This is a genomic window from Catellatospora vulcania (assembly GCF_009720385.1).
Classification (GTDB): Bacteria; Actinomycetota; Actinomycetes; order Mycobacteriales; family Micromonosporaceae; genus Catellatospora; species Catellatospora vulcania.
This window is the reverse complement of record NZ_ML769310.1, coordinates 1-57,529: the sequence shown is the minus strand read 5'-3', so window position 1 is coordinate 57,529 and position 57,529 is coordinate 1. Positions and strand designations below refer to the sequence as shown.

51 protein-coding genes and 1 pseudogene (1 of these 52 cut by a window edge) are annotated in these 57,529 nt (G+C 71.6%); 24 read left to right on the top strand and 28 right to left on the bottom strand.

The window, feature by feature from the left end:
- On the bottom strand, positions 1–239 hold the beginning of the coding sequence (locus tag F6W97_RS17965) for a transcriptional regulator (protein WP_155371511.1). It extends 1,123 nt beyond the left edge of the window; 239 of the gene's 1,362 nt are visible here — the first part of the coding sequence; it begins with the start codon at positions 237–239; its stop codon lies off the left edge, out of view.
- Positions 240–434: 195 nt separating this feature from the next.
- Here F6W97_RS17965 and F6W97_RS17960 point away from each other — a divergent pair, with 195 nt between their 5' ends.
- The 5 genes from F6W97_RS17960 (at position 435) to F6W97_RS17940 (ending at position 5,009) form a co-directional block, all read left to right on the top strand.
- Positions 435–662: a hypothetical protein gene (locus F6W97_RS17960; protein ID WP_155371510.1), complete on the top strand. Its 228-nt coding sequence runs from the start codon at positions 435–437 to the stop codon at positions 660–662.
- 330 nt (positions 663–992) lie between these two features.
- A complete protein-coding gene (gene mgrA, locus F6W97_RS17955; RefSeq protein ID WP_155371509.1) occupies positions 993–2,000 on the top strand; it encodes an L-glyceraldehyde 3-phosphate reductase in 1,008 nt (335 codons plus the stop codon).
- Positions 2,000–2,695, top strand: a complete 696-nt coding sequence (locus F6W97_RS17950) for a nucleotidyltransferase domain-containing protein (RefSeq protein ID WP_155371508.1) — start codon at positions 2,000–2,002, stop codon at positions 2,693–2,695. The genes mgrA and F6W97_RS17950 overlap by 1 nt, the downstream gene beginning before the upstream one ends.
- A 59-nt stretch (positions 2,696–2,754) precedes the next feature.
- Complete coding sequence (locus F6W97_RS17945) at positions 2,755–4,251, top strand: outer membrane protein assembly factor BamB family protein (RefSeq protein WP_196279206.1); 1,497 nt, start codon at positions 2,755–2,757, stop codon at positions 4,249–4,251.
- Entirely contained in the window at positions 4,248–5,009 is a 762-nt protein-coding gene (locus F6W97_RS17940) for a nucleotidyltransferase domain-containing protein (RefSeq protein ID WP_155371506.1), read from the top strand. The genes F6W97_RS17945 and F6W97_RS17940 overlap by 4 nt, the downstream gene beginning before the upstream one ends.
- 74 nt (positions 5,010–5,083) lie before the next feature.
- Here F6W97_RS17940 and F6W97_RS17935 read toward each other — a convergent pair whose 3' ends face one another.
- Together F6W97_RS17935 and F6W97_RS17930 are read right to left on the bottom strand one after the other, a co-directional pair.
- The gene (locus F6W97_RS17935; protein ID WP_120315464.1) at positions 5,084–5,263 is read right to left on the bottom strand and encodes a hypothetical protein; all 180 of its coding nucleotides are present in this window, start codon (positions 5,261–5,263) and stop codon (positions 5,084–5,086) included.
- 68 nt (positions 5,264–5,331) lie between these two features.
- Positions 5,332–6,300: a CapA family protein gene (locus tag F6W97_RS17930; RefSeq protein WP_155371505.1), complete on the bottom strand. Its 969-nt coding sequence runs from the start codon at positions 6,298–6,300 to the stop codon at positions 5,332–5,334.
- A gap of 120 nt (positions 6,301–6,420) precedes the next feature.
- Between F6W97_RS17930 and F6W97_RS17925 the strand changes: the two genes are divergently transcribed.
- Positions 6,421–7,557, top strand: a complete 1,137-nt coding sequence (locus F6W97_RS17925) for a site-2 protease family protein (protein ID WP_155371504.1) — start codon at positions 6,421–6,423, stop codon at positions 7,555–7,557.
- Between the two features lie 130 nt (positions 7,558–7,687).
- On the top strand, positions 7,688–8,158 hold the full coding sequence (locus F6W97_RS17920) for a hypothetical protein (protein ID WP_155371503.1): 471 nt from the start codon (positions 7,688–7,690) through the stop codon (positions 8,156–8,158).
- 96 nt (positions 8,159–8,254) lie between these two features.
- On the opposite strand, the gene F6W97_RS17915 is transcribed toward F6W97_RS17920, so the two are convergent.
- A complete protein-coding gene (locus F6W97_RS17915) occupies positions 8,255–9,835 on the bottom strand; it encodes an alpha-amylase family glycosyl hydrolase (protein WP_155371618.1) in 1,581 nt (526 codons plus the stop codon).
- Positions 9,836–9,990: 155 nt separating this feature from the next.
- On the opposite strand from F6W97_RS17915, the gene F6W97_RS17910 reads away from it, so the two are divergent.
- Positions 9,991–10,629, top strand: coding sequence for a hemerythrin domain-containing protein (locus F6W97_RS17910; protein WP_230686777.1), 639 nt, complete (start codon positions 9,991–9,993; stop codon positions 10,627–10,629).
- A gap of 101 nt (positions 10,630–10,730) precedes the next feature.
- Here the strand turns inward: F6W97_RS17910 and F6W97_RS17905 are convergent, their stop codons facing one another.
- A complete protein-coding gene (locus tag F6W97_RS17905) occupies positions 10,731–11,477 on the bottom strand; it encodes a DUF72 domain-containing protein (protein ID WP_155371502.1) in 747 nt (248 codons plus the stop codon).
- Between the two features lie 55 nt (positions 11,478–11,532).
- Here F6W97_RS17905 and F6W97_RS17900 point away from each other — a divergent pair, with 55 nt between their 5' ends.
- Complete coding sequence (locus F6W97_RS17900) at positions 11,533–12,291, top strand: GNAT family N-acetyltransferase (RefSeq protein ID WP_230686776.1); 759 nt, start codon at positions 11,533–11,535, stop codon at positions 12,289–12,291.
- A gap of 72 nt (positions 12,292–12,363) precedes the next feature.
- On the top strand, positions 12,364–14,478 hold the full coding sequence (locus F6W97_RS17895) for an alpha-galactosidase (protein WP_196279205.1): 2,115 nt from the start codon (positions 12,364–12,366) through the stop codon (positions 14,476–14,478).
- A gap of 144 nt (positions 14,479–14,622) precedes the next feature.
- On the opposite strand, the gene F6W97_RS17890 is transcribed toward F6W97_RS17895, so the two are convergent.
- The 8 genes from F6W97_RS17890 to F6W97_RS17855 form a co-directional block, all read right to left on the bottom strand.
- Complete coding sequence (locus F6W97_RS17890; protein ID WP_230686775.1) at positions 14,623–14,898, bottom strand: hypothetical protein; 276 nt, start codon at positions 14,896–14,898, stop codon at positions 14,623–14,625.
- 99 nt (positions 14,899–14,997) lie between these two features.
- Complete coding sequence (locus F6W97_RS17885; RefSeq protein WP_196279204.1) at positions 14,998–15,699, bottom strand: DUF4240 domain-containing protein; 702 nt, start codon at positions 15,697–15,699, stop codon at positions 14,998–15,000.
- Between the two features lie 116 nt (positions 15,700–15,815).
- Positions 15,816–19,133: a glycoside hydrolase family 48 protein gene (locus tag F6W97_RS17880; RefSeq protein WP_196279203.1), complete on the bottom strand. Its 3,318-nt coding sequence runs from the start codon at positions 19,131–19,133 to the stop codon at positions 15,816–15,818.
- 575 nt (positions 19,134–19,708) lie between these two features.
- Entirely contained in the window at positions 19,709–21,265 is a 1,557-nt protein-coding gene (locus F6W97_RS17875) for an N-acyl-D-amino-acid deacylase family protein (protein WP_155371499.1), read from the bottom strand.
- An 80-nt stretch (positions 21,266–21,345) separates the two neighbouring features.
- Positions 21,346–21,672, bottom strand: a complete 327-nt coding sequence (locus F6W97_RS17870) for a hypothetical protein (RefSeq protein ID WP_155371498.1) — start codon at positions 21,670–21,672, stop codon at positions 21,346–21,348.
- Between the two features lie 93 nt (positions 21,673–21,765).
- Positions 21,766–22,872: an o-succinylbenzoate synthase gene (gene menC, locus F6W97_RS17865; protein WP_155371497.1), complete on the bottom strand. Its 1,107-nt coding sequence runs from the start codon at positions 22,870–22,872 to the stop codon at positions 21,766–21,768.
- Positions 22,869–23,741, bottom strand: coding sequence for a GNAT family N-acetyltransferase (locus F6W97_RS17860; RefSeq protein WP_155371496.1), 873 nt, complete (start codon positions 23,739–23,741; stop codon positions 22,869–22,871). Before F6W97_RS17860 ends, menC begins: the two co-directional genes overlap by 4 nt.
- An 84-nt stretch (positions 23,742–23,825) precedes the next feature.
- Complete coding sequence (locus F6W97_RS17855; RefSeq protein ID WP_155371495.1) at positions 23,826–24,746, bottom strand: MerR family transcriptional regulator; 921 nt, start codon at positions 24,744–24,746, stop codon at positions 23,826–23,828.
- Between the two features lie 69 nt (positions 24,747–24,815).
- On the opposite strand from F6W97_RS17855, the gene F6W97_RS17850 reads away from it, so the two are divergent.
- Entirely contained in the window at positions 24,816–26,018 is a 1,203-nt protein-coding gene (locus F6W97_RS17850; RefSeq protein WP_155371494.1) for a cryptochrome/photolyase family protein, read from the top strand.
- A gap of 219 nt (positions 26,019–26,237) precedes the next feature.
- On the opposite strand, the gene F6W97_RS17845 is transcribed toward F6W97_RS17850, so the two are convergent.
- Both F6W97_RS17845 and F6W97_RS17840 read right to left on the bottom strand, forming a co-directional pair.
- The gene (locus F6W97_RS17845; RefSeq protein WP_155371493.1) at positions 26,238–26,897 is read right to left on the bottom strand and encodes a hypothetical protein; all 660 of its coding nucleotides are present in this window, start codon (positions 26,895–26,897) and stop codon (positions 26,238–26,240) included.
- Complete coding sequence (locus tag F6W97_RS17840; RefSeq protein ID WP_155371492.1) at positions 26,894–27,358, bottom strand: MarR family winged helix-turn-helix transcriptional regulator; 465 nt, start codon at positions 27,356–27,358, stop codon at positions 26,894–26,896. The genes F6W97_RS17845 and F6W97_RS17840 overlap by 4 nt, the downstream gene beginning before the upstream one ends.
- 215 nt (positions 27,359–27,573) lie before the next feature.
- On the opposite strand from F6W97_RS17840, the gene F6W97_RS17835 reads away from it, so the two are divergent.
- The gene (locus F6W97_RS17835; RefSeq protein WP_155371491.1) at positions 27,574–28,206 is read left to right on the top strand and encodes an alpha/beta hydrolase; all 633 of its coding nucleotides are present in this window, start codon (positions 27,574–27,576) and stop codon (positions 28,204–28,206) included.
- Positions 28,207–28,295: 89 nt separating this feature from the next.
- Here the strand turns inward: F6W97_RS17835 and F6W97_RS17830 are convergent, their stop codons facing one another.
- A complete protein-coding gene (locus tag F6W97_RS17830; protein ID WP_155371490.1) occupies positions 28,296–28,568 on the bottom strand; it encodes a GlsB/YeaQ/YmgE family stress response membrane protein in 273 nt (90 codons plus the stop codon).
- 153 nt (positions 28,569–28,721) lie between these two features.
- On the opposite strand from F6W97_RS17830, the gene F6W97_RS17825 reads away from it, so the two are divergent.
- Entirely contained in the window at positions 28,722–29,207 is a 486-nt protein-coding gene (locus F6W97_RS17825; RefSeq protein WP_155371489.1) for a hypothetical protein, read from the top strand.
- A 51-nt stretch (positions 29,208–29,258) separates the two neighbouring features.
- On the opposite strand, the gene F6W97_RS17820 is transcribed toward F6W97_RS17825, so the two are convergent.
- Positions 29,259–29,642 carry a PRC-barrel domain containing protein gene (locus F6W97_RS17820; protein WP_155371488.1) on the bottom strand — a complete coding sequence of 128 codons (384 nt, stop codon included), beginning with the start codon at positions 29,640–29,642 and terminating at the stop codon, positions 29,259–29,261.
- A 229-nt stretch (positions 29,643–29,871) separates the two neighbouring features.
- Between F6W97_RS17820 and F6W97_RS17815 the strand changes: the two genes are divergently transcribed.
- The 3 genes from F6W97_RS17815 (at position 29,872) to F6W97_RS17805 (ending at position 32,188) form a co-directional block, all read left to right on the top strand.
- On the top strand, positions 29,872–30,366 hold the full coding sequence (locus F6W97_RS17815; protein WP_155371487.1) for an SRPBCC family protein: 495 nt from the start codon (positions 29,872–29,874) through the stop codon (positions 30,364–30,366).
- 71 nt (positions 30,367–30,437) lie between these two features.
- Positions 30,438–31,148, top strand: coding sequence for a hypothetical protein (locus F6W97_RS17810; protein ID WP_155371486.1), 711 nt, complete (start codon positions 30,438–30,440; stop codon positions 31,146–31,148).
- A gap of 38 nt (positions 31,149–31,186) precedes the next feature.
- Entirely contained in the window at positions 31,187–32,188 is a 1,002-nt protein-coding gene (locus tag F6W97_RS17805; protein WP_155371485.1) for a hypothetical protein, read from the top strand.
- On the opposite strand, the gene F6W97_RS17800 is transcribed toward F6W97_RS17805, so the two are convergent.
- Both F6W97_RS17800 and F6W97_RS17795 read right to left on the bottom strand, forming a co-directional pair.
- Complete coding sequence (locus F6W97_RS17800; RefSeq protein WP_155371484.1) at positions 32,189–32,734, bottom strand: MOSC domain-containing protein; 546 nt, start codon at positions 32,732–32,734, stop codon at positions 32,189–32,191.
- Positions 32,735–32,750: 16 nt separating this feature from the next.
- Positions 32,751–33,338 (bottom strand): HAD domain-containing protein, encoded by a 588-nt coding sequence (locus F6W97_RS17795; RefSeq protein ID WP_230686774.1) that lies wholly within the window; start codon positions 33,336–33,338, stop codon positions 32,751–32,753.
- Positions 33,339–33,409: 71 nt separating this feature from the next.
- Between F6W97_RS17795 and hypF the strand changes: the two genes are divergently transcribed.
- On the top strand, positions 33,410–35,716 hold the full coding sequence (gene hypF / locus F6W97_RS17790; protein WP_196279202.1) for a carbamoyltransferase HypF: 2,307 nt from the start codon (positions 33,410–33,412) through the stop codon (positions 35,714–35,716).
- 11 nt (positions 35,717–35,727) lie between these two features.
- Here the strand turns inward: hypF and F6W97_RS17785 are convergent, their stop codons facing one another.
- Both F6W97_RS17785 and F6W97_RS17780 read right to left on the bottom strand, forming a co-directional pair.
- Positions 35,728–36,279 (bottom strand): hypothetical protein, encoded by a 552-nt coding sequence (locus tag F6W97_RS17785; RefSeq protein WP_155371483.1) that lies wholly within the window; start codon positions 36,277–36,279, stop codon positions 35,728–35,730.
- 20 nt (positions 36,280–36,299) lie between these two features.
- On the bottom strand, positions 36,300–37,040 hold the full coding sequence (locus F6W97_RS17780; RefSeq protein WP_155371482.1) for a TetR/AcrR family transcriptional regulator: 741 nt from the start codon (positions 37,038–37,040) through the stop codon (positions 36,300–36,302).
- A 98-nt stretch (positions 37,041–37,138) separates the two neighbouring features.
- Here F6W97_RS17780 and F6W97_RS17775 point away from each other — a divergent pair, with 98 nt between their 5' ends.
- Complete coding sequence (locus F6W97_RS17775) at positions 37,139–39,406, top strand: ATP-binding cassette domain-containing protein (protein ID WP_155371481.1); 2,268 nt, start codon at positions 37,139–37,141, stop codon at positions 39,404–39,406.
- Between the two features lie 75 nt (positions 39,407–39,481).
- On the opposite strand, the gene F6W97_RS17770 is transcribed toward F6W97_RS17775, so the two are convergent.
- From F6W97_RS17770 to F6W97_RS17755, 4 genes are all read right to left on the bottom strand, one after another.
- Positions 39,482–41,902: an AAA family ATPase gene (locus F6W97_RS17770; protein ID WP_155371480.1), complete on the bottom strand. Its 2,421-nt coding sequence runs from the start codon at positions 41,900–41,902 to the stop codon at positions 39,482–39,484.
- Positions 41,899–42,546, bottom strand: a complete 648-nt coding sequence (locus F6W97_RS17765; RefSeq protein WP_155371479.1) for a hypothetical protein — start codon at positions 42,544–42,546, stop codon at positions 41,899–41,901. The genes F6W97_RS17770 and F6W97_RS17765 overlap by 4 nt, the downstream gene beginning before the upstream one ends.
- Before the next feature lie 388 nt (positions 42,547–42,934).
- Complete coding sequence (gene metH, locus F6W97_RS17760) at positions 42,935–46,549, bottom strand: methionine synthase (protein ID WP_230686773.1); 3,615 nt, start codon at positions 46,547–46,549, stop codon at positions 42,935–42,937.
- A 520-nt stretch (positions 46,550–47,069) separates the two neighbouring features.
- Positions 47,070–47,924, bottom strand: a complete 855-nt coding sequence (locus tag F6W97_RS17755) for an SDR family oxidoreductase (RefSeq protein WP_155371478.1) — start codon at positions 47,922–47,924, stop codon at positions 47,070–47,072.
- Positions 47,925–48,058: 134 nt separating this feature from the next.
- Between F6W97_RS17755 and F6W97_RS17750 the strand changes: the two genes are divergently transcribed.
- The 6 genes from F6W97_RS17750 to F6W97_RS17725 all read left to right on the top strand — a co-directional run bounded on the left by F6W97_RS17750 (position 48,059) and on the right by F6W97_RS17725 (position 54,789).
- Positions 48,059–48,715: a TetR/AcrR family transcriptional regulator gene (locus F6W97_RS17750; RefSeq protein ID WP_196279201.1), complete on the top strand. Its 657-nt coding sequence runs from the start codon at positions 48,059–48,061 to the stop codon at positions 48,713–48,715.
- Between the two features lie 309 nt (positions 48,716–49,024).
- Positions 49,025–50,512, top strand: coding sequence for a hypothetical protein (locus F6W97_RS40770; protein WP_230686772.1), 1,488 nt, complete (start codon positions 49,025–49,027; stop codon positions 50,510–50,512).
- 86 nt (positions 50,513–50,598) lie between these two features.
- A complete protein-coding gene (locus tag F6W97_RS17740) occupies positions 50,599–51,153 on the top strand; it encodes a hypothetical protein (protein WP_155371476.1) in 555 nt (184 codons plus the stop codon).
- Between the two features lie 178 nt (positions 51,154–51,331).
- Positions 51,332–51,781 carry a MarR family transcriptional regulator gene (locus F6W97_RS17735; RefSeq protein ID WP_230686771.1) on the top strand — a complete coding sequence of 150 codons (450 nt, stop codon included), beginning with the start codon at positions 51,332–51,334 and terminating at the stop codon, positions 51,779–51,781.
- A 79-nt stretch (positions 51,782–51,860) separates the two neighbouring features.
- Positions 51,861–53,609, top strand: a complete 1,749-nt coding sequence (locus tag F6W97_RS17730) for an MFS transporter (protein WP_155371474.1) — start codon at positions 51,861–51,863, stop codon at positions 53,607–53,609.
- A gap of 172 nt (positions 53,610–53,781) precedes the next feature.
- On the top strand, positions 53,782–54,789 hold the full coding sequence (locus tag F6W97_RS17725; RefSeq protein WP_155371473.1) for a WD40 repeat domain-containing protein: 1,008 nt from the start codon (positions 53,782–53,784) through the stop codon (positions 54,787–54,789).
- 160 nt (positions 54,790–54,949) lie between these two features.
- Here F6W97_RS17725 and F6W97_RS17720 read toward each other — a convergent pair whose 3' ends face one another.
- The 3 genes and pseudogenes from F6W97_RS17720 to F6W97_RS17710 form a co-directional block, all read right to left on the bottom strand.
- Positions 54,950–56,311: a GH1 family beta-glucosidase gene (locus F6W97_RS17720; protein ID WP_155371611.1), complete on the bottom strand. Its 1,362-nt coding sequence runs from the start codon at positions 56,309–56,311 to the stop codon at positions 54,950–54,952.
- A gap of 32 nt (positions 56,312–56,343) precedes the next feature.
- Positions 56,344–57,165 carry a carbohydrate ABC transporter permease gene (locus F6W97_RS17715; RefSeq protein WP_155371472.1) on the bottom strand — a complete coding sequence of 274 codons (822 nt, stop codon included), beginning with the start codon at positions 57,163–57,165 and terminating at the stop codon, positions 56,344–56,346.
- Positions 57,166–57,260: 95 nt separating this feature from the next.
- Positions 57,261–57,529, bottom strand: a pseudogene (locus F6W97_RS17710) (sugar ABC transporter permease); the annotation flags it as partial.

Sequence of the window (57,529 nt, the reverse complement as noted above, 5' to 3'; positions counted from 1 at the left end):
GCATCGACCCGGCGACCGGTCCGACGGGTCAGCACGGCGGCGATCAGCGGCAGTACCTGCGGGTCAGGGTTGCGGCCTCTCAGCCACCAGTAGACAGAAGCGCCGTCGTAGCGCAGGTCCAAGCCGAGCCGGTCGCGGCCAAGGGCGTTGACCTGACGAGCGAACGCGGCGTGCGCGCGGTCGTATCCCGCGTCAACGAGCAGCACGTCCAGCTCATGGTTGGTGATCGGCTTGGACAACGTCCGACTCCCCTACGAAGTCGAAGTACGTAACCATCAGCACCGATGTTATGCCTTCCTCGGGCACGGAATCGCCGCGCGCAAGCCTGCGCAAGAGGGCACCTTCGTCGAGCGGTACGCGCATGGGGCGACCTCTGGCGTGGGCGGACCCGGACGCGTGTCATTGGCACATGACGGCGGAGTCGAGGTGACCGAATGAGCAAGGCGATCCCGGAACGGGAGTTCGCACTGTACGCCGATGCGCAGGCGGCCTACGGAACACACTTGCTGACCCTGCATCGCCGGGAGGCGACCGGCTGCTGTCGGCAGTGCGGACGTGTCCACCCGTGCGACCTGCGAATGCGCGGTGCCCATCTGATCGCGCATTACGCCGACTGGTGGACGGAACAGCCCGACCTCGTCCGGCCCTACGCAGCCGAATAAGACTGCCTCTACCGCTCAGGCAGAGGCGGGCGGGCGCGTACGGCTCATGGCTCGCACCCCGCGGTCCGTACGCGCCCGGCCCACTCGCCACCGCCCCCACGACAAGTGCAGATCACGCATCGTGATCGGCTGGCACCCCCGGCCGCGCCATCTCCCTCTGCCTCTCCGACACCCCCTAGCCCGTCGATGTGCCGCACTTTCGGGGAAACTGCAGCCATCGCGGAGTCGATTACCGCAGTTTCCCCGAATCTGCAGCACGCGCCGGGCAGGATTCGATCATCGCGCGGGACACCCCGGAGAGGAGCCCGGGAGGCCTACTAGGCTGATCACATGACGTACGTGGCAGACCCGAAGCGATACGACTCCATGATCTACCGGCGTACCGGGCGCAGCGGGCTGAAACTGCCCGCGATCTCGCTGGGCCTGTGGCACAACTTCGGCCACGAGCGTCCGTGGGACCGGCAGCGCGACATCGTGCGACGTGCGTTCGACCTCGGCGTGACCCACTTCGACCTGGCCAACAACTACGGCCCGCCGCCGGGTGCGGCCGAGGAGAACTTCGGCCGGATACTGGCCACCGACCTGAAGCCGTACCGGGACGAACTGGTCATCGCGACGAAGGCCGGCTACGACATGTGGCCGGGCCCGTACGGCGAGTGGGGGTCGCGCAAGTACCTGACCGCCTCGCTGGACCAGTCGCTGCAGCGCATGGGCCTGGACTACGTCGACGTCTTCTACTCGCACCGCTTCGACCCGGAGACCCCGCTCGAGGAGACGATGGGCGCGCTGGACGCGGCCGTGCGCGCGGGCAAGGCGCTGTACGTCGGCATCTCCTCGTACACCTCGGCGCAGACGCGCGAGGCCGCGGCGATCCTGAAGTCGCTGGGCACGCCGCTGCTGATCCACCAGCCGTCGTACTCGATGATCAACCGCTGGACCGAGCGCGACCAGCTCCTGGACACCCTCGAAGAGGTCGGCGCGGGCTGCATCTCGTTCTCGCCGCTGGCCCAGGGCCTGCTCACCGACCGCTACCTCAAGGGCGTGCCCGAGGATTCGCGCATCCGCACCAGCCGGTTCCTCAACGAGGACGCGCTGACCCCGAGCAACCGGGTCAAGGTCGAGGGCCTCAACGCGATCGCCCAGCGGCGCGGCCAGTCTCTGGCCCAGCTCGCGCTCGCCTGGGCGCTGCGCGACGAGCGGATGACCAGCCTGGTCATCGGCGCATCGAGCGTGTCCCAGCTGGAGAACAACATCGCCGCGCTGGGCAACCTCGACTTCACCGCCGAGGAGCTGACCGAGATCGACCAGTTCGCGACCGAGGCGGAGATCGTCATCTAGTGACCGACGATCACCGGCTCGTCACCGAGCACAGCATCCTGTCGGTGGTGGTGGGCTCGCGGGCGTACGGCCTCGCGGGCCCCGCCTCCGACACCGACCGCCGCGGCGTGTTCGCCGCGCCCACCCGGCTGTTCTGGGGCCTGGACAAGCCGCCCACGCACGTGGACGGCCCGGCCGAGGAGCAGTTCTCGTGGGAGGTCGAGCGGCTGTGCACGCTGGCCCTGACGGCGAACCCGACGGTGCTGGAGTGCCTGTGGTCGCCGCTGGTCGAGTTGCTCACGCCGACCGGCGAGCGGCTGCTGGCGGTCCGCGGGGCGTTCCTGTCGAGCCGAGCGGCCGAGACCTACGGCCGTTATGCCGCCGACCAGTTCGCGAAGCTGCGCGCGCATCGCGAGCGCACCGGCGACGTGCGCTGGAAGCAGGCCATGCACATGCTGCGGCTGCTGCGGGCCGGGGCGCACGTGCTGCGGACCGGCGAGGTGCTGGTCGACGTGTCCGACGAGCGTGACCTGCTGCTGTCGGTCAAGCGCGGCGAGGTGGCGTTCGCCGAGGTCTCAGCGCTGGCCGAGGCCCGCTCCGCGGACCTGGCCAAGGCGGCCGCCGACACCGCGCTGCCCGCCGAGCCGGACCGGGCCGCGGTGGACGAGTTCCTGGTGGGGGTACGCGCCGAGGGGCTGGACTCCGCCGTTCGGTGACGATGACGGCCGATCGGGTGGCCTTACGGCAGGGCACGGTCGTTGTGGATACTTGCGCGGTGACCCGACCCCTCGGCCGCCGCCTCGCACTGCTCTGCGCCGCGCTGCTCGCCTCCGCCGTCGCCGCCTGTGACACCGCCCCCGACGACCCGGCGTTCGTGACGCCGAGTTCGGCCGCCCCGTCGGGCTCGGCCGCGCCCGAACCGGGTCCGGCGGCGTTCGCCGGCTGGCACGACCCGGCGCAGGCCGGCAAGCCGTGGGGTGACAAGGTCCAGGGCCTGCTGACCTTCCGGGGCAACCCGACGCGCACGTTCCACGGCAGCGGGCCGATCCCGAAGGCCAAGCCCGAGGAGCTGTGGCGCTTCCCGAAGTCGGGCAGCATGTGCCGGCCGTCGGTCGACGAGCACGGCGAGCGGATCTGGTGCGGCATGGGCTGGACCGGCCAGCCCGCGGTGTTCGAGCGCGAGGGCAAGACCTGGATCGTGTTCGGGGCGTACGACGGCAAGGTGCACTTCCTCGACGCGAGCAACGGCGCGCGGCTGCTGCCCGACTTCACCACCAACGACATCATCAAGGGCTCGGTGACCATCGACCCGGACGGCTTCCCGCTGGTCTACACGGGTTCGCGTGACGACTACTTCCGGATCATCGCGATCGACGGCGACAAGCCCAAGGAGCTGTGGAAGCTGTCGGCGTACGCGGTGAAGCCGACGCTGTGGAACAACGACTGGGACAGCTCGGCGATCATCATCGACGACTACCTGTTCGAGGGCGGCGAGAACAGCCAGTTCCACATCGTGAAGCTGAACCGGGGCTACGACAGCAACGGCAAGGTCACCGTCAAGCCGAAGCTGATCTGGAACACCCCGAGCTGGGACGACAAGCTGATCCGGGAGGCCGGGCACAAGACGTTCTCGGTGGAGAACTCGGTCAACGTGTCCGGGAACACCATCTACTTCGCGAACTCGGCCGGCCTCGTGCAGGGCTGGGACATCAGCGGCCTGAAGAGCGGGCAGAAGCCCAAGCGGGTGCTGCGCTTCTGGACCGGTGACGACACCGACGGCTCGATCGTCTCCGACGAGCAGGGCATGCTGTACGTCGGCTCGGAGTACGAGAAGAAGAACGCCCGGTCCAAGACCGTCGGGCAGTTGATGAAGCTCGACCCGAGCAAGCCCGGCGACCCGCTCGTCTGGAAGATCGACGAGCGCAACGGCGGCACGTACAGCACCGCGGCGCTGCACAAGGACATCGTCATCTTCGGCACGCACGCCCAGGACCTGGTCGGCGTGGACCGCGAGACGGGCAAGGAGCGCTGGCGGCACCACGTGCCGGGGATGGGCCACGGGTCGCCGGTCATCATCGACGACGTTCTGATCATCGGCGACTGCAGCGCGGGCTACCTGTACGCCTACGACGTCGCCGACACCTCGGCCGCGCCGAAGCTGCTGTGGAAGATCAAGCCGGGCGCCTGCATCGAGTCGACGCCCGCGGTCTGGAAAGGCGTGATCTACGTCGGCACCCGGGCCGGCCAGCTGCACGCCCTCGCGCTGCGATGACGATCGCGATCCCGGACTGGACCGGCCAGGTCGCCGACGAGCAGCCGTACCCGCTGGTCTTCGCGACCGTCAGCGGCGCACACCTGTACGGCTTCGCCTCGGTCGACTCCGACGTGGACCTGCGCGGGGCCCACCTGCTGCCGGTCGCCGAGCTGGTCGGGCTGCGGCAGGGCCCGGCGACGATCAACCACATCGGCGACCGGCACGGTGTGGAGCTGGACCTGGTCACCCACGACCTGGCCAAGTGCGCCAAGTTGCTGCTCGGCCGCAGCGGCGACGTGCTGGAGCAGGTCACCTCGCCGCTGGTGGTGCGCACCACGCCGCTGCACGAGGAGCTGCTGGCGCTCGTGCCGGGCTGCCTGAACGCGGGTTACGCGGATCACTACCTGGGCTTCTCGATCTCGTCGGAGAAGCTGTTCGCGAAGACCGGCGAGCTGAAGCCCGCGCTGTACCTGCTGCGGGTGCTGGCGACGGGGCTGCACCTGATGCGCACCGGCGAGGTGGTGGCCGACCTGAACCTGCTGCACGAGGACGCGAAGCTGCCGTACGTGCCGGACCTGATCGCGGCCAAGCGCCACGGCGAGCACCGGCGGCTCGGCGTCGACGCCGGCCTGCCCGACCCGGAGCAGATCCTGGCGGACACGTGCCGCCTGCGCGAGCAGCTGACCGAGGCGAAGGCGGCGACCGCGCTGCCCGCCGCGGCGACCGCGTACGACGCGCTGCACGACCTGGTCGTACGGGCCCGGCTGGCCGCCTGACACAAAAAGGGCCCGCCTGCACCCCTGACCGGTGCAGGCGGGCGTTCATGGGCCCGCAGCTCGCGGGCGGGAGGCTACCGGCGGCGCCAGTTGCGGCCGCGCACGGCGGCGGCGAAGCCGGCCAGGTGCAGCGCGACGAACAGGAAGCCCAGCAGGGTCAGCGTGCCGACGGTGAACAGCGGCTCGACGCCCTCGCCGAGCAGGTCGAGCAGCAGCGCGAGCCCGAAGCAGATAGCGGCGATGATGGCGAACATCGTGACTCCAGTTATGTCAGAGGGGGTTGCCTGACACAGGGATGTCCACATGCGCATGGGCGCAAACATCAGCGCAGCGCGACCTGCAACCGGCCCTGCTCGGTGACGGTGACCTGGGTGCCCAGCTCCGCGCAGGCCTTGCCGAACCGCCACCCGATCCACTCCGCCTCATGTGGCGCCGCGGGCCGGGTGCGGGTGAAGTCCAGCGCCAGCGGCACCGCCTCGGCCGACACCGGCCCCTGCTCGTCGATGGTGACCTCGAACAGCAGCCCGAGATCGTTGCGCAGCCCGGGGTCCACCGCGTAGTCGTCGACGAAGTCGCCCAGGTCGAACAGGACCGGCCCGTGCACGCCGTGGAACACGTGCGCCGAGTGCCCGGCCACCAGCGTCGCCCCGGCCGCCAGCAGCTGCGTCGCGGCCGCGCGCACGTGCCCGACCGGGCCGCTGGTCATGTTCGGCCCCCAGTGCGGGGTCACCAGCGCCACGTCCACCTGCGCGGCCATCTCGCCGACCAGTTCGGCCAGCCAGTCCGGCACGCCGTGGCGCAGGTCCGCGAACGCCACGCCGGGGCTGTCCTCGGTCGCCGCGAAGTCCTGCGGGTGGTCGGTCACCCCGAGCACGCCGACCCGCACCCCGCCCGCCTCCAGCAGCCGCCAGGCCCGTGCCCGCTGCTGGTCGGGGCCCGCGCCCACCACCGCGACCCCGACGCGCTCCAGGTGGTCCAGGGTGTCGGCGAGCGCGACCGGGCCGAAGTCCAGGGCGTGGTTGTTGGCCAGGGTCACGCAGTCGACGCCCAGCCAGGCCAGCAGGCCCGCGGCCCGGGGCGGGGCCCGGAAGAAGAACGGCTTGCCGGGGGCCGGCCATGGCTCGCCGCGCTCGGAGATGCAGCACTCCAGGTTGACCACGCACAGGTCCGCAGTGGCGGTGAGCTGCTGCACCTGTTCGGCGAAGATCTCCTCGTACGCCGCGTGGCCGAGGGTGAGCCGGTCCCCCACGGACCGGCCGAGCATCGTGTCCCCCGCCAGCACGAGCTTCACGCCCTCATTGTGCCCCTTGCGCGATCTTGTGGGCTCGCATACCCATCGAAATCAGGCTGTTCGGACAAGATCCCTGACAGCGGGCGTGGCGAGGGATGATAGGGGCACAGGAGGGCGGCTATGCGACCGACTCTGCGGTTGGGCAGCATCGCCGGCATCCCGGTCGGCGTGCACTGGTCGGTATTGCTGATCATGCTGCTGCTGGGCCAGGGGCTGGCGACCGCCGTGCTGCCCACGGGCGCGCCGGGCGGCTCCACCGGCGCCTACTGGATCGTCGCCGGCGCGGTCACCGTGCTGTTCCTCGGCTCCCTGCTGGCACACGAGCTGAGCCACGCCATCGTCGCCCGCCACTACGGCGTGAGCGTCCGCCGGATCACGCTCTGGCTGCTCGGCGGCATGGCCGAGCTGGAATCCGAACCACCGCACGCGCGCGCCGACCTGTTCGTGGCGCTCGCCGGGCCGCTGGCCAGCCTCGGCGCCGCAGCGGTGTTCGGCGCCGCGGCCGGTGGGCTCTACCTGACCGGGATGGCCCCGCTGGCCTGGGTCGCGCTGGCCTGGCTGGCCCTGGTCAACGCCGTGCTCGCGGTGTTCAACCTGCTGCCCGGCGCACCGCTGGACGGCGGCCGGGTGCTGCGCGCGGCCCTGTGGTGGTGGCGCGGCGACCGGGCGTTCGCCGCGCGTACGGCCGCGCGGGCCGGCATGGTCGTCAGCATCCTGATGATCGTCGGAGGCACTTTGCAGGTGCTGTGGCTGGCAGACATCGGCGGCCTGTGGCTGGTCCTGCTCGGCTGGTTCCTGCTCTTCGCGGGCCAGGCCGAGCAGGCCGACACCCGCCTGCGCACGGCCCTGTCCGGCGTCCTGGTCCGCGACGCGATGGTCCCCCCACCCGTGGTCGGCTACGTCAGCCAGCGCCTCGAAGACTTCATCGCCGTCGCCGCCACCCACCGCCCCGCCGACGCCTACCCCGTGCTCGACCCCGACGGCCGCCCCGCCGGCCTGGTCACCCTCTTCTCGCTGGCCCGCCTCAGCCCCGCCCAACGCACCGACAAGACCCTCCGCGACGTCCGCTTCCCCCTCGCCCGCCTCGCCGTCCTCTCCCCCGACGACCCCCTCGAAGAAGCCGCCCGCCGCATCCTCGCCAGCCGCCTCCCCTCCCTGGTCATAGACCAAGGCATCCTCATCGGCCTCATCACCCCCGCCGATCTCAACCGCACCATCGACCTACACACCCTGAGCGGAGGACGGGCACCTTCATAACGCCGCAACCATGCTGAGCTGGGTGTGGGCGTCAGCTGTGGTGCGGGTTCGTCGGTGCGGGCGGATCTCGCCGGCGTACGCCGGTGCGGCTTGTTGCACATTCATGGCAACAGCGGATACGTTGCGAAACGTGTCGTCTCCCGGTGTCGTCGTCGAGGCCCTCCTGCTCTCCGTACAGGACGGCGGCCTGCGCTTCCGTCAGCGCCGAGCCGCGGTGGCCGGCGGCGCGCACCCGGACGACGTCGCGCGGCAGCTGGCGGGCCTGTCCCCGTGCACCGACGGCGGGCTGCTGCACTCGACGTCGTGGCGGGTCGAGGACGGCGCGGTGGTGCTGACGTACGCCGCACTGCCCGACCTGGACCCGCAGCACACCCGGCCGGTACACCTGGACGCGGCGACCTCCGGTCCGCACCCGCTCGCGCCCAGCCCGACGACCGTCGACCTGGACGCCGTCGCCGCGCACGCCTGCCGCCACCTGGCGATGCTCGCCGACACGGACGGCAACGTCGCCGCCGCGGCCCTGCTGCTGCCTCAGCTGTGGGAGCCGCTGCGCAAACTCGTCCCGGTCCCCGCCGGCGCGCTCGCCGCGGTCCCCGTCTAGCCCGGCGCACCAGGGCAGCGCCCATCGGGCCGGACGCCGACCCTGATCGAGCCGGACCTGCCGGCAGGATCGGCGCACCCACCGGGCAGCGGCGGCTCAGGCAGCCGGGTCCAGCAGGAAGATCCCGTAGGAGAACGGCCCGGCGGTGACGCCGGCGCCGTCGGCCTCGACGCCCTGGACGTCGACCGGCCGCGCCCCGGCCAGGTTCGGCACCGGAACTGCAGCCGGCTCGCGCCGGGGATGAACCACCACCAGGTGGGTGCCGCCGCGCAGGTAGACGAACGGGTACCCGGCGTGCAGCACCTCCACCTCGCCCCCGGTCCGCAGCGCGGGCGCTTCCCGCCGCAACGCGATCAGGCGCCGCACGGTGTGCAGCAGCGATCCGCCGTCGGCCCGCGACGCGGCGACGTCCGGCCGGTCGGGCACCGGGTCGACGGGCAGGTAGAGCTGCTCGGCGGGCGCGGTGGAGAACCCGGCATTGCGGCCGTCGTCCCACTGCATCGGCGTACGCGACCCGGCCCGGTTGTACGTCGCGCCGAGCACGCTGCCCTCCTTGTCCGGCAGACCGGGCACATACCGCATGCCGATCTCGTCGCCGTAGTAGACGGTCGGCATCGTCGGCCAGGTCAGCAGCAGCGCGAACGCGGGCGCGAGCTGGTCACGGGTACGCGGCCCGCAGACCAGCCGGGAGAAGTCGTGGTTGGAGCTGGGCAGCGCGACGTGCCCCGCTCCACCGATCGCGTCGACCGCGCCACGCCATTCCGCCACGAACTCGGCGACCGACCCCCCGCCCTCGGCGTCGAAATAGCACGGGCCGTCCCCCCAGGAGGGGTCGTGGGTGCCGGCCCGGTTGTTCCACAGCGAGCCGAACGCCCGGCCCCGGAAATGCAGGAAGAAATCGGCGTGGAAACCCGCGGCGACGGCGGCCGCCGGGTCGCCCCACTCCGACAGCAGCGCCGCTTCGGGATAGGAGCTGTCCAGCCAGGCCCGCATCTCGCGCCACAGCCGCGACGTCTCCACGAATCCGGGGTCGTCCTTGACCAGGGAGGACGCCATGTCGACGCGGAAGCCGGCGACGCCGCGGTCCAGCCAGTACGCCATGATCTCGCGCAGCGCCGCGCGGTTGGCCTGCGGGCCTGCGGCGTCGACCGGCCGGCGCCAGGGCTCGGCGGCGTCCGGGCGGGCGTAGCCGAAGTTCAGGGCCGGCTGGATGTCGAAGAAGTTCTGCAGGTAGTGGCCGGGGCGAGTGCCGGGCGAGGCGACCCAGCCGGGCTGGCCGGCGACCTCTTCGCCGGCCCAGACGTACCGGTCGTCGCTCGCGTCGTCGCGGGAGTGCAGGAACCACGGGTGCTGGTCCGAGGTGTGCCCGGCGACGAGGTCCAGCATGATCCGGATGCCCCGGGCGCGGGCGGCGTCGACGAGGCGTACGAGGTCGTCGTTGGTGCCGTAGCGCGGCGCGACGGTGAGGTAGTCGGCCACGTCATAGCCCGCGTCGCCGAACGGCGAGGCGAAGCAGGGGCTGAACCAGACAGTGTTCACGCCGAGCCACTGGAGGTACTCCAGGCGCTGCTCGACGCCCGCGAAGTCGCCGATACCGTCGCCGTTCGCGTCGGCGAATGTCTGCGGATAGATCTGGTACAGCACACTGTCGTTCAGCCAGGCCGGCCCCGAGCCCATGGTCACGGCGTCTCTCCCCGTTCGGCTTGTACGGCGGCCCGCCCGCCGACGCGGCCACCCTACCGGCCGCCACGATTCTGCGGATTCATGACTAACAGCACCTCGAATCGGGTAGACAGCGAAAGAGAGACTATTCGGACCTTCGGGAGGAACCCATGAGCCAGACGGCGAGCACCACCCGCCAGCGCAAGGCCGCGACCCCGGCGAAGAAGGCCGCCAAGGCCACCAAGACCGTGGCGAAGACGCCCGCCAAGGCCGCCCCCAAGTCCGCGGTCAAGACCTCGCAGGGCAAGAAGTCCATGCCGGCGGCCGCCGTGGGCCAGGACGCGATCGCGCTGCTGAAGGACGACCACAAGGTGGTCGAGAAGCTCTTCAAGGAGTTCGAGAAGGCCGGCGATTCCGCGTACGCCAAGAAGCGCAAGATCGTCGACCAGGTGATCAGCGAGCTGACCACGCACGCGTACATCGAGGAGACCCTGTTCTACCCGACGGCGCGCAAGGCGGCTCCGGAGACCGGCGAGCACGTGCTGGAGAGCGTCGAGGAGCACCACGTGGTGGCCTGGATGCTGTCCGAGCTGGCGAACACCGAGCCGCAGGACGAGCGCTTCGACGCCAAGATGACGGTGCTCATGGAGAACGTCCGTCACCACGTCAAGGAGGAGGAGCAGGAGTGGTTCCCCGAGGTCCGCAAGGCGATGAGCCGCGGTGACCTCAAGGAGCTGGGCGCGAAGATGGAGGCCGCCAAGAGCAAGGCCCCGTCCGACCCGCTGAAACTGCGCAGCGCCAAGTCCTGACCCCACCGGACGCCGCCCTGGACCGCATCCGCGAGCCGGGGCGGCGTCGCTGTGTCCAGGCCCAGCTCATCCCCGGACAACGTTAAGAGGGTGCCCTTCCTCTACGCGGAGCGATGTGAAGGCGCCCTTCCTTTCGTACGGGTGGTGAGGGCTTGGGCGTCGGCGATGGCAGCGGCGTTGGGGTCGTTGTTGAAGTAGACGTACACCGAGGCGCCGGCGGGGAACGTGTCGGTGAGGCGGGTCTGCCAGGTGGCGAGGGCGGCTCGGCCGTAGCGGGGGCGCGGGTTCGCGCGGCCCTCGTGGAGGCGGAGGTAGCCGAAGTCGGTGGTGCGCCAGAGCGGCGTGATGGGGCGGCCGAGGCGGTCTGCCCAGCACAGGGCCGCGTGGCGGTGTTCGAGGACGGCGCGGATGTCGTCGGTCCACCAGGAGCGGTGGCGGGGTTCGACGGCGACGCGGATGTGCGGTGGAAAGCAGCCGAGCACGGCCGAGAGGGCGTCGGGGTCGGCGCGCAGGGTCGGCGGGAGCTGGAGGAGCACCGGGCCGAGGTGGTCGCCGAGGGCGCCGGCCACGCCGAGGAAGCGGTCCACGGGCTCCTGCGGGTCGCGCAGGCGTTTGACGTGGGTGAGGTAGCGGCTCATCTTGACCGCCATGACGAAGCCCTCGGGGAGCTGCTCGCACCACCGGGCGAAGGTGTCGCGCGGCGGCAGGCGGTAGAAGACGCTGTTGACCTCGACCGTCGGGAAGTGCTCGGCGTAGTGGCGCAGCCACAGGCGCTGCGGCAGGCCGGGCGGGTAGAACGGGCCGCGCCAGTCGGCGTACTGCCAGCCGGACGTGCCGACGACGATCACGGTTTCTGTGTCACCCGAAGCCGGGCCGCGTAAACCAGCGTGTGATCATCAAGCGGTGGCGGTGACGGGTGTGCACGACCGGGACGAGCTGGCGCGGCTGCTGGGCGGCGAACCCGCGCTGCACGCGTACCAGCTGGGCGACCTGGACGACTTCTTCTGGCCGTACACGACCTGGTACCGCGAGGGCGACGCCGTCGCGCTGGTCTACCACGGTGGAGGCATGCCCACGCTGCTCGCCTTCGACCACCGTCCGCGGGCGTCGCACGCGCTGCTGGCCGGGCTGGTCCCGCTGCTGCCGCGGCAGTTCTACGCCCACCTGTCCCCCGGCGCCGAGCAGGTCCTGGCCGACGACTTCACGGCCGAACCCGGCGGCCCGCATCTCAAGATGGCGCTGACCGAGCCTGCCGCGCTCGCCGCGCCGCTGGGCGATGTGCTGACCCCCGCCGACCTGCCGGAACTGCTCACGCTGTACGCGCAGGCATATCCCGGCAACTGGTTCGACGCGCGGATGCTGGAGACCGGGCAGTACGTCGGCGTACGCCGCGACGGCGAGCTGCTGGCGGTCGCGGGCGTGCACGTGTGGTCGCCGAAATACCGGGTGGCGGCGCTGGGCAACGTCACCACCCATCCCCGGGCGCGGGGGGAGGGTCTGGCCAGGGGCGCGGTGTCCGCGCTGTGCCGGCGGCTGCTGGACACCGTCGACCACGTGACGCTGAACGTGAAGGCCGACAACGCCGCAGCTCGGGCGTTGTACGACGGGCTCGGCTTCACCGCGGCGGCGGAGTACGGCGAGTTCACCTTCACCGCGCGTTGACGATCACGGCCACGGCTCCTACGCTCTACGCCGTCCGGTGATGTTGGATTTCGTTTGAACGGGTGGAATTCAGTGGGCAGTTCGGAGCTGGTGGCGCTGCGCGCCGCAGGGGTGTCGCTGGTGCTCGACGTGGCCGGTCCCGGCCTGCCACGGGTGCTGCACTGGGGCGCGGACCTCGGCGAGACCGGCGAACTCGACCAGCTGGCCGCCGCGCAGGACGCCGGCGGCAACGCGCTGCCGCCCACCGTGCCGCTGCTGCCGACCCAGCACGACCGCTGGCCCGGCCGCCCCGGGCTGTCCGGCCACCGCGACGGCGGCCCCGGCCACCTGCGCCTCAGCCTCACCGAGCCGGTCACGGTCGTCGTCGACCCGGCCGGCGGGGGTGCGCTCACCGCCACGTCCCACGACCCGGTCGCGGGCATCACCGTGCGCACCGAGCTGGAGCTGACCCCGCAGGGCCTGGTCCGGCAGCGCCACGCCGTGACGAGCACCCAGCCGGGCTGGTGGCACGTCGACAGTCTGCTGTGCCTGCTCCCGGTGCCCGCCCAGGCCGCCGAGGTGCTCGACTTCACCGGCCACTGGGCGCGCGAGCGCGCCCCGCAGCGCAGCGCGTTCGGCGACCAGACCATCGCCCACGAGAGCCGCCGCGGCCGCACCGGCTTCGGCTCGCCGTCGCTGTTCACTGCGGGCACGCCGGGCTTCGGCTTCCGCACCGGCGAGGTGTGGGGCGTGCACGTCGGCTGGTCCGGCAACCACCAGCACCTGGCCCAGCGCCTGCCCGACCGCGACGGCGTGCTCGGCGGCGGCGAGCTGCTCGAACCCGGCGAGGTACGGCTGGCCCAGGGCGAGACCTACACCAGCCCCTGGACGCACTTCGCCTACAGCGGCGCCGGCCTGGACGGGCTGTCCGCGGCCGTGCACGGCTGGCTGCGCGCCCGCCCGTCGCACCCGGCGACGCCCCGGCCGCTGACCCTGAACACCTGGGAGGCCGTGTACTTCGACCACGACCTGGGCAAGCTGACCGAACTCGCGCGTACCGCCGCCGAGCTGGGCGTGGAGCGTTTCGTGCTCGACGACGGCTGGTTCCTGGGCCGCCGCGACGACAAGGCGGGCCTCGGCGACTGGCACGTCGACGCCGACGTGTGGCCCGACGGGCTGCACCCGCTGGTCGACGAGGTGAACCGGCTCGGCATGCAGTTCGGGCTGTGGGTCGAGCCGGAGATGGTCAACCCGCGCTCCCGGCTGGCCGAGCTGCACCCGGACTGGGTGCTGGCCGCGCCCGGCCGGCTGCCCGAGGAGCAGCGCTGGCAGCACGTGCTCGACGTGGCCCGCCCCGAGGTCTTCGACCACCTGCTGGAACGGCTCGACGCGCTGGTCACCGAGTACCGCCCGGCGTACCTGAAATGGGACCACAACCGCGACCTGGTCGAGGCGGTGCACGACGGCGCGGCCGGGGTGCACGCGCAGACCGAGGCCGTGTACCGGCTGCTCGACGCGCTGCGCGAGCGGCACCCACGCCTGGAGATCGAGTCGTGCTCGTCCGGCGGCAGCCGCGTCGACCTCGGCGTGCTGGCCCGCACCGACCGGGTGTGGGGGTCGGACAACAACGACCCGATGGAGCGCCAGCACATCCAGCGCTGGACCGGCCTGCTGCTGCCGCCGGAGCTGCTCGGCTGCCACGTCGGCCCGCCCGTCTCGCACACCAACGGCCGCGCCACGTCGCTGGCGTTCCGCTGTGCCACAGCCCTGTTCGGCCACGCGGGCATCGAATGGGACATCACCGGCTGCACCGACGACGAGCGGGCGGCCCTGCGCTCCTGGATCGCGGCCTACCAGCGGCTGCGCGGGCTGATCCACACCGGACGCACGGTCCGGGCCGACCACCCCGACCCGTCGGCCCACCTGTACGGCGTGGTCGCCACCGACGGCGGGCACGCGCTGTTCGCGTACGCCCAGCTCGGTTCCAGCGCCCGCGACGGCGCGACCCGGCTGCGCCTGCCCGGCCTCGACCCCGCCGCCTCCTACCGGGTCTCCCTGCTGCCCGAACTCCCCGGCCCGCAGCTGTTCGGCCGCCCCTGGCACCCGGACCTGGTCCTCACCGGCGCGGCCCTGGCCGCCCACGGCCTGCTCGCCCCCGCCCTGCGCCCCGCCGAAGCCTTCATCCTGGAACTCCACCGCCAGCCCTGACCACCCGCCCCGCAACGCCGGGTTGATCATGAACTTATGGCACGGCTCGACGGCGTGTCATGTGCCCGACTTCATGATCACCTGGCGTTCGCGGGGACGTGCGGAGAGTGCCATGGCCTGATCGCTGCCGACAGCCGGGACGGATCAGGGCTTGGATCTGCGGCGCTGCTCCTGGATGCCGATGCCGAGCGCCACGCCGACGGCGATGCCCATGCCGATCCCCATGGCCACGTTGTCCAGCGCCACGCCCAGTGCCGCGCCGATCGCCGCGCCGAGCGCGATGCCCAGGGCGAGAGAACTGCCCGAATCGCCCGCCGACGCCTCAGCGTCCATGCCCGGCGTCTCCGCGTCCCCGCCCGGCGTCTCAGCGTCCCCGCCCGGATCTTCGACGGGCTTGTCGATGCCTCGGTCGTCCGTCACGGTCGCCTCCCCACGGTCATGCCTCCGGTCCGGTCACCGGATACCCGGTCCGGCACGCACTATGTCAGACACCGTCATCCCCGCGGAGGAAACGGCGGGTCACTCCGGCAGGCCGGGAATCGCGAGCTGTCCCGGGATCTCCGGGACGGGGCCGCCCTCCTCCGTGTCGTCCTGCTGATCGCGCAAGCTGTCCGGCACCGGGGGCACGGGCGGCAGCGGCTCGGCCGCGGGGTGCGGGAACAGCCGGGCGAGTGCCGGCAGGCGGCGGGCCGTCTCGGCCGGATCGTCGAAGTTCCAGTGCTCGTCCTGCAGGGTCTGCAGCCGCGGCTTGCTCCGGTGCTCCTCGACCGCGCGGTAGATGTTGGCGCCGTGGCCGCGTACCCCTTCGAAGGCCTCGGAGGCGGCGTAGTTGAGCTCCTCCCACTCCGGCCACTCGTCGGCGCGCCAGCCGCCGCGCTCACGCCCGGCCAGGCCGCGGACCTGCGGCACACGCGCGAGCGCGTCCGGGTCGTCGACCAGGCGCTCGAAGTCGGCCCGGCCCAGGCTCATCAGCCAGGTGCGGAAGTAGCAGAAGCCGTCGTCGGAGCAGCCCCCGAAGATCCGGTAGGCGGCGCCCCACATCAGCCAGGTCATCGCGCGGTCGGACGCGTCGTCCAGGTGCGCCTCGAAATCCAGGATCTCCTCGACCTCACGTGCCGCGAGCTGCCCCTGGATCCAGCCGGCACGGTGCGCCCGGCCGGGTTCCTCCCGCACCGCGCGCTCGATGAGCCCCCAGAACTCCCCCACATCCACGGCAGGCACTCTCCCACATCCGTCCGACGGTCCCGTCCCGGCACCGCTGTCGATCACGGTGCCGGGATGGTGGCATGCCGTCGCAACCCCGGGCGGGCCAGGCCCGCCCGGGGTCGGTGGGTGCGTCAGCCTGCGGGGAACAGGCTGCCGTAGTCGGCGAACGCCATGGCGATGTCCGACTGGGCCCAGAAGCGGTGGTACGTGAACGTCGGGGCGGGCCCCGTGCCGTTCATGTACGCCTGCACCGCAGGCCAGGCCGGGTCGGTCGCGTAGAACGGCCGGACGGACATGAAGGTCGAGCTGGAGTTGATCGGCACGCCGGTGCCCATGGTGCCGCTGAAGCCCGACGGGACGTACATGCCGGTCTGCGTGGTGGCGTTCCACACGTCGTCGAACCGGTTGTAGTCCTCGCGGACCTCAGGCACCACGATGCCCTTGGTGTCGTTCGCCTTGAGCAGGATCATCCGGTCCAGCAGGCCCTTCGCGGTCGCCTTGGCGGAGTTGCCCAGGGTCGAGCCGTTCTCCTTGGCCGCGTAGTAGGTCAGGGTGCGGGCGTAGGCCGCCGCGACGCCGACGTCGTTGCTGGTCTTGGACACCGTGACGTGCAGGCCGGGGTTGGCCGCCGGGGTGCCGCCGCCGCTGAAGTTGCCGGACGGCTGGCCGGACCAGGTCATGTCACCGGGGATGGTGAACGCCGAGCCCGAGCCGAGGGTGGTGTTGGCGACCGCCCAGGCGACCCACTTGTCGAGGATCTGCTTGGCCTTGGCGTTGCCGGTGACGTAGTAGTACTCCGCCACCCGGTGCAGCGACCACGCCTGGAAGCCGAACCACTGGTTGCTCGGCGGGTCGTGGTAGACCGGCTTCACGTCGTACGCCATGCCGTAGAAGGTGGGCGTGCCGGCGGGAGGAGCCGAGTAGTTGCCGTTCCAGCTGTTCGTCGCGCCACCGGCGATGGCGCCCTCGGCCGACTGCAGCCAGAGGTAGAAGTCCAGCTGCCGGGTGAGGCTGGTGTCCCAGTCCGCGGCCGCCGTCGGCGACAGCGGACGCAGCGCCGACGGGCCCGACGAGCCGAGCACGTACGCCGCGAGGGGGTTCTGGTAGCCCTGGTGGTTGTGGCTGGAGCCGATGCGCCACGACCACGCCCCAGCGATGTCCCCGCCCCAGGCGTAGTACCAGGACATCAGGTAGTTGCTGCTGCTCTTGCCACTGCCAGGGGCACAGGAGGTGGAGGTGCAGCCCGGGGTCTTGAAGTACTTGTCGTACATCGCGTACCGCAGGAAGTCGCCCATCTTCGCGGCCTTGGCGATGGTCGCCGAGATCTGCGACTGGTTGCCCTGGGCCGTGGCCCACTGCAGCGCCCAGTACGCGGCCTCGACGGCGCGGGCGTCGGCGTCCGGGGCGTTGGTGTAACGCCACTGCCCGGTGGTCGAACCCGCGATGAACAGCGACGGGAAGTTCGCGAACCGGCCCGTGTCACAGGACGGGTGGGCCACCGTCTCCCAGGTGGACTCCTGCGGCCCACGCTGGAACGTGTTGATGTAGGTGACGCGCTGCGTGCTGTCGCCGCACTCGGCACCGGTCCGGCCGGTGCCGTACTTGTACACGTCGTCGACGTCCAGCAGCCAGTGCATGCCGTAGATGTTGCGGTTGCCGTACGTGCTCTGCAGCTCGTTGGCCAGCGGGTCCTGACCGGCGACCACGCTGGTGCTCAGCGCCACCGGGTAGCCGTTGGGCTGCAGCGCCTCGGGCGCGTAGTCGGCCGGGTCGGCCGGGTTGTACGTGCTCTGCCCCGGCTGGGCGGCCGCGGACGGGATGATGTACTGCTCGGTGATGTTCCAGGCGTTGTTGAACGGGGTCCAGTTGCCGGTGACCCGGCCGTACTGGGCCTCCATCCAGATCCAGAAGCTGAACGCCTCGGACGTCGTCTCGTGGCCGTGGTCGGGCGCCTCGACGAGCAGCGTCTCGATCGTGTGGTACGGGATGCCCTCCGGCGAGAAGTAGCCGTTGGCCGGGTCCTTGAGCTTGTTGTACTGCGTGGTGAACTCGGTGATGTAGGCGTTGGCCGTGTTCTCGTCGTCGATCTCGGTCGCGGTGACGGTCACCGAGGTCAACCCGCTGGACGCGACCGTGATCGGCCGGGTGCCGTTCGTGGCGTCGGTGTCCTGCGCCGCGGCGAGGGTGACGTTCTGCGTGGTGTTCCAGTTGCTGGTCGTGAACGTCAGGCTCGCGCCCGCCGACACGGTGAGGTTGGTGTCACCGGAACCGGCGGTCGAGGTGACCGTGACGTTGCCGCTCGGCTGGATCGCCAGGCGCACCGCGTACACCGCGGTCGAGCCCTCGGGCACGCTCACGCTGGTCGGCGAGACCACCAGGGACTGCGTGGTGGTCGTGTCGTTGTCGGCTTCGGTCGCGTTGACCGTCACCGAGGTCAGGCCGCTGGACGCCACGGTGAACGGCCGGGTGCCGTTGGTCGAGTCGGTGTCCTCGGCTGCGGCCAGCACCACCGTCTGGGTCGTGCTCCAGTTGCTGGTCGTGAACGTCAGGCTCGCGCCCGACGACACGGTGAGGTTGCTGTCCCCCGAACCGGCCGTGTTGGTGACTGTCACGTTGCCCGACGGCTGCGCGGCCAGGCGCACCGAGTAGGTCGCCGTAGCGCCCTCGGGCACGCTCACGCTGGTCGGCGTGACGACGAGGGACTGCGGCACGACCGTGTCGTTGTCGGCCTCGGTCGCGTTCACCGTCACCGAGGTCAGGCCGCTGGACGCCACCGTGAACGGCCGGGTGCCGTTCGTGGTGTCGGAGTCCTCGGCTGCCGCCAGGGTGACGATCTGGTTGGTGTTCCAGTTGCTCGTGGTGAACGTCAGGCTCGCGCCCGACGACACGGTGAGGTTGGAGTCACCGGAACCGGCGGTCGTGGCGACCGTGACGCTGCCGCTGGGCTGCGCCGACAGGCGTACCGCATACGTCGCGGTGCCCCCCTCGGGCACGCTCACCGACGTCGGCGACACGACCAGGCTCACCGTCGGCGTGGTGCCGCCGCAGGAGACCCCGTTGATCGCGAAGTTCGACGGGTTGGTGTTCGTGCCGCTGTAGGAGGCGTTGAAACCGATGCCGGTCGACGCGCCCGTGGCCAGGCTGCCGTTGTAGGACAGGCTCGTCGCGGTGACGTTCTGCCCCGACTGGCTGTAGTTGGCCGACCAGCCCTGGATGCCGCCCTGGTTGCCGGGCCAGGTCCAGGTCAGCGACCAGCTGGTCAGCGGGTCGCCGGTGTTGGTGATGTTGATGTTCGCGCCGAAGCCGCTGCCGTTGTCCCAGGCCTTGGTGTAGGTCACCTGGCAGGACACGGCGGCCTGGGCCGGGGACGCGATCGTCGCCCCCGTGACCACGACCATGGCGCCGACCGCGGCAAGCGCGACGCGACGCCTTAACGTGCGGAAACTCATGAGCTCTCCTCGTGGAGCGGGTGCCGGCCGCATGTCCCGGGATCGGGCCGTGGACGGGACGGATACGCGGCGGCCGCGCAGCGGCCAACCAGGCGCCGTCCGGTCCCACCGGTTGCCCTCGGCCGCCCGTTCCGCGTGTGGCTCCACACGAGTAGATGCATCGTCGCATCGACCCCTACTGATCACAAGGGTCGATCACGCAGCGATTTTCAGCCCCCTCTCAACATTCACAGGCGACGCACAGCAGCTCGCACCCCACCCGCTAGAAGGAAGGGCACCTTCCCATCGCTATAGGTAGAGGAAGGTGCCCTTCTTAACGCTCCCGTCCGGGGCGGCGGTTGGTGATCGCTGTTTGCGGTCGAAAACTGCGGTCAGACCACACTTTCTGACCGCAAACAGCGATCATCACAGCGCGCCCCCGCAGAGCCGGTCGGCCAGAGGCGGTCGGCCGCAGCCGGTCGGCCAGAGGCGGTCGGCCGCAGCCGGTCGGCCAGAGGCGGTCGGCCGCAGCCGGTCGGCCAGAGGCGGTCGGCCGCAGCAGAGCCGGGCCGCCGCAGGCCGGGCCGCGCGCCCGGTCAGCCGCGCAGCACCAGGCCGCGCCGCTCGCCGGTGAACCGTCCTGCCTCGACGACGACGTGGCCGGCCAGCACGACGTGCTCGACGCCGGTCGGCCGTACGTCGGGCACCGCGTACGTGCCGTCGTGGCCGATCGTCGCCGGGTCGAACACCACGAGGTCGGCGACCGCGCCCGCGCCGACGAAACCGCGCCCGGCCAGCCCGAACTGGTCGGCGATCGCCGAGGTCATCTTGCGGACCGCCTCGGGCAGGGTCAGCAGGCCGCGCTCGCGCACGTACTCGCCCAGCACCCGCGGGAAGCAGCCCCAGGTGCGCGGGTGCTGCAGGCCGACCGGCGGGCCGTTGTCCGAGCCGATGCCGACCAGCGGGTCGGCCATGATGGTCTCGACGTCGTCCTCGGCCATCATCGTGATCACCATGCCCGCGCCGGGGTCGGCGAGCAGCACCTCGCACAGCGTGTCGAAGGCGTCGCCGGCCCCGGCCAGCTCGGCCAGGGTCCGGCCGGTGGCCTCGGGCCGGGTCGCGTGGGTGGTGACGAAGACGTCGGCCGGGGTCACCCGGGCCCAGAAGCCGTTGGGCTGCGTCAGGTCCTCGGCCAGGGCGCGCAGCCGTGCCCGGCCGACCGGGTCGGCGAGCCGGGCCCGCATCGCGTCGGTGCCGCCGACCAGCGCCGCTCCCGGCAGCAGCGCGTTGAGGAAGGTGCCGCCCGCGCGGTACGGGTACTGGTCGCCGCGTACGTCCACGCCGGCCAGGCGGGCGGCGTGCAGCTGGGCCAGCAGTGCCTTGCCGCCGCCGTGGTTGGCCTTCCCGGCGACCTTGCAGTGCGAGATCTGCAGCCGGACCCGGGCCCGGGTCGCGATGGCGATCGCCTCGTCCACGGCCTCGGCGAGACGGTCGTCCTCGTTGCGCAGGTGCGTGGTGTAGGGCCGGTTCCAGCGGTGCGCGACCCGGGCCAGGGCGACCAGCTCGTCGGTGTCGCCGTAGCTGCCCGGCGGGTAGATCAGGCCGCTGGACAGGCCGACCGCACCGGCCGCGAACGCGTCGTCGGCCAGGCGGCACATGTGCTCCAGGGCGCCGGGGCGCAACCGCTCGTCCATGCCGTTGGCGTACGCCCGCAGGGTGTTGTGCCCGACCAGGGCGGCGATGTGGTTGGTGGGCCCGGCGGCCTCGATGCCGGCCAGGTAGCCCGCGAAGTCGCGCGGCAGCACCGGCACACCCCCGGCCAGCTCGGCGAACAGCGGCCCGGTGGCCTCGATGGTGGCGTCGTCCAGCGGCGCGAAGGAGAACCCGCAGTTGCCGACGATCTCCGTGGTGACGCCCTGGTGCAGCTTGAACGGCTGCGGCTCGGGCATCAGCGGCACCGGGTCGGAGTGGCTGTGCGCGTCGATGAAGCCCGGCGCGACGGCCAGGCCGGTCACGTCGATCTCCCGGCGGGCCGGGCCGAGGTCCGCCCCGACCGCGACCACGTGATCTCCGGCGACCGCGACGTCGGCGACGACGCCGGGGCCGCCGAGGCCGTCGTACACCGTGCCGCCGCGCAGTACCAGGTCGTGCATGGTCCGAGCCTTCCGTCGACAGGCCGGCCACAGCGCCGGTCCGCACACCGTACGCCGATCATGAACCGGTGGCGTACCGGTCAGGTGGTGACCCGGGCGCGGGCCGCCGCGGCGAAGGCGATCAGACCTGCCGCGATGACGGGCAGGCCGACGCTGAACAGGGCCAGCGCGCCCAGTGCGCACAGCAGCACGCCGGAGGCCAGCAGCGCCGCCGACCGGCGTCGCCGCGCACCGAGCGCGCCGCCCAGCGTCAGCGCCGCCGCGACGAGCAGGCCGCCGACGAACCACAGCACGGGGGTGCCGCCCTGCCCGACGACGGCGATGACGTACCCGCCCGCCGACAGCAGGCACAGCAGCACCACGACCAGCGCCAGCCAGTCGACACGGAGCCGGGTACGCGCAGCCACGCCGTCATTGTCGCCGACGGCGGCCGCCCCGGTCCGGCCAACGGCCCGACCACGCTCCGCCACCGGCGAGTCGCCGCGAATGCGGCGAACGGGTCAGCGTGCGATCCACTCGGTGGCGGTGGTGACCTCGGCGAGGGCGGCGGGGTCCGGGTCGACGCCGATGCCCGGTCCGGTCGGCACGGCCAGGTGCCCGTCGGCCAGTACGAACGGGGCGGTCACGTCGCGGCTGAAGTAGCGGCCGGAGGCGGACGTGTCGCCGGGCAGGACGCAGCCGGGCAGCGCGGCAAGGGCCACGTTGGCGGCGCGGCCGATGCCGGTCTCCAGCATGCCGCCGACCCAGACCGGCACACCGTTGGCGGCGCACACGTCGTGCACCCGGCGGGCCTCCAGGTAGCCGCCGACCCGGCCGGGTTTGATGTTGACTACCGAGGTCGCGCCGAGCGCGATCGCGTCCGCGGCGGCCCGCGCGCTGGTGATCGACTCGTCGAGGCAGATCGGCGTGCGCACCTGCCTGGCCAGCTCGGCGTGACCGCGGATGTCGTCCTCGGGCAGCGGCTGCTCCATCAGCAGCAGGTCGAACGGGTCCAGCTTGGCCAGGTGGCGGGCGTCGGCGAGGGTGTACGCCGTGTTCGCGTCGACCTGGAGCGCGATGTCGCCGAAGCGCTCGCGTACGGCCTGGACCGGCGCGACGTCCCAGCCGGGCTGGATCTTCAGCTTGATCCGCAGGTAGCCCTCGGCCAGGTAGCCCTCGACGGCGTCGAGCAGCTCCGGGATCGAGTCCATGATGCCGACGGAGACGCCCGCGGGCACCCGGTCGCGCACCGCGCCCAGGTGCGCCGCCAGCGGCGTGCCGGCCGTACGCAGCTTCGCGTCCAGCAGTGCCGTCTGCACTGCGGCCTTGGCCATCGGGTGGCCCTTGATCTTCGCGAACGGCACCTCGGCCAGGTACGGATCGGCGTCGGGCAGGCTCAGCACCGCCGGGATCAGGAAGCGCCGGATCACCTCGGCGGCTCCGTCCACGTACTCGCTGGAGTACAGCGGCGCGGACATGGCCACGCACTCGCCCCAGCCCTGCGCCCCGTCCTCGGTGACCGCCCGCACCAGCAGCACGTCGCGGTCGAGTTCCACCCCGAACGAGGTCCGGAACGGACTGACCAGCGGCATCGCGATCCGGCGCAGCTCGAATCCGGTCACCTTCATGACTTGCCCTCCAACACGTACCATCCGTCACGGCTCATCCCGGTGATCCGGTAGCCGGCTTCCAGCGCCCCGCAGATCGCCTCCCGCACCGCGGGCCGCCACGTCCTCGCCACCGCCGGGTTCTCCACCCGCAGCCGCTCCACGTCGCCCGGCACCGCGACCAGCAGCACCCGCCCGTCGGCGGGCGGCGGGGCCGCGGGCAGCACGGGCGCGTCGCGTTCGGTGCGGCCCAGCAGCTCGGCCGCCCCGGCGGCGCGCAGCGCGGACAGGTCCGGCTCGTGCACCTCGCCCCGGGCGGCGGCCGACGCGGCCGGCGACAGCAGCTCCCAGCGGATGTAGAGGCGGTCGCTGGCCTCGCCGGCGTTGATGCCGTCGTGCATCGCGCCGTAGAAGTCCGGCAGGTACTCCGCCGCGGTCGCGCCGAGCTTGTGCAGGTTCACATGGGCGTTGCGGCGCACCAGCGGGTCGAAGGTCCAGCACACCTCGCCGATGCCGCGGGCCAGGGACCAGGCGCGCTGGTGCTGCTTGAGCGCGAAGCCGACGCCGCCGCTCTGCCGGGCCGGGTCCACTCCGGCGACGTGCGAGTGCAGGTGGCCCGCGCCGAAGAAGGCGACGGCCGCGCCGATCAGCTCGTTGCCGCGGTATGCCCCGACGACGTAGTTGCCGGAGTGTTCCAGGGCGCGCATCATGCCGGCGTTGACGATCTGGTCCGGCGAGTCCGCGCGCCACACCCGGCACAGCAGGTCCGCCGCCGCGTTCTGCTCGGCCACCGTGGACAGCTCGCGCATGCGTACGCCCACCCGGTCCGCCGCGGCGCGGGCCAGTTCCTCGGCCCGCATCACCGCGTCCACCGTGATCTGCTCCGTCACGTCGCCCCACTCTCCCGCCGCCGGGCGTGCCCCGCCGCCGTCTTCACCGTAGGCCCGATCATGCTCCTCCGCGTTCGGCCGCCGTCAGGGCACCGGCACGATCGAGTCGACGAGCTGGAGTGCCTCGTCGAGCGAGCGTGGCCGCAGCACCCCGCCCGGCAGCTCGTCGGGCCAGCCGGGTCCGGCCGCGGCGACCACCGTGGGACGGCGGGGCAGGTCCAGCAACGCCTGCAGGGTGGCCAGGTCGGCGGTGTCGGGGTGGTGCGACCACACCAGCGCCACGGCCGGGCCGGTGCGGCGTACGGCGTCGAGCAGGGCGCGCGGGGGCACCCGGGCGCCGAGCAGCCGGGCGGCGACGCCGCGTTCGGCCAGGGCGGCGGCCATCGCCTCCAGGGGCAGGCTGTGCTGCTCCTCGTCGGCGCAGGCCAGCAGCACCGGCACCGGCGTGCCGGGGGCGGGGCGGCGCACGCCGCCGAAGACCTCGCTGACGCAGCGCGAGACGAGATGTTCGACGTCGATGAGGCGCTGGGTGGCGGCGTGGCGGGTGCCGATGCCGACGAGCACCGGCACGAGCAGGTCCTGCCAGGCGTCGACGACGCCGTGCTCGGCGACGGCTTCCTGCACCAGGTGGCGTACGGTCAGCGCGTCCAGCCGCATGGCGGCGCGGGCCAGGCCGCGGGCCTGCGCGCCGGCCCGACCGACGGCGATGGTGTGGCCTCCGCCGTCGCGGGTGTGCGGGCGCTCGTCGGCGAGCCGGGCGATGCCGTCGGGTCCGGCGGAGCGGGCGACGCGGGCGGCTTCGGCGGCGGGCACACCCTGGGCGGTGAGCCGCCGCATGGTCTCAAGGCGGGCCAGGGCTTCGGCGTCGTAGCGGCGGTGGTGGCCGGGGTCGTGGCCGCTGGGCCCGAGCCCGTAGCGCTGGTGCCAGGTGCGCAGGGTCGTGACGGCGATGCCGAGCCGCCGCGCGACGGCGCCCGCGCTCAGCCCTTCGTCCTCGCCTACCACCTCAGGAGCCTATCGCAGCGTACAGTTGCGTTGATTGCTGCATCGTTATCTCCCGCCGAACGCCTGGGGATGATCATGAATACCGTCGTGGTGCTGTTGACCCGTGATCTGCGCGTGCACGATCATCCCGCGCTGGCCGCCTCGTGCGCCAACGCCGAACGGGTCGTTCCGCTGTTCGTCGCCGACCCGGCGCTGACCGTGCCGGACAACCGCCGCCGCTTCCTGCTGGAGAGCCTGCAGGACCTCCGCGAGGGCCTGCGCCACCGGGGCGGCGACCTGCTGGTGCGCTCCGGCGACCCGGTCGCCGAGGCGGTGCGCACGGCCCGCGAGGTCGGGGCGGAGGGCATCGCGCTGACCGCCGACGTGTCCGGATACGCGACGCGCCGCCAGGAACGGCTCACCCGGGCCTGCGCCCGCGAGCGGCTGGCGCTCAAACTGTTCCCGGGTGTCACGATCGTCCCCGCGGGCGAGGTCACCCCGTCGACCGGCGGCGACCACTACAAGGTGTTCACGCCCTACTGGCGGGCCTGGCAGTCGCGGCGCTGGCGCGGCACGGTCGCCACCCCGCGCAAGGTCCACCTGCCCGACGGCGTCACCGGCGACGACCCGCGAAAGGTCCTCGGCGACGCGAAGAGCGAGTCGCCGAGCCCGATGACCGGCGGCGAGAGCGAGGCCCTGCGCCGCCTCAAAGCATGGAAGACCAAGGCCGCGGCGTACGCCGACCGGCACGACGACCTGCCCGGCGACGCCACCTCCCGGCTCAGCCCGTACCTGCACTTCGGCTGCCTGTCCCCGCTCGCCCTGGCCACCGCCGACGGTTTGCCCGAGGCGTACCTGCGGCAGCTGTGCTGGCGCGACTTCTACCACCAGCTGCTGGCCGCGTTCCCGAAGCTCGGCACGCAGGCCTACCGGCCGGGCGCGCAGGAGCAGTGGAAGGACGACCCGAAGGCGCTCCAGGCGTGGCAGGCCGGCGAGACCGGGGTGCCGATCGTGGACGCGGGCATGAAGCAGCTGGCCGCCGAGGGCTGGATGCACAACCGGGCCCGGCTGGTCACCGCGTCCTACCTGACCAAGACCCTCGGGCTGGACTGGCGCGAGGGCGCGGCCTGGTTCAACCGGCTGCTGATCGACGCCGACGTCGCCAACAACAACGGCAACTGGCAGTGGGTCGCCGGGACGGGCACCGACACCAAGCCGTACCGCCGTTTCAGCCCCGAACGCCAGGCCGAACGCTTCGACCCCGACGGCGAGTACGTCCGCCGCTGGACCTGAGCCGGTACCGGTTCCATCGCGTCGGCGATGCGGCTTCCTGGCCCAGGACCAGCGAATTTGCGCCCGCGACCGCCGGCCGTACCGATGCAGCGTGCGCGGTTCGCGGGCGAGCGCCAAGGCATGGTCGGCCAGACATAGCCTCTGACCTGCCGATTGTTTCCGCTATCGACCCAGGCCCATGATCACAACAGCCGTGATCATGGGCCTGCGGTGCGCGTTTCAAGCCGCGGAGGCGCCGGCCCGCGCCAGGTGGCCACGTGCCGCCGCCACCATCGCCTTGGGGTCGTCCGCCCACACCCGCAGCTCGGTCACGGGCTCCGTCGGGCCTTTCGGGAGCTGGAACACGGTCGGCTCGCGCAGCACGATGTCCACGTTGGTCTGGCTGAGAACGACGATGCTCAGCACGGCGCCGTCGGGGGTCTGCTCGTACTGGAACGTGCGGCCGGTCGGCAGCGAGCGGTTGCGGGTGCCGACCGAGACCACGTTCTCCCACGGGACCGGCAGCAGGACCGTCGCCGACTGCCGCAGCCGCAGCCCGGTGGGGGCCACCACATGCGGGTGCGTCTTCACCATGGCCAGTAGGCCGACCATCCAGACCAGGCCGTACACGCCCAGGAACGCCAGCGTCAGCCGGGCGCTCTCCCACGGCAGCAGCAGGTCGACGGCCGGGATCTCGATCGCGGACAGCACGATGAACACCCAGATGACCGGTGTCGTCGAACTGGCATGGCCGAACGCCGCCGCTCCGGGTTCGGTGACCAGCGGGCGGCGCAGGGTCCAGCGGTAGAGGCTGCGCCACATGGCGATCTCATAGACCCAGAGCCGGCGGATCAGCCGCCGGAGCCGCGTCGACCAGTGCGTCTTCGCCGTGGGTGTCATGAGGGCTCCTCGGTGGGGGTGAAAGTCAGACCGACCGAGCGCAGCCGGTCCACGATCTCGCCGAGTCCCGCGTACAGGGACTCGAACCGGTCCTCGGGCATGCCGCCGAACAGCAGGTCGGCGAATTCGCCGTGCTGTCTTTCCATCTCCGCGACGACCGCCGCGCCGTGCTCGGTGAACGAGACGAGCAGCGCCCGCCGGTCGGTGGGGTGTGGCTGCCGGACCACGAAGCCGGTGGCCTCCAGGCCGTCGACCAGTCCGGTCACGGTGCGCGCGCTCACGCCGAGCCCGTCGGCCAGCGCCCGCTGGGTGCTCGGCCCGGTGCTGCGCAGCAGCCACAGCAGGGTGGTCCGGGACGGGGTCAGCCCGTCCTTGGCCAGGCTCTCGGTCATGTCCTTGTTGATCAGCACGACCAGTTCGAGCACGCGGTCGAGCGCCGCGTAGTGCCGCTGCTCGGCCATGGGCTCCTCCGGCATATCGTGATGCACACTCACTATGTGCTAGGAACACAATGATGTCATGCCACTATCTGGGTGGCAAGCTGGCCCGCCCCGGCGGCTGGGAGCGGGGCCTCCTGGAACACACGGTGCCGCCCGCCGGGAGGGACACTGGATGTCCGCCCCGCGGAGCGGTGCGCGGCAGGGCCACGGACGTACCGCGAGGCGAGGGAGCAGACATGCGCGAACCCGCGCTGGAGATCCGTGAGGCTGTCGGCGGGCCCCGGGCGCTGGTGATCCTCTTGCACGGCGGGGCGGCCGACGGGCACGGCCGGGCCCACCGCGGCCGGGCCGCGTACCTGCGGATGCTGCCTTTCCGGCGGGCCATGCCCGGCGACGTCACGGTATGGCGGCTGCGTTACCGCTTCCGCGGCTGGAACGGCGCGGCCGCCGATCCGGTCCGCGACCTGGCATGGGCCCTGGACCGGGCCCATGAGCGCCATCCAGGCCTGCCGGTCATCCTGGTCGGGCACTCGATGGGCGGTCGTGCCGCCCTGTGGGGCGCAGGGGATCCGCTGGTCACCGCCGTCTGCGCCCTCGCCCCGTGGATCGAGCCCGGTGATCCGGTGCGGCAGCTCGCCGGGCGCACCGTCCTCATCGCCCACGGCGTCACCGACCGGATCACCGACCCGGCCGCCTCCCGCCGGTACGCCGTCGCGGCGGAGAAGGCCGGTGCGCACGTCACGTTCCTGAGCGTCACCGGCGACGGACACGGCATGGTGCGCCGCGCCCGGTACTGGCACCGGCTCGTCGGCGACTTCGTGGCGGCTCAGACACCCCGCACGGACACGGCGGCCGTGCCCGCCTCCTGAACACCCACCGCCGACCCGCGAGCGGAACGTGCCCTGAACAGCCTGATGCGGGCCGGGCGTCGTGCCCGGCCCGCATCGTGGCTGCTAGGTCAGTCGAGGCGCGACCGCGAGGCGATCGGCGCGACCAGTGCGACGCCCAGCGCCGCGAAGCCGATCTGGAAGAGGAGCTCCAGCCAGTCCACGCCGCCCGTGCTCGCCACGTCGAAGGCGTTGGCCACGAACGTGCCCAGCAGCGCGGCGGCCACACCGATGACGATGGTCAGCCACAACGCGATGGACTGCCGGCCCGGCAGGACCAGCCGACCGAGCACACCGATGACCAGACCGATGATGATGGCGGTGAAGATACCGGTGATTTCCACGGTGTCCTTCCTTTCCCTGTCGTTGGCATGGAGATGCCCGCACCCCGGGGGCCACAAACCAGCGCGACGTCCATTCCCGACCCGTGGTGGCCTGGCTCACGCGGCCGCGGAAAGGCCGTGGCCGCACCCGCACCCGGCGCGCACACTGCTCGCATGGACGACGTCAGGCGGCGGTACCGGTACGGCGGCCCGCCCGAGCTGCTCGCAACGGTCGACGCCCGGCACCGCGGGCAGCCGCTGGACTCGGCGGCGGCAGTGGACGCGTGGGCGGCGTACGCGGGCGCTGACCCGTTCACCTACGTCGTCGATGCGGACGGGCTGCTGCTGGCGGCCGACCGGCGCAGCGAGCACGTCGCCTGCGCGGGCGGCGGCGACGTGCTGAGCGCGGGTGAGATGTCGTTGCGACGCGCGGACGCCGGCTGGGCCGTCGCCGAGGTCAGCAACCAGTCCACCGGATACGCCCCCGAACCGGCCTCGTGGCCGGCGGTCGCCGCGGCGCTGGACCGCGCCGGGATCGCCCACCGCGGTGGCTTCACGGCCGCGTTCGAGTTCCGCCGCTGCCCCGGCTGCGCGGAGCTGAACCTCGTCAAGGACGGCGACTACACGTGCTGCCTGTGCGAGGCGCCGCCGCCCGCGTAGCAGCAAAGGACGGGCCCCGGCGCGAACGCCGGGGCCCGTCCTTTCACATCGTCACCGACGTTCACGATCGGCGTAGTACGTGCCGACCTGATCGCGGTACAGCGTTTCGTCGCGGAGGTCCGGATCGTACTCCGGAGCATCCTTGATCTCGGCCTTCGAGCGGCTGACGTACACCTTCTCCTCGTTGAAGTCGATGTTGTTCACGACTCCCGCGGGGAGCATCCGCTTGCTGCCGAAGATCCACGGACCGGTGTCGACCACGATGTAGCTGGAGCCGACAGCCCCGGTCGCTTCATCGATCTTGCCGATACCGCCGTCGACGGCCTCGACGTGGAAGCCGACGATCGAGCGGTCCCCGCCTTCGTCGGTCGTCTTGTAGTCGAGGTCCGCGCTGTAGCTCCACGGGTCCCAGGGGATCGGGTTCATGGCAGTCATGAGTATTCCTCCTCCTCGTTGGACTGGTTGCTGACGACGACCGCCTACCCGCTCCCACCCCCGCCTAACCCGCCCTCCCCCACTCAAGATCACCAGACTTGCCAGGCACCTGGGCGAATGGCCGGTCAAGATATCCACGATTGCCAGGCAAGTCGGTGGATCATGGGCGGGCCTGCGCGGCTTATGGGCGAAATGCATAATTCGGGCCGTGGCCGGGTACGACTCCGCCATGGCACGAACCGAGCGCGTCATCGCGGCCTCGCCCGAGCGCGTCTTCGCCGTCCTCGCCGACGGCTGGACGTACGCGGACTGGGTCGTCGGCACAGCGCACATCAGGGACGTCGACTCCTCCTGGCCCGTCCGCGGCAGCCGCCTGCACCACAAGGTCGGGCCGTGGCCGCTGTCGACGGCGGACATCACCCAGGTGGTCGCCTGCGAGGCGCCGCACCGGCTGGTGATGCGGGCGCGGATGTGGCCCCTCGGCGAGGCCGTCGTGGACATCCGCCTGGTCCGCCTGGATGCCGGCTCGACGCTGGTCACCATCGTCGAGGACTTCAGCCGCGGCCCGCTGCTCGCCTTCCGCAACAAACTCAACGACCTGGTGCTGCACGGCCGCAACCGGGAGGCGCTGAGCCGGCTGGCCGACTTCGCCGAGAACCGGGAGAACACGTACGACGCCCGCGCGCTGGCCGAGGTGCGGCTGGAGCGCGTCGCCCGGCACTGACCCCGCCTGGGGCACCCTTCGGGCGCGGGTCGCACTACGCAGAGCGGCCCGCCAGGGTGCATCATCTGCACATGCCCCTCCCGTCCTCCAGCATCCGGCAGCTGGACTACTACGTGCTCGCCGCGGACGAGCCCGCTCGTCCGGAGGCGGTCATCGTCGAGGAGCTGGTGCTGCGGGACGACGGCACCGCCATCGGGATCGACAACCTGAGCTGGACGAAGACGGTTCGCTCGTGGCTGTGCACCCCGGCGCTCAGCCGCGACCTGCGCACCGACGAAGGCCTCCGGGCACGGGTGCGTGCCGTCGACCGCGGCGCGGCGCAGACCGCGTTGCGGCAGCTCAGCGGTGGCGAGCTGCCGGACGAGACCTGGTTGCGAGCACGCTTCGGCGACTTCCTGCCACTGCCCTCCGCCCCGGTGCTGCGCCTCGGACCGGCGCAGGCCCCGCCCGGCTTCCGGGACCGGCACGTGTACCGGATCCTCTTCGCGGGCGAGCTGGACCGGCCCGGGCTGCAGTGCCTGCGGCTGTGGTGGCGGCTGGAGCCGGTCGAGACCGAGGCCGACCCCTCGGGCCGCCTCGTCGGGCGGGCCCGCCGCGAGGTGGACGGGCACGAGCTGAGCTGGGAGCTGCGGCGGGTCGGGCCGGGCCTGGGCTGGGCCGTCGACCTGACCGCGTGCCTGCGCGACGGGCCCGCCGGTGCGGTGCCCGCGCTGCTGTGCGACCTGCGGCAACTGGCCCGTGCGCACGGCCTGATCCCGGTGACGGTCGAGCGCCTCGGCTGAGCCCCCCGCGTGTCGGTGTCGGCCGGTAGCCTGCCGGGATGCGCTGGGAGTGGTACACCGGTGAGGCCTTCGAACTCAAGCCGTACTGGCGGGAGCGCTACCGATACGCGGCCGGAGTCCGGCTGGCCGAGCGGCCACCGCCGACCGAGGACGTCGTGCGGTACGGCTTCGACGACGCCGACCGCCCCGTGGTCATGCAGGAGTTCTCCGGGTTCCTGAGCGGGCGGCAGACCAACGAGACGACCTGGACCCACCTCCGCGACGTGATCGAGGAGGTGCGGATGGACGCCTTCGACGGCAAGCGCGGCCACCTGGACCGCTTCGAGTACGCCGACGGCCTGCTGCGCCGGTACTCCAAGGAGGCCCGTGGCGGGCGCCGCACCGAGGAGTACACCTACCACGACGGTCTGCTCAGCCGCATCGACGTGACGGAGGACGGCCGGCCCTGGGCGAGGATCGCCGTCACCCACGATGCGGCGGGTTTGTTGGAGCGCATCGAGACGACCTGTCTGCAGGGCCGTTCGACCACTGAGGTCACCTACCGGCGGCCCCCGCCCGGGTTCTCCCTCGACGGGCAGTGTGAAGTCGTCGCCGGGATGCTGGTGGACCGGCTGCCGCGGCTCGTGGCTACGCGGACCGAAGTCGACGGGCCGTTCTACTGCCTGGGCCTGTCCTACTTCGAGTCGTGCCTGCCGACCTGGGCCCTGGGGCTGGAGTCCGAGCGGCAGGAGTGGCTCGCCGAGGACGACGCGGACGACATCCTGTGGAACCCGGCCGAGTTCGAGCAGTGCGACACCGACCCGGTGGACGAGGACGACCCCGACCTGCACGAGGCCGCAGAGCTGCTCGACCAGGAGATCGGCCTGTCCGGCGAGCGCCACCGGGTGCGGGACCTCTTGCTGGAGGTCGCGTACGCGCTGAACCGGCACGACTGGTCGGAGCTCGCGGTGACCCCGGACTTCATGGTCTATCCGACCCACGTCGACTGCCACGACACCGAGGAGAACCTGGCCGCGGTCCGGCGTGCGGCCGGGCGGTGATCAGACGCGGTCGAGGGGCAGGTGCGGCTCGGCGGGCAGTTCGACGGTGACCGTGTCACCGGGGCGCACCGGGCCGCCGGCGAGCACGATGCTCATGATGCCCGCCCTGCGGATCAGGCTGCCGTCGTCGTCGCGGTGCACGACCTGCTTGAGCAGCCCGCCCTGGAGCCCGTCGATCTGCGCGCAGGGGTTGCGCAGGCCCGTCACCTCGACGACGGCCTGCGGGCCGATCCGAAGCACCGTGCCCCGGGGCAGCGACAGCAGGTCCAGGCCGCGGGTCGTGATGTTCTCGCCCAGCTGGCCCGGTGCGACGTCGAAGCCCTGCTCGCGTACCTCGTCGTGCAGCTCGGCGTGGATCAGGTGGACCTGGCGCAGGTTCGGCTGGGTCGGGTCGGCGGCGACCCGCGACAGGTGCTGCACGGTCACGCCCGCATGAGCGTCCCCGGCCACGCCCAGCCCCGCGATCAACTCGATCTCGTCGAGGTTCGGCTTGCTGAAACGGTGTTCGGCGTCCCTGCTGACGGCCACCACGAACGGAGCAGACATGGGCACATTCTCGCATTCAGGCAGCCGTCTCCGGTTTCCCGTCGTGGCCCCGAGCCAGATGACCTGCGTCCGCTGACGCCGCGTCGGCCGCGGCAGGCTGCGCCCAGGCGGCCAGCGCCGCGAAGTCACCCTCGCGCAGTCCGAGGCGGGCGTCCACCCGGTGCACCAGGGCCCGCCCGGGGTGGTGCGCACCGATCCAGGCGACGTCGGCGTCGCTGACCTCGTCGTCGACCCAGGCGAAGTCCCGCCCGTCGGCCCACTCGACGAGCCGGCGGGTCTTCCAGTGCACGCGTCCGGCCTGGCGCGGTTGCGGCCACTCGACCACGGGCAGTTCGGGCAGGCCCAGTACCGGCGCGATCCACTCGTTCGCCTCGGCTGTCCAGGTGGTCGCCCAGACCAGGGTGTACGGCAGCGACAGCAGCTCGGGCCCGTGCTCGGGGCGCAACCACACGCGCAGCGGCTTGCGGCGGCCGTAGACGTCGGAGCCCCACTCGGACGCGAGCGCCATGCGGTAGGTGAGGTAGCCCTCGGGTCGGCGTTCGGGTTTCGCCGCGTACGGGTTGAGCGGTCCGTCGACGTCGAGGAACAGCAGCGGCCGGGTCATCGGCGAACTGTAGCGAGGTCGGGCCGGGCGGGTCCGCCGGTTTTCCGGGTGCGGGGCCGCAGAATCATGTCATGGCATACGGGGTGATTTCAGACGAAGCCTCCCATGAGCGGCTGGCGGTACGGGTCGCCGGGATCGTCCAGGGTGTGGGGTTCCGGCCCTTCGTCTACACCCTCGCGCAGCGGCTGCACCTGCGCGGACACGTCGGCAACGACACCGAGGGCGTGTTCATCGAGGCCGAGGGGCCGCGCAGCGCGCTGGACGTGTTTCTCTGCGCGCTCGACCTGGAACGCCCGCCGCTCGCGGTGATCGACTCGATGACGGCCGCGCCGCTGCCGGTGACCGGCTCGCCCGGCTTCACGATCGTGCCCAGCGACGCGTCCGGCCCGCCCGCGGCGCAGGTCACCCCCGACGCCGCGACCTGCGAGGCCTGCCTGGAAGAGACCACCGGCGGGGGCGGCCGCCGGCAGGGGTACGCGTTCACGAACTGCACCCACTGCGGTCCCCGGTTCACCATCGTGCGCGGCGTGCCCTACGACCGGCCGAACACGACCATGGCCGGGTTCGGCATGTGCGACGACTGCGCCAAGGAGTACGGCGACCCCGACGACCGCCGCTTCCACGCCCAGCCGGTCTGCTGCCCGGCGTGCGGACCCCGGCTGAGCCTGCTGAGCATGGACGGCAGTCCGCTGCTCACCTCCGGCGCCGACCCGATCGCCGCGACGGCGCGGCTGCTTCGCGGCGGCGCGATCGTCGCGATCAAGGGCCTGGGCGGCTACCACCTGGCCGTGGACGCGACGCATCCCGAGGCGGCCGCCCGACTGCGGGCCGCCAAGCACCGCGAGGACAAGCCGTTCGCGCTGATGGTGGCCGACCTCGCCGAGGCGGCGGCGATCGCCGAGGTGGAACCCGCCGCGGCGCGGCTGCTGCGCCACCCGGCCCGGCCGATCGTGCTGCTGCCCCGCCGCACCCGCCATCCGGCACACCGGATCGCCGACGCGGTCGCGCCGGGCTGCCGCGAGCTGGGCGTGCTGCTGCCGTACACGCCGCTGCACCACCTGCTGCTCGCCACGATCGTCCGGCCGCTCGTGATGACCAGCGGCAACGTCTCCGACGAGCCGATCGCCTACCGTGACGACGACGCGATGGCCCGGCTGACCGGCATCGCCGACGTGACGCTGACCCACGACCGGCCGATCCACCTGCGCACCGACGACTCGGTGGCGCGGGTGGTGCGCGGCTCGCCGATGCTGCTGCGCCGCTCGCGCGGGTACGTGCCGCGGCCGGTGCGGCTGCCGTTGAAGCTGCGCCGGCCGGTGCTCGGCTGCGGGGGCGCGCTGAAGAACACGTTCTGCATGGCCCGGGGCGAGTTCGCGACGCTGTCGCACCACATCGGCGATCTGGCGAACGCCGCCACGTTCCGCTCGTACACCGAGGGGGTCTCGCACCTGGAGCGGCTGCTGGGGATCACGCCCGAGCTGCTCGCGCACGACCTGCACCCGGACTACCCGTCGACGGCGTACGCGCAGGAACGCCCCGGGGTGGAGCTGGTCGGGGTGCAGCACCACCACGCGCACATCGCATCCTGCCTGGTCGAGCACGGGGAGCAGGAGGCGGTGATCGGGGTCGCCTTCGACGGGCTGGGCTACGGCGACGACGGCACGCTGTGGGGCGGCGAGATCCTGGTGGCGGATCTGGCGGCGTACACCCGGGCGGGTCATCTGGCCGCGGTGCCGATGCCCGGCGGCGCGGCAGCCGTGCGCGAGCCATGGCGGATGGCGCTGTCCTACCTGGACGCGATCGGCGGCACGCTGCCCGACCTGCCGGTGACGCGGCGGCACGCGCAGGCGTGGCGGCCGCTGCGCGGCGCGGCGCGGGCGGGCGTGAACGCGCCGCTGACCTCCAGCGCCGGGCGGCTGTTCGACGCGGTGGCGGCGCTGCTGGACCTGCGCGACGAGGTCACCTACGAGGGTCAGGCCGCCGTCGAGCTGGAGCAGGTGGCGCGGCGCGGTGAGGTCAAGGGCTACCCGGCGGAGATCGTCGAGGACCCGGTGCTGACCCTCAGCGGAGCCGACCTGGTCGAGGCGGTGCTGGCGGACCGGCTGGACGGGGTGGCGGCGCCGGAGATCGCGGCCCGGTTCCACGCCGGGGTCGCCGACCTGATCGTGAACGCCTGCCTGCTGGTACGCGAGCGGCACGGCCTGCACACCGTGGCGCTGTCCGGCGGGGTCTTCCAGAACACGCTGCTACTGGGCCGGACGCTGGACGGGCTGGCCCTGGCGGGGTTCCGGGTGCTGACGCACCGGCAGGTGCCGTGCAACGACGGCGGCCTCAGCCTCGGCCAGGTCGCGGTGGCAGGGGCCCGCGACCGCCGGTGAGGCGGCACGGGTCACGCCGTGCCCCGATCGCCTTCGGTCCGCCGATTCCTGTCCGTGCTGGCTGGTCGACGCTTCGCGAGTGCGTCCTGTACCCGGTAGTAAAGCTCTCGATAGCCGAAGCAGATCCAGAACATCGGGTTCAGGAACACGACGTTCGAGCTGAGGTGTCTGTCCACCTTTTCCAGGTGGGCCTCCTGCTCCTCGACGGTGACGATCGCACGAGGCGGCGCATAGCCGAATATGTACACCAGGTCGCACGGCGGCACGCCGGACCGCCACCGGTACACCCGGTAGATGCTGCTGGCGCCGGTGTGCTGGCTCATGAAGCCCGACGGTCTGGTGTTCCTTCTGGCCCCGTTGCAGCAGAGCAGGATTCCCGCACCATCGGTTCGTCGGCGGATCTGCTTGAGGCAGTCGTACAGATCCTGCCCGCCGGCGTCGTAGCGGTGACCGCGGGGATCGATCAGCGACAGCCGGCAGTCGTCATCGAACTCGTACTCGACTCGCCAGGTCGCCGACGAGCCGTCGGCCATGCGGACCGCGAGCCACTCGGGTTCGTCCACCGGGCGTCCCCTCCTCCGGTTCAGTCGATGAGGCGCTGCACACCGTCGAGGATGACATCCAGGCCGAAGGCGAACGCGTGGACCGGGTCGGCCGAGGCCTGGTAGACCTGGCTGCTGGCCTCGCCGACGCGACCGGCGACCGGGAAGTCGTGGCCGGTCATGACGCGCTCCAGCACGGGGGCGGTGGCCCGCCACCACTCCTGCTCGGTCAGGCCCGAGTCGCGCTGCGCACGGGCCAGGCCGGCGTGGCTGCGGGCGACGCCTTCGACGTGGGTGAGCACCAGGGTCAGCACCGAGTCCATCTGCAGGTCGGTCAGGCCGATGCCGTCGAGCACCCGCAGCTCGGCCTCGTACTTGAGGACGGCGTTCGGGCCGAGCGTGGGACGGCCGCCGGTGGCGTCGAGCAGCCAGGGGTGGCGCAGGCTGACGTCCCAGTTGCGCTCGGCGACGTAGCGCAGGCCCTCACGCCAGCCGCCGTGGCCGGCCGGGTCGTCGACACCGGTGTACAGCTCGCCGATGACCGTGTCGACCATCAGGTCGTTGAGCTCGGTCTTGCCGGGCACGTGGGTGTAGAGCGACATGGTGCCCGAGCCGATCTTGTCGGCCACCCGGCGCATGGTGGCCGCGTCCAGGCCCTCGGTGTCGGCCAGCTCGATCGCGGCGTCGACGATCGCGCGGACCGTCAGGCCGGACCGGCCGGGCCGGGTGTGCGAGCCCCACAGCAGCGCGAGGCTGCGACCTGGGTCACTCTTGGCACTCACGGGAACACTCCACCTCGTCTTATCCGTTGGCGTACACCGTACGGTACACGCTACGCTTGCAAGCCGCCCCCACCGACCCGATCCCCGGAGGTCTGCCCGTGACGACTGCTGACTACGGCTTCATCCAGGTACGCGGAGCCCGCGAGAACAACCTCAAGGACATCAGTCTCGACATCCCGAAGCGTAAGATCACACTCTTCACGGGTGTGTCCGGTTCGGGCAAGTCCTCGCTGGTCTTCGACACCATCGCCGCGGAGTCGCAGCGCCTGATCAACGAGACCTACACCGCCTTCCTGCAGTCGCTGCTGCCCGGCTACGGCCAGCCGGACGTCGACTCGCTGGAGAACCTGTCCGCCGCGATCATCGTCGACCAGAAGCGCCTGGGCGGGAACTCCCGCTCCACCGTCGGCACGGTCACCGACGCGTACTCCATGCTCCGATTGATCTTCGCCCGGCTCGGCTCGCCGCCGGTCGCCAACCCGGGCGTGCTGTCGTTCAACGACCCCAACGGCATGTGCCCGGACTGCGAGGGCCTCGGCGACGTCGCCGCCATCGACGAGGACGCGATCGTCGACCGGGACAAGTCGCTCAACGAGGGCGCGATCCGGCTGTCCGGCTTCAACGTGGACAGCTGGTTCTGGGCGATCATCACCCAGTCCGGCTTCTTCGACAACGACAAGAAACTGCGCGACTACACGCCCGACGAGTGGCACCAGCTCATGTACCTGCCCGAGGCGAAGGTCAAGCTGGCCACCCCGGCGGGCAGCATGAACTCCACCTACGAGGGCCTGGTGCCCAAGTTCAAGCGGCTCTACCTGACCAAGCAGACCGAGACCACCGCAGCCCACATCCGGGCCGCGATCGACCGGATCGCCACCCGGTCCGCCTGCACGGCCTGCGGCGGGGCCCGGCTCAACGCCGCCGCCCTGGCCTGCCGGATCGACGGGCGCAACATCGCCGAGTGCGCCGCGATGGAGGTCGCCGACCTGGCCGCGTTCATCCGCGGCGTCGACGCGCCCACCCTCGCCCCGATGCTCAACTCGCTCGCGGCGCGGCTCGACAACCTCACCCACATCGGGCTCGGCTACCTCAGCCTCAACCGGCCCAGCGCCACCCTGTCCGGCGGCGAGTCGCAGCGGGTGAAGATGGTCCGCCACCTGGGCTCCAGCCTCACCGACATGACGTACGTGTTCGACGAGCCCAGCGTCGGGCTGCACCCGCACGACGTGCACCGGCTCAACGAGCTGCTGGTACGCCTGCGCGACAAGGGCAACACCGTGCTCGTCGTCGAGCACCGGCCCTCGGTCATCGCCATCGCCGACCACGTGGTGGACATGGGCCCGCGCGCCGGGCGTGACGGCGGCCAGGTCGTCTACTCCGGCGACCTGGCCGGGCTGGCCGCCTCCGGCACGCTCACCGGCAACCATCTGAGCCGCCACCAGGCGCTCAAGCCGACGGTGCGTACGGCCACCGGCGAGCTGGTCATCAAGGACGCGGCGCTGCACAACCTCAAGGGCGTCACCGCGTCCATCCCGCAGGGCGTGCTGACCGTGGTCACCGGCGTGGCCGGGTCCGGCAAGAGCTCGCTCATCCAGGGCTGCCTGCCCCGGCACCACCCCGACGCGATCTTCATCGACCAGCGGCCGATCCGCGGCTCGAAACGCTCCACCCCGGCCACGTACACCGGCGTGCTCGACCCGATCCGCAAGGCGTTCGCCAAGGCCAACGGCGTCAACGCGGCCCTGTTCAGCGCGAACTCCAAGGGCGCCTGCCCGCAGTGCCAGGGCATCGGGCTGCTGTACACCGACCTGGCCTTCATGGACCCGGTGGTGAGCACGTGCGAGGCCTGCGACGGCCGGCGCTTCCTGCCCGAGGTCCTCGAACACACGCTGCGCGGGCAGAACATCAGCGACATCCTGCGCATGCAGATCACCGAGGCGGCCTCGTTCTTCACCGAGAAGGCGATCAAGCCGATGGTCACCGCGCTGGTCGACGTCGGCCTCGGCTACCTGACCCTGGGCCAGTCGCTGGACACCCTGTCCGGCGGCGAGCGCCAGCGCCTCAAGCTCGCCACCGAACTGGGCAACAGCTCGCGCGTCTACGTGCTCGACGAGCCCACCACCGGCCTGCACATGAACGACGTCGACAACCTCATCGGCCTGCTGGACCGGCTCGTCGACGGCGGCAGCACGGTCATCGTCATCGAGCACAACCTCGACGTCATCTCCCGCGCCGACTGGATCATCGACATGGGCCCCGGCGCGGGCCACGACGGCGGGCAGGTCGTCTTCGCGGGGACGCCGCACGCGCTGCTGAACAACGAGCACTCGCTGACCGCCGCCCACTTACGCACCCACCTCGCCTAAAGCGCAAGCCCCCAAGGCAAAGGAAGGGCACCTTCTTAACGGACGTCCGTGTAGAAGGTGCCCTTCCTATCGCTTTCAGGGTTGTGGCTGGTCGGAGGGCTCGGGGGGAGGGGGGTCCTCAGCCCGGGGGGCGGTCGCCGCCGCCACGGCCACTGCGGGCACGGGGGCTGCGGGCAGGGCCATGGTCACCCGGCTGTGGCCGAGGTGGGCCGCGGCGGCGGCTTCGTGGTACGCGTCCAGCTCGGCGAGGAACTCCTCGGAGCGGTACAGGGTGCCGTCGACGACCGGGCCCGACCGGCCTTCGAGCACGGCGACCACGTCGTCACCGGTCAGCGTCTTGTGCGTCTCCAGCGCGTGGGCCAGGGCCAGCACGTCGCGGCGGTGCCGGCCGAGCAGCTCGGCGGTGCGGGTCAGCAGGTCGCCGAGCATGTCCTCGATCCGGTCGGCCAGCGCCCGGCGTACCTCGGCCTCGGTGTCCTGGCCCTTCTTGCGCTGCCCACCGCCGGGCGCGCCGACCTCCAGCCGCTTGGCCGTCGAGTACGACGACACGGTGCCGCCCATGCCCCAGTAGCCCTCCATGAACGAGGCGACCGTGGTGGCCGACTCCAGGTCCCCGGACACGCCGGACGAGCTGTCGCCGCCGAAGAACATCCGCTCCCCCGCCAGCGAGGCCAGCGACACGCAGATGTCGGCCTCGTACTCGGTGCGCCACCGGGTGAACTGGTCCTCGGGCGGGATGCTGGCCACCATGCCGAGGTAGTCGCTGCCCTTCTCGATGGTGGCGATGTCGATCTCCATGTGGTGCCGGGTGCGGTACGCGATGACGGCGTGGCAGGCCTCGTGCACCGCGACGGCGTGCCGTTCCCGCTCGATGTACTCGACGTCCTCGGGCGGCCCGAGTTCCTTGAGCTGCTTGGCGCGCATCACGTCACGCCACGCGATGACCTCGCGGCCGTCCCGGATCGCGGTGATCAGCGCCTCGTTGATCAGGTCCTTGATGGTCGCCCCGGTGGCGTACGGCGTGATCGTCGCCAGCTTGTCGACCTCGGCGGCGGTCAGCTCATGGCGCACCTTGCCCAGGTAGCCCTCGTAGGTGCGGACCCGGCCGGCCTTGCTCGGGTAGCCGACCTTGTAGATCCGGTCGATGCGCCCCGGGCGCAGCAGCGCCTCGTCCAGGGCCTCCGGCAGGTTCGTCGCCATCATCACCAGGATCCGGTAGCGCGGCGGCGGCTTGGGGCGCATGCCCAGCACCCGGCGCACGTACCGGTTGACGAAGCCGCGCGGCTTCTTCAGCCCGGACAGCTCGGTGAGCAGGGCCTGCAGGGTGCCCATACCCCCGCCGTTGTTCATGCCCCCGCCCATCACGAACCGGTTGCGCCGCAGCGGCGCGGGAGGCTCCTCGGTCGCGTGCTCGGCCGCCGTGTGCCTGGCCAGCCGCCACTGCGTGTCCGGTGACAGGTAGCCGAAACCGTGGCAGCCCGGCCCGGTGCTGAACACCGGGGTCATGCCGCGCGGGAAGCCGGGGCCGCCCTGGGCGAGCTGGCCGCGGCTGCCGAGCGAGTCGGCCTCGTCGAAGAACACGATCACGCCGCCGTAGCGCAGCGCCAGCTTGCGCAGCTTGCGGAACAGCGACTTCACCTTGAGGATGCCGACGCCCATGAACATGTTGGTGAACGCGCCGGGGTCGACGAACACGTACGGCTTGCCGGTCTCCCCGGCCACCGCCTCGGCCATCAGCGTCTTGCCGGTGCCCGGCGGACCCCACAGCAGCAGGCCGGACGGCACGTAGCCGCCCTTGGCCTCGATCGCGTCGGGCTGCTCCAGGAAGACGATGTTCTCCCGCACCCGGGCCAGCACGTGGTCCTGGCCCCACACGTCGGCGAACCGGGTCTTGATGTCGTCGGGGTAGTACACCTCGACGCCGCCGCGCGACAGGAACCAGAAGATCGCCACGAACTGCATCACGACGACGAACAGCAGGAACACCATCTGCAACACGAACGGCATGAGCGCCCACAGGATCGCCGGGGCCTGGAACAGCGCCAGGACCGGCGAGGTGTCCAGCACGGCGCCGGCCACAAAGGCGAACACCACGATCCAGAAGACCCACTTCAGGATCCGGGCCAGTCGGAACCTGGTCCAGTCGGACAGCCGCCGACGGGAGAAACGCTCCGCGCCGCCGAACACCCGGTGGCTCCAGAACCGGTGGTATCCGGCCCAGTGCTCGCTCACCAGGAAGTGCACCTGCCGCAGCAGTTCCAGCCCGGCCAGGATCAGCAGCCAGCGCGACTCCACCAGGTGGATGCGCACCGCCTCCACGAACGGCATGCCGCCCGGGAAGTCGGCCATCTCCGCCCACACCAGCACCAGCCAGGCGACCGCGAACAGGAACAGGAACTTGATCCGGTCCCAGAACGGCAGCCTCTTGCGCTTGGGCCGCTCGTCCACCCGCGCCGGCTCCCCTGGCGGACGCAGCCCTTCCACCGGCTCGCTCATGCCACGCTCCTCACCGTGAAGGACTGCACGACCACGTCGAGTTCCGCCGCCCGCGTGCGGTAGCACGAGGCCGAGCAGCGCAGGATGAACTGGTACAGCCGCCGCCCGGCGTCGTCGACGTAGACGGTCTGGTCGAACGTCTGCAGCGAGCCGCCGCCGGGGCTGTAGTTGAAGACCGAGCGCACCCCGCGGACCGTGCCCTCGGTCGGCAGGATCTCGTCGGAGACCAGCTCGAAGCCCTGGAACACCGGGTTCGCCGCGTTGTCGGCGCGGGCCGAGTCGGTGACCGGCAGCAGCAGGTCACGGGCCCCGTTCAGGGACACCGCGTTGATCTCGTCCTCGGACAGCCGGCGGACCATGGCGTACACGAACGGCTCGTCGCCGGTGCCGAGGAACAGGTGCAGCGGCTGGGCCGCGATGGACGCGTCGTAGCCGACCGACCAGATCCGCTCCCGCCGCGCCGCCGCGGCCATCGACGCGGGGTCCTCGCCGGACAGCATCCAGTCCATCGCCTCATGCTCGATGCGCTGCCAGCCGTTGGGGACCTTGAAGTACACGCCGTCGTCGGCGTTCTTGACGTAGTCGAATTCCGGCGCCCCGCACCCGCCCAGCACGAGCGCCGCCGTCGTGAGGAGGGCGATCATCGCCGCCCGAATTCCCGCTGCCTGCCGCCTGTCCTTCATGACGCGCCCCCACCGCTGTCGGGCTGTCCTGATCGGTCACTGCTCGCGTGCGGGCGACGACACCTACGGTGGTGTCACCGACCAACACGGTGGCTGTCGGTGCTCCTGTAAGGAGTATGGCGGCGGCACATCCGGGATCAGAATGGCTGCACAGTCGGCAATGTCGACCGCACTACCGATAGCGCGATCGACATACATGCCTGATTATGCTCGTGGCGCGATGAGTCCTTACCGCCGTCGGCCTTGATCGCTCGACTTGCCTGGCACTCGTGCGTATCTTGAACCTCGATACGCCCAGGTGCCAGGCAAGTCGGACGATCTTGCGGCGCGAGCGGCGGCGCGGGGGCGGTCAGCCGAGGTTGGGGCGGAGCCAGCGTTCGACGTCGGCGAGGTCGGCGCCGCGGCGGACGGCGTAGTCCTCGAGCTGGTCGCGGCCGATGCGGCCGACGGTGAAGTAGCGCGAGTCCGGGTGGGCCAGCAGCAGGCCGCTGACGGCGGCGGCGGGGGTCATCGCGTACGACTCGGTCAGGCCCATGCCGATCTTCTCCGCGCCGAGCAGGTCGAACAGCTCCTGCTTGAGGGTGTGGTCGGGGGTGGCCGGGTAGCCGAACGCGGGGCGGATGCCGCGGAAGCGCTCGGCGTGCAGGTCCTCGATGGCCGGGTCGGCGTCGGGCTCGAACCAGTCGCGCCGCGCCTGCAGGTGCAGGTGCTCGGCGAACGCCTCGGCGAGCCGGTCGGCCAGCGCCTTGACCATGATGGCCTTGTAGTCGTCGTGCTCGGCCTCGTAGCGCGCGGCCAGCTCGTCGGCGCCGTGGATGGCGACGGCGAACCCGCCGATGTGGTCGCCGGCCGGGGCCAGGTAGTCGGACAGGCAGCGGTTGGGCCGCCCGGCCGGCTTGACCGTCTGCTGGCGCAGCATCGGCATGCGGGCCTCGCCCTCGACGACGATGTCGTCGCCTTCGGCGTGGGCGGGCCAGAAGCCGTACACCCCGTGGGCGCGCAGCGAACCGTCGGCGATGATCTGGTCGAGCATCGTGTTGGCATCGTCGAACAGCTCGCGTGCCTGCGGACGCTCCAGGATCGCCGGGTACTTGCCCTTCAGTTCCCAGGCCAGGAACAGGAACTGCCAGTCGATCATCTTGCGCAGCTCGGCCAGGTCGGGCGTGACCTCGCGCAGGCCGGTGAAGGCGGGCACGGGCAGCTCGGCGAAGTCGGGCCGCTCGGCGTTGGCCCGCGCCTGGTCCAGGGTCAGCAGCGGCTGCCGGGTCTTGTTCGCGTGCTCGTCACGCAGCCGCGCCTGCTCGACGCGGTTGCTCTCGGCCAGTTCCTCGGCCCGCGCCGGGTCCTGCAGCTGCGACACCACACCGACGACGCGGGAGGCGTCGAGCACGTGCACGGTCGCCGACTCGTACGCCGGGGCGATGCGCACCGCCGTGTGCTGGCGCGACGTGGTGGCCCCGCCGATCAGCAGCGGCAGCTTCAGCCCGCGGCGCTGCATCTCCTGGGCGACCGAGACCATCTCGTCCAGCGACGGGGTGATCAGCCCGGACAGGCCGATCACGTCCGCGCCCTCGGCGATCGCGGTGTCCAGGATCTTCGCCGCGGGCACCATCACGCCGAGGTCGACGACCTCGTAGTTGTTGCAGCCCAGCACGACGCCGACGATGTTCTTGCCGATGTCGTGCACGTCGCCCTTCACCGTGGCGAGCACGACCTTGCCCTGGCCACGGGTGGTCTCGGCCCTGCCCTCGCGGCGGGCCAGCTCCTTCTCGGCCTCCATGTACGGCTCCAGGTAGGCCACCGCGCGCTTCATCACCCGGGCGCTCTTGACCACCTGGGGCAGGAACATCTTGCCCGCGCCGAACAGGTCGCCGACGACCTTCATGCCGTCCATCAGCGGGCCCTCGATGACTTCGAGCGGCCGCGCCGCCTGCTGCCGGGCCTGCTCGGTGTCCTCCTCGATGAAGTCCACGATGCCGTGCACCAGCGCGTGCGACAGCCGCTGCGCCACCGGGGCCTCGCGCCAGGTCAGGTCGGCGACCCGCTTGGTCCCCTCGCCGCTGACCGTGCCCGCGTACGTGACGAGCCGGTCGGTGGCGTCGGGACGCCGGTCGAACAGCACGTCCTCGACGAGGTCGCGCAGCTCGGTGGGGATGTCCTCGTACACGGCGAGCTGTCCGGCGTTGACGATGCCCATGTCGAGCCCGGCGCGGACGGCGTGCAGCAGGAACGCCGAGTGCATGGCCTCGCGCACCACGTCGTTGCCGCGGAACGAGAACGACAGGTTGGAGATGCCGCCGCTGGTGCGCGCCCCCGGGCAGCGTGCCTTGATCAGCGGCAGCGCGTCGATGAACGCCTTGGCGTAGCCGTTGTGCTCGGCGATGCCGGTCGCCACGGCCAGCACGTTCGGGTCGAACACGATGTCCTCGGCGGCGAACCCGGCCTGCTGCGTGAGCAGGTCGTACGCCCGCCCGCAGATGCTGACTTTGCGCTCGACGGTGTCGGCCTGGCCCTGCTCGTCGAAGGCCATCACCACCACGCCCGCGCCGTAGCCCTGGATGCGCCGGGCCTGGTCGAGGAAGACCTCCTCGCCCTCCTTGAGGCTGATCGAGTTGACCACGCCCTTGCCCTGCACGCACTTGAGACCGGCTTCGAGCACCGACCACTTGGAGCTGTCCACCATGATCGGGATGCGGGCCACCTCGGGCTCGGTCGCGATCAGGTTGAGGAACGTGGTCATCGCCAGCTCGCTGTCGAGCAGGTCGGCGTCCATGTTCACGTCGAGCAGGTTGGCCCCGCCGCGCACCTGGTCCAGCGCCACGGCGACCGCGCCCTGGTGGTCGTCGGCCTCGATGAGGCGGCGGAACTTCGCCGAGCCGGTCACGTTGGTGCGCTCGCCGATCATGACGAAGCCGGTGTCCGGGCCGATCGCGAACGGCTCCAGGCCGCTGAACCGGGTGGCCTTCGGCACCTGCGGCACCGCACGCGGCGGCAGCCCCTTGACGGCGGCGGCGACCTGCGCGATGTGCTCGGGCGTGGTGCCGCAGCAGCCGCCCGCGATGTTGACCAGGCCCGCCGTCGCGAACTCGCCCAGCAGCGCGCCGGTCTCCTCCGGCGTCTGGTCGTAGCCGCCGAACGCGTTCGGCAGGCCCGCGTTGGGGTGGCTGGCGTTGTAGACCCCGGCGAGCCGGGACAGCTCCTCCACGTGCGGGCGCATCTCGGTCGCGCCCAGCGAGCAGTTCACGCCGACGACCAGCGGCTCGGCGCGCTCGATGGAGCGCCAGAACGCCTCGACGGTCTGCCCGGACAGGGTGCGGCCGGACAGGTCGACGATGGTCACCGAGATCCACAGCGGCAGCTCGGGCGCGACAGCCCGGGCGGCGGCGATGGCCGCCTTGGCGTTGAGGGTGTCGAAGATCGTCTCGATGAGCAGGATGTCGACGCCGCCCTCGGCCAGCGCGGAGATCTGCTCGGCGTACGTCTCGAAGACCTGGTCGTAGGTGACCGTCCGGTAGGACGGGTCGTCGACGCGGGGGGACAGCGACAGGGTGACGTTGAGCGGGCCGACCGAGCCTGCCACGAAGCGCCCGCCGAACTCGTCGGCGGCCTGCCGGGCCAGCTGCGCACCGCGCAGGTTCATCTCCCGCGCGTACGACTGCAGGCCGTAGTCGGACTGGGCGATGCCGGTCGCGGTGAAGGTGTTCGTGGAGGTGATGTCCGCGCCCGCGGCGAGGTAGCGCCGGTGCACGTCGAGGATCAGGTCGGGCCGGGTCAGGATGAGCACGTCCGGGTTGCCGGTGAGGTCGTGCGGGTGGTCGCCGAAGCGGTCGCCGCGGAAGTCCTCGGGGGTCAGGCGGGCGTTCTGCAGCATGGTGCCCCACGCGCCGTCGAGCACCACGATCCGCTCGTCGAGCAGCGCACGAAGCTCCTGCACGCGGGTGGCGGGGGAAGAAGACCGGCTCAACGCGAACACCTCCGAAAGAACTCTCGGAGGCGCCCTTGCAACGGTGTGTCCAGCCGAGCGTGGCGGGCTGTGCCCGTTGCAGCGCCTCTCGACCTGAACACGAAGTTTACCGTCCGCCCCCCGCGATCGCGATCACGGGCACCGCCCGTGTCCCGGTCTGCGGGACGGCGGCCGCCGTTCGGCCTCGATCGTCCGACTTGCCTGGCACCTGGGCGTATCTTGATCCGCCTTTCGCCCACCTGCCAGGCAAGTCCGATGATCTTGAGCGCCGTCCCGCGATGCGGACGGATCGCCGCGTGAACGCGCGCACCGCGCAGCGCCGAACGCATGCCTCCGTGGCGCATAACGCCGACGGAGGCGTGCGTAGTTCCGGCGGTCCGGTTACGGGGCCGTAGTTCCGGCGGTCCGGTGCGGGGCAAGATCGCTGTTTCGTGTCAGAAAATCTGGTCCGACTGCACTTTTCGACACGAAACGCCGATCATCATGGCCATCCGCCGGGGAGCGGGGGGCGGATGGTGGATCAGGTCAGGGGGCGCAGGGCGTCGACGAGCGGGGTGGTCGGGCGGCCGGCCAGGCGGGACAGGTCGCCGGAGGTCAGCGCGAGCGCGCCGTCGCGGATGTTGCCGTCCAGCGCGACCAGGAAGCCCGCGGTGCCCGCGTCCAGGCCCGCCTCGACGAGCAGGTTCAGGTGCTCCTCGGGCGAGACGCGCCGGTAGACCACGTCGCGGCCGAGCACCGTGGCGAACGCGGCCGCCAGCTCGTCGAAGTCCCAGGCGTGGTCGCCGGACAGCTCGTAGACCGCGTTCTCGTGGCCCGTGCCGGTGAGCGCCGCGGCGATGGCGGCGGCGTAGTCGGCGCGGGTGGCGCTGGCGACCCGGCCGTCGCCGGCGCTGGACAGCACCACGCCGGTGGCGCGGGCCTGGACCAGCGCGGTCGCGTAGTTCTCGGTGTACCAGCCGTCGCGCAGCAGGGTGAACGGCAGCCCCGAGGCGCGTACCGCCTGCTCGGTCGCGACGTGGTCGGGCGCCACCGCGAGCGCGGTCTCGCCCGCGCGCAGCGCGCTGGTGTACGCCAGTCGGGCCACCCCGGCGTTCTGCGCGGCCGCGATCACGGCCTGGTGCTGGGCAACCCGGCGGCCGATCTCGCTGCCGGAGACCAGCAGCAGCGTGTCCCCCTCGGTGAGCGCGGCGGACAGGCTCGCCGGGTCGTCGTAGTCGAACCGCACCACCCGTACGCCCTGCGCGGCGAGGTCGGCGAGCCGGGTCTCGTCACGCGCCCCGGCCACGACCTGCTCGGCGGGGACGCCCCGGTCCAGCAGCGCGGCGACGACGAGCCGTCCGAGCTGCCCCGTAGCCCCGCTGATCACTATCGACATGGCTTCTCCCACACGTGTCGGCGGTCGGGCACGAGGCTCCGGCCGCGAAATCTCCTCAGAAACGGGGATGACTCCCCGGTTTGCCGACCGTAGCACAACCGGGGATGTCTCCCCACTTCGCTATGCTGGACGACATGGCCCCCACCGCCCTGCGCGCCGACGCCGAACGCAACCGCCGCCGGTTGATCGACGCGGCCCTGGCAGTGTTCAGCGAGCGCGGGCTGGACGCGCCGCTCGATGAGATCGCGCGCCGGGCCGGGCTGGGCAACGCCACGCTCTACCGGCACTTCCCCGTCCGGCGCGACCTGATCGCGGCGGTGTACGCCGACACGCTCGCCGAGATCGTCACCGCCGCCGAGCGCGCCGCCGGACACCCGGACGCCTGGACCGGCTTCCACGACCACCTGGTCTACCTGTGCGGTGTGCAGTCGCGGTGCCGGGCGACGTCCGACCTGCTCACCGCGGCGGTGGCCGGGGTGCCAGGGCTCGACGCGCTGCACGAGCGCGCGTACCAGGGGCTGCAACGGCTGATCGAGCGCGCGCAGGCGGCAGGCGAGCTGCGCGCGGACTTCCGGCACGAGGACGTGGTGCTGATCCTGATGGCGAACGCCGGGCTCATCGAGCGCACCGCCGAGGCGGCGCCGACGGCTTGGCGGCGGCAGCTCGCGTACACCCTCGACGGTCTGCGCACCTCCGGCCGCACGCCCGCGCCGCCGAGCCCCGGCGTGGACCGGGTGATGGACGCGATGCGCGAGCGCGGGCGGCGCTTCACCGGCGAGCCGACGGACTGAACTCACTCTTCGTGTTCGCGCGGGACGCCATCGGGCATCGGCGAACCTCGAAATGATTTCGGCACATTCCGAAAGCGTTGCGGTCGCAGGTGATACGGCATAGCCGAATTTGCCTGTATGCATGCCATTGACATCGATCAGACCCTCTGCCTGAATGGACCGAAAGCGTTTTAGATCGTCTTCGGTCGATCGCCCGGTGGCAGCTCACCGCCTGCCGCGAACCACACGCACGGTGACGGTTTCACCGTGCCCGCTCCCCGTTTCCCGCCGATGCGCGTATCCCGGCGCGCCTCGCCGAAAGGACGGCACATGCCCCTCTCCCTCCCCCGCCGCCGCCGATGGCCGGTCATCGTGGTGACCCTGCTGGCCCTCGGCACCGGCGCCCCTGCCTCGGCCGTGCCGGTCGGCGCCCAGGACGGCGCCATCCCGGCCGCCCAGGCCACCCCCGGTCTGGTCTACTCCGGACTGTCCGCCGAGCGCACCGGCGCGTGCGCCGGCATGTACCGCGTCGTCGGCATCAGCTCGACGATGTGCACCCACGGCCCCGACCCGGCTCCGGCCGGGCTGTCGGTCACCCGATCCGTGGCGCCCCTGCCCGCGCGGGCCGCCACCGCGGCGGCTCCCCTCGCGCTGCCGGTGTGCGAGGGTGACGGCACCACCGGCCGCCGCGTCGAGGTGCTGTACGTGCACGGCAGCACCAGCCGCTACAGCCAGTACCTGGAGACGTTCCGGCAGCTCGCCGAGCAGGTCGACGTCATCTTCAACGAGAGCGCCAAGGCCACCGGCGGCGAGCGGCACGTCCGCTACGTCACCGAGACCGTCGGCGGCGCGTGCCGCCCCGTCGTGCGCGACGTGCAGATCGCCGACTCGGCCCTCAACGCCAACGACTGGGCGCCGCTGCTCAACGCGGTCAAGGCCGCCGGTTACTCCCGCACCGACCGCAAGTACCTGCAGTTCGTCGACGCCAACATCTACTGCGGCATCGGCGGCTTCGCCGGGGACACCCGCAAGAGCGACGCCAACCGGTCCAACACCGGGCCGGAGTACGCCCGCGCCGACAACGGCTGCTGGACCGCCGGGGTCGCCGCGCACGAGCTCGGGCACACGCTCGGCGCGGTGAACAACAACGCCCCCAACGCCTCCGGCGCAGCCCACTGCGTCGACGAGTACGACGTCATGTGCTACAAGGACGGCCCGAACGTGGTGCTGCGCTACTCCTGCCCCAGCCAGGCTCTGGACCAGCGGCTGGACTGCAACCACGACGACTACTACCACACCAACCCGCCCGCGGGCAGCTACCTGGCGACCAACTACAACGTCGCCGACAACCTGTTCCTGATCAAGGGTGGTCCCACCAACCCGCCGCCCCCGACGACGAACCTCGCCCTCTCGGCGACGGCGAGCGCCTCCTACACCTCCGCGTGGGAGAGCGTCCTGGCGATCAACGACGGCATCGACCCGCCGTCCTCGAACGACACCGTCAACCGCCGCTGGGGCACCTGGCCCAACACCGGCCAGCAGTGGGCCCAGCTGACCTGGACGGCGGCCCAGTCGGTCCGCGTCGCCGACGTCTACTTCTTCGACGACAACGGCGGCGTACGCCTGCCCGCGTCGTGGAGCCTGCAGTACTGGAACGGCACCGCCTACGTCGCCGTGCCCGGCGCGACCGGCTACCCCGTGGCGGCCAACCAGTACAACCGGGTCACCTTCACCTCGGTCAGCACCACCCGCCTGCGCGTCGTCCTCAACAGCGGCCAAGGCTCGGTAGGCCTGCTCGAAGTCAAGGTCACCAGCTAGCAGCGAAGGAAGGGCACCTTCCAAACCATATTGGTGCGGAGGGTGCCCTTCCTTACCACTCGGCTGTTCGAGCAGGGAGGATGCGCGTGGAAGTCGGTTGGCGGCAGGTGGTCGCGGCGGTGGCCGCGGTCGGGATCGTGCTCGGGATCGTGCTCGGGATCGCCGCCGCGGCGCACGCGCACCGGGGCGTGCTGCCCACCCTGCACCACGACGGCCGGGGCACGGTGTGGCTCACGCTGGCCTGGGACGACGGGCATCCGGTGACCGAACCTGGTCTGGCGATGATGTCGGCTAGCAGTGCCGGCGGGGCGAGCGTGCCGGTCACCGCGCTGCGCCCGCTCGCCCACGATCCGGCGACGCTGCCGCTGCCCGGCGCGCTCGCCGCGGGCGACTGGACGGTCATCGTGGACGTGGCCGCGCCCGGGGTGGGCTACTGCTCCGTCCGATTGCAGGTCGCCGCCGACGGGGTGCCCCAGACGATCGCGTGCGCCACACCGACCGCGGCAACCACCGCGGCACCGGCGGACCCACCTGCCCCGGGACAGCTCCACTGGTTGATCGGAGCAATCGCGGCACTCGCGGCACTCGCGGTCGGCGGCTTCGGCGTGCTCCGGTCCCGCCGCGGCACCGTTAGGCGCTAGGCGCTAGGCGCTAGGCGCTAGGCGCCAAGTGCCAGGTGCCAGGTGCCAGGTGCCGCGATAGACGTTGGCCTATCTGGATGACTTTTTTGCGATCATCTTCATCCAGATAGGCCATCGTCGATGACAAACGAGTGCGGTGCATAAGTAACTTCTATAAGTTCGTGATATGTTTGTTCGTGTGGCGACGACACCGGCTTCCGTATCCGTGGACACCGCTCAGCACGACCTGGCGTTGACCGTGCAGCGGCTGTTCGCGGCGTTGCGGCGGCTGAGCCCGCCCGGCATCAGCCTCAGCGCTGCCGCAACCCTCGCCACCCTCGAGCGCGAGGGTCCGCAGCGGCTCACCGAGCTGGCGGTACGCGAGGGCGTCACCCAGCCTGCGATGACCCAGATCGTCACCCGGCTGGAGCGCGACGCGCTGGCCGCCCGGACCGCCGACGCCGCCGACCGCCGGGTGGTCCTCGTGGAGATCACGCAAGGCGGACGGGACCTGCTGCGCCACCGCCGTGACGTACGCGCCGAACGCGTCGCCGCACTGCTGGCCCAGCTCGACCCCGCCGACCGTGCCGCCATCGAGGCGGCCCTGCCCGCGCTCGGCCGGCTCGCCGACCACGCCGCCACCGCCTGACCAGGGCGCGTGCCGCCCGATCGCGACGGCTGCCGCCCGGTCCCGCCAAGCACAGCTCCGACACCCGAAGGCACTCCTCATGACCAGTCATGACGCCCGCTACAAATGGGTCGCCCTGTCCAACACCACGCTCGGCATGCTGATCGCCACGATCAACTCCTCGATCGTGCTGATCTCGCTTCCGGCGATCTTCAACGGGGTGGGCCTCAATCCGCTGCAGCCCGGCAACGTCGGCTACCTGCTCTGGATGCTGATGGGTTACATGCTGGTCACCGCGGTCCTGGTGGTCACCCTCGGCCGGCTGGGCGACATCTACGGCCGGGTACGCATCTACAACCTCGGCTTCGCGATCTTCGCGGTCACCTCGGTCATCCTCGCCCTGGACCCCTTCACCGGCGGGGCCGGCGCGCTGTGGCTGATCGGCTGGCGGGTGGTGCAGGCCGTCGGCGGCGCGATGCTGATGGCCACCTCCGCCGCGATCATCACCGACGCGTTCCCGGCCCGCCAGCGCGGCACGGCGCTGGGCATCAACGTGGTGGCCGCCATCGCCGGCTCGTTCATCGGCCTGGTGCTGGGCGGCCTGCTGGCCGAGTGGAACTGGCGCTCCGTCTTCTGGGTGAACGTGCCCATCGCGGCGGTCGGCACCGTCTGGGCGTACCGGTCGCTGCGCGACAACGGCGAGCGCCGCCCCGGCCGCATCGACTGGTGGGGCAACGTCACCTTCGCCGCGGGCCTGACCATGCTGCTGGCCGCGATCACGTACGGCATCCAGCCCTACGGCGGCCACCCGATGGGCTGGACGAACCCGTGGATCATCGCCGGGCTGACCGGCGGCGTGCTGCTGCTGGCGCTGTTCGGCCTCATCGAAACCCGGGTCGCCGAGCCGATGTTCCCGCTGCAGCTGTTCCGCATCGCGGCGTTCACCGGCGGCAACGTCGCCAGCCTGCTCGGCTCGATCGCCCGGGGCGGCCTGCAGTTCATGCTGATCATCTGGTTGCAGGGCATCTGGCTGCCGCTGCACGGTTACGACTACGAGGCGACCCCGCTGTGGGCGGGCATCTACCTGCTGCCGCTGACCGTCGGCTTCCTGGCCGCGGGCCCGCTGTCCGGCGCGCTGTCGGACCGGTTCGGGCCCCGGCGGTTCGCCGCGGGCGGCCTGCTGCTCATGTCGGTCTCGTTCGCCCTGCTGCTGCTGGTCCCGACGGACTTCCACTACGGCGTGTTCGCCGCCCTGGTGTTCCTGAACGGTTTCGGCGGCGGGCTGTTCTCCGCGCCGAACACCTCGCTGATCATGTCCAGCGTGCCGGCCCACCTGCGCGGTGTCGCCTCCGGAATGCGCGCCACCTTCCAGAACGCCGGCATGGTGCTGTCCATTGGCGTCTTCTTCTCGCTGATGGTGGCCGGGCTCGCCCGCTCGCTGCCGGCGGCGCTGGACGCCGGGCTCACCGCCCAGGGCGTGCCGGCCGGGGCAGCCCACACGGTGTCGCAGCTGCCGCCGGTCGGCACCCTGTTCGCCGCGTTCCTGGGCTACAACCCGATCCAGGAGCTGCTCGGCCCGCAGGTGCTCGGCGCGCTGCCCGCGGCGAACGCCGCCGCGCTGACCGACCGCCAGTTCTTCCCGGACCTGATCTCCGGCCCGTTCCACGACGGCCTGGTCATCGTGTTCTGGCTGGCCATCGTGATGGGCGTGCTCGGCGCGGTCGCCTCGCTGGCCGGGCCGCGCCGGCGCGCCCCCGCCGGGGAGCCCGACGCCGAGGAGGTGCTCGACGAGCTGTACGGCGCGCAGCCGCTGAACCCGGTGCCGGTCACCGAGCCCGCGAACCGGTGACCCTGCCGGACTGATCTGTTAACGACCCGCGTCCGCGGTCGTCGGATCCGGACGAAGTCGCGCTGGTCGGCAGGGCGGCACGACGGGTCGCCGCCCGTCCCGCACGGACGGTTGATCGCGGTGGGCCGATCGGCGCTTATCCTGAGCGGCCCGCAGGCTTACCGTGTGGGGCATGACGGCGTACCGCAGCGGGCCTCCGGCGGCGCGGAGCGCGGCTGTGCTGCTGGTGCTCGCCCTCTCGGCGTGCGGCTGGCCGACGGCCGGGCCTGACCCTGCCCCGAGCTGCGCCGCGCCGGTGCGCTGCGTGACTGTCGGCGGCCTGGCCACCACGGTGGCGTTCAGCCCGGACGGGGCCCGGTACGCCGTGGGCGGGTTCGGGGCGCTGCACGTGTTCGACACCGCCTCCGGCGCGACCCTCGCCACCATGCCGGTGCGCGACTTCGAACCGATCTCCCACCTGGTGTTCAGCCCCGACGGCAGCCGCCTGGCGACGCCCGTCGACGGCGGCGTACGGCTGTGGGACACCACCACCGGCCGGCCCGCCGGCACCCTGACCGGGCACGCCCGCATCCCCATGGACCTGGCTTTCAGCCCCGACGGCGCGATGATGGCCGGGGCGGGCCACAACGGCGTGATCCGGCTGTGGAACGTCGGGACGAACAAGACCGTCGCGGTGCTGACCGGGCACACCGACTGGGTGGGCGCGGTCGTGTTCAGCCCGGACGGCGCCACCCTGGCCTCAGCGGGCAAGGACGGCGTGATCCGGCTGTGGGCGGTGGCGACCGGCCGGGTCACCGCGTCGCTGACCGGACATGACGGCCCGGTGCAGGACCTGGCGTTCGCCCCCGGCGGCAAACTGCTGGCCAGCGGCGGGGACGACGGCACGGTGCGGATCTGGGACGTGACCGGCGGGGCCGCGCCGTACGTGCTGTCCGGGCACGACGGGGTGGTGCACGCGGTGGCCTACAGCGCGGACGGCACGACCGTGGCCAGCGGTGGCTGGGACGGCACCGTGCGGTTGTGGCGGCTGTCCGATCACGCGCAGGCCGGGCTGCTACCGGGCTGGATCCGTGACGCGGACGGCCGGATGGGCGCGGTCTCCGGCGTCGCCGTCAGCCCCGACGGGCACACCGTGGCGGTGGCCGACGGCGCGGACCGAGTCCGCCTGTGGCCGGTCTGACCGGATCCGATGCCGCCGGGCTGACCGCACGGCACCCGGTCCATGGCCTGAGGACGTGACACGCCGGGGAGCCCCGCTCGGCTCCCCGGCGTGAGTCACGGAGTGGGATAACCCGGGCGCGCCGCCTTTCCACGTGCGACGCGCCCGGCCCCCACCGACATCAACCGAGCCCGTTGCGCCCGATGACGCCGGCAAACCAGCGGGCACTGTCCTTCGGAGTGCGCCGCTGGGTGTCGTAGTCGACATGCACGATGCCGAAGCGTTTGCCGTAACCGTATGCCCACTCGTAATTGTCCAACAGCGACCATGCAAGATATCCACGCATGTCCGCTCCCTCGGACAGGGCCGCGTGCACGGCCCGCAGATGCCCGTCGAGGTACGCGATCCGGTCGGTGTCGGCCACCCGGCCCCCGTCGAGCACGTCGTCGTACGCGGCGCCGTTCTCGGTGATCATCAGCGGGGTGCCGGGATAGTCCGTGGCCAACCGCATCAGCAGCTCGTACAGCGCGGTCGCGTCCACCGGCCAGCCCATCGCGGTGACCGGCAGGTCCTGCTGCACGTACTCGCAGCCCTCGCTGCCGGGGTTGGCCGGCCCGCAGTCGACGCCGACCCCGGCCCGCACCCGCGACGGCTGGTAGAAGTTGACCCCCAGCAGGTCGATCGGCGACCCGATGACGTCCTCGTCGCCGGCCCGGACCTGCTCGTCGACCCCGAACCGGGCGAACAGCGCCCGCATGTCCTGCGGGTAGCCGCCGCGCAGCGTCGGGTCCAGGAAGATCCGGTTGTGCAGCCCGTCGATGTGCCGCACCGCCGCGAGGTCGTGCGCATCGTTCGGGTCGACCGGGCGTACGCAGGCCAGGTTCAGCGTCAGCGACACCTCGCGCGCGCCGCCCGCCCGCAGCGCCTGCACGGACAGGCCGTGCCCGAGCAGCAGGTGGTGCACCGCCGACAGCGCGGCGGCCGGGTCCTGGCGGCCCGGGGCGTGATCCCCGCTGCCGTACCCGAGGAACGCCGAGCACCACGGCTCGTTGAGCGTCGTCCAGGTCCGCACCCGGTCCCCCAACCGGCCGATCGTCGCGGCGGCCAGGTCGGCCAGGTAGTACGCGGTGTCGCGGTTGGTCCAGCCGCCGCGGTCCTCGAGGACCTGGGGCAGGTCCCAGTGGTAGAGGGTGACCATGGGGTCGATGCCCTTGTCGAGCAGTTCGTCGACGAGGCGGTCGTAGAAGTCCAGGCCGCGGGCGTTGACCGGGCCGGAGCCGTCGGGTTTGATGCGCGGCCAGGCGACCGAGAACCGGTAGGTGCCCAGGCCGAGCTGCTTCATCAGCGCGACGTCGTCGCGGTAGCGGTGGTAGTGGTCGCAGGCGACGTCACCGGAGTGCCCGTGGAAGACCTTTCCGGGGGTACGCGCGTAGGTGTCCCAGATGGAGGGCGTCCGGCCGTCCTCGGTGGCGGCTCCCTCGATCTGGTACGACGCGGTCGCCGCTCCCCAGCGGAATCCTTCGGGGAACCTGAGCCCGGACAGCTCGTCCAGCCGCCGGTCGGGCGCTACCGCGGTCACGACTTCACCGCACCCTGCATGATTCCTCCGATGATGTACTTGCCGAGCAGCGCGAACACGACCAGCAGCGGCACGGTGGCGATCGCGGTCCCGGTCAGCGACAGTGAGTAGTCCTGGATGTAGCCGCTGGCCAGGGTCGACAGCGCGGTCTGCACCGTCGGATCCTCGGGGGTGAGGACCACGAGGGGCCAGAAGAAGTCGTTCCAGGCCGTCATGAACGTGAGCATGCCGAGCACCGCCGCGGCCGGCTTGGAGGCCGGGAGCACGACATGCCAGAAGATCCGCAGCGTGTGGCAGCCATCGACGCGAGCGGCCTCGATCAGCTCGCTGGGCACGGCTTCGCGCAGGAACTGGGTCATGAAGAACACGCCGAACGCGGTGACCAGGCCGGGTGCGACGACGGCGTACATGGTGCCGGTCCACTCGATCTTGGCCATGAGCATGTACAGCGGGATGATGCCCAGCTGCGTCGGGACCATCATGGTCGCGATGAGCATGACCAGCATCGCGTTGCGGCCCTTGAAGTTCAGCTTCGCGAACGAGAACCCGGCCAGGGTCGAGAACAGCACCACGCTGATCGTGATCGCGATCGACACGACGAACGAGTTGGTCAGCGCCTTGGCGAAGTCGACGGTCCCGAAGGCGCGTTCGAGGTTGGCGAACAGGTTCGGGCCGATGCCCAGCGGCGGCGGGACCTGCCCGAGGATGCCGTTGTCGTGCGAGGCGACGACCAGCGACCAGTACAGCGGGAACCCGGAGAACAGCGCGAGCCCGGCCAACGCGAGGTAGGTGAGCTTGCCGGGACGGCGGTCAGCCATGAACGACCGCCTACGACGCCGGTGCACCTGCGGCTCGGCCGCCACGGCGGCGGCTGTGCGAGCAGGCGCAGAGCCGGTGAGAGGTGTCGTCGTGGTCATGAGGACCTCCGCAGGCGGCTGGTCAGGAAGTAGTTGATCGCCGCGACGATCACGATGATGCCGAACATCGCCCACGCCGCGGTCGAGGCGTAACCGAAGTCGAACCGCGAGAACGCCACCTCGTAGAGATAGAGGGAAAGCGTCTGGAACTGCCGGTCCGAACCGCCGGTGACACTCGCTCCGCCGAACAGCAGCGGTTCGGCCAGGACCTGCATACCGCCGATCGTCGACACGATCACCGTGAAGATGATGGTCGGGCGGATCG

Bases quoted from the DNA above. Each gene is read 5' to 3' on its own strand.
- F6W97_RS17730 (WP_155371474.1), top strand. From the start codon at position 51,861: ATGACCAGTCATGACGCCCGCTACAAATGGGTCGCCCTGTCCAACACC.
- menC (WP_155371497.1), bottom strand. From the start codon at position 22,872: ATGAAGGTGACCGGATTCGAGCTGCGCCGGATCGCGATGCCGCTGGTC.
- F6W97_RS17815 (WP_155371487.1), top strand. From the start codon at position 29,872: ATGGCACGAACCGAGCGCGTCATCGCGGCCTCGCCCGAGCGCGTCTTC.
- mgrA (WP_155371509.1), top strand. From the start codon at position 993: ATGACGTACGTGGCAGACCCGAAGCGATACGACTCCATGATCTACCGG.
- F6W97_RS17935 (WP_120315464.1), bottom strand. From the start codon at position 5,263: ATGTTCGCCATCATCGCCGCTATCTGCTTCGGGCTCGCGCTGCTGCTC.
- F6W97_RS17960 (WP_155371510.1), top strand. From the start codon at position 435: ATGAGCAAGGCGATCCCGGAACGGGAGTTCGCACTGTACGCCGATGCG.
- F6W97_RS17925 (WP_155371504.1), top strand. From the start codon at position 6,421: ATGCGACCGACTCTGCGGTTGGGCAGCATCGCCGGCATCCCGGTCGGC.
- F6W97_RS17820 (WP_155371488.1), bottom strand. From the start codon at position 29,642: ATGACTGCCATGAACCCGATCCCCTGGGACCCGTGGAGCTACAGCGCG.
- F6W97_RS17755 (WP_155371478.1), bottom strand. From the start codon at position 47,924: ATGTCGATAGTGATCAGCGGGGCTACGGGGCAGCTCGGACGGCTCGTC.
- F6W97_RS17840 (WP_155371492.1), bottom strand. From the start codon at position 27,358: ATGGCCGAGCAGCGGCACTACGCGGCGCTCGACCGCGTGCTCGAACTG.
- F6W97_RS17880 (WP_196279203.1), bottom strand. From the start codon at position 19,133: ATGAGTTTCCGCACGTTAAGGCGTCGCGTCGCGCTTGCCGCGGTCGGC.
- F6W97_RS17835 (WP_155371491.1), top strand. From the start codon at position 27,574: ATGCGCGAACCCGCGCTGGAGATCCGTGAGGCTGTCGGCGGGCCCCGG.
- F6W97_RS17715 (WP_155371472.1), bottom strand. From the start codon at position 57,165: ATGGCTGACCGCCGTCCCGGCAAGCTCACCTACCTCGCGTTGGCCGGG.
- F6W97_RS17915 (WP_155371618.1), bottom strand. From the start codon at position 9,835: ATGGGCTCGGGGCCGGCCTGGCTGAACGACAGTGTGCTGTACCAGATC.
- F6W97_RS17810 (WP_155371486.1), top strand. From the start codon at position 30,438: ATGCCCCTCCCGTCCTCCAGCATCCGGCAGCTGGACTACTACGTGCTC.
- F6W97_RS40770 (WP_230686772.1), top strand. From the start codon at position 49,025: ATGCCCCTCTCCCTCCCCCGCCGCCGCCGATGGCCGGTCATCGTGGTG.
- F6W97_RS17910 (WP_230686777.1), top strand. From the start codon at position 9,991: ATGAGCCAGACGGCGAGCACCACCCGCCAGCGCAAGGCCGCGACCCCG.
- F6W97_RS17750 (WP_196279201.1), top strand. From the start codon at position 48,059: ATGGCCCCCACCGCCCTGCGCGCCGACGCCGAACGCAACCGCCGCCGG.
- hypF (WP_196279202.1), top strand. From the start codon at position 33,410: ATGGCATACGGGGTGATTTCAGACGAAGCCTCCCATGAGCGGCTGGCG.
- F6W97_RS17795 (WP_230686774.1), bottom strand. From the start codon at position 33,338: ATGACCCGGCCGCTGCTGTTCCTCGACGTCGACGGACCGCTCAACCCG.
- F6W97_RS17805 (WP_155371485.1), top strand. From the start codon at position 31,187: ATGCGCTGGGAGTGGTACACCGGTGAGGCCTTCGAACTCAAGCCGTAC.
- F6W97_RS17825 (WP_155371489.1), top strand. From the start codon at position 28,722: ATGGACGACGTCAGGCGGCGGTACCGGTACGGCGGCCCGCCCGAGCTG.
- F6W97_RS17845 (WP_155371493.1), bottom strand. From the start codon at position 26,897: ATGACACCCACGGCGAAGACGCACTGGTCGACGCGGCTCCGGCGGCTG.
- F6W97_RS17940 (WP_155371506.1), top strand. From the start codon at position 4,248: ATGACGATCGCGATCCCGGACTGGACCGGCCAGGTCGCCGACGAGCAG.
- F6W97_RS17800 (WP_155371484.1), bottom strand. From the start codon at position 32,734: ATGTCTGCTCCGTTCGTGGTGGCCGTCAGCAGGGACGCCGAACACCGT.
- F6W97_RS17850 (WP_155371494.1), top strand. From the start codon at position 24,816: ATGATCATGAATACCGTCGTGGTGCTGTTGACCCGTGATCTGCGCGTG.
- F6W97_RS17875 (WP_155371499.1), bottom strand. From the start codon at position 21,265: ATGCACGACCTGGTACTGCGCGGCGGCACGGTGTACGACGGCCTCGGC.
- F6W97_RS17765 (WP_155371479.1), bottom strand. From the start codon at position 42,546: ATGATCGCCCTCCTCACGACGGCGGCGCTCGTGCTGGGCGGGTGCGGG.
- F6W97_RS17770 (WP_155371480.1), bottom strand. From the start codon at position 41,902: ATGAGCGAGCCGGTGGAAGGGCTGCGTCCGCCAGGGGAGCCGGCGCGG.
- F6W97_RS17725 (WP_155371473.1), top strand. From the start codon at position 53,782: ATGACGGCGTACCGCAGCGGGCCTCCGGCGGCGCGGAGCGCGGCTGTG.